The organism is Massilia niastensis DSM 21313 (assembly GCF_000382345.1).
GTDB lineage: Bacteria > Pseudomonadota > Gammaproteobacteria > Burkholderiales > Burkholderiaceae_D > Telluria > Telluria niastensis.
Window position 1 is genome coordinate 1 of sequence record NZ_KB908096.1, and the last position, 57,007, is coordinate 57,007.

The 57,007-nt window shown below is 68.4% G+C and carries 49 protein-coding genes (1 of these 49 cut by a window edge); 30 read left to right on the forward strand and 19 right to left on the reverse strand.

Features of this window, described 5'->3' with window-relative positions; all coding sequences use genetic code 11:
* Positions 1 to 161 precede the first annotated feature (161 nt).
* On the reverse strand, positions 162 to 524 hold the full coding sequence (locus H162_RS35745; RefSeq protein ID WP_020654041.1) for a transposase: 363 nt from the start codon (positions 522 to 524) through the stop codon (positions 162 to 164).
* 105 nt (positions 525 to 629) lie between these two features.
* On the opposite strand from H162_RS35745, the gene H162_RS35750 reads away from it, so the two are divergent.
* Positions 630 to 1,109: a GNAT family N-acetyltransferase gene (locus tag H162_RS35750; protein ID WP_169444494.1), complete on the forward strand. Its 480-nt coding sequence runs from the start codon at positions 630 to 632 to the stop codon at positions 1,107 to 1,109.
* 165 nt (positions 1,110 to 1,274) lie between these two features.
* Positions 1,275 to 1,559, forward strand: coding sequence for a hypothetical protein (locus H162_RS0113690; protein ID WP_020654042.1), 285 nt, complete (start codon positions 1,275 to 1,277; stop codon positions 1,557 to 1,559).
* 101 nt (positions 1,560 to 1,660) lie between these two features.
* Here H162_RS0113690 and H162_RS30830 read toward each other — a convergent pair whose 3' ends face one another.
* The 5 genes from H162_RS30830 to H162_RS0113715 form a co-directional block, all read right to left on the reverse strand.
* On the reverse strand, positions 1,661 to 2,221 hold the full coding sequence (locus H162_RS30830; RefSeq protein ID WP_156885602.1) for a hypothetical protein: 561 nt from the start codon (positions 2,219 to 2,221) through the stop codon (positions 1,661 to 1,663).
* Between the two features lie 382 nt (positions 2,222 to 2,603).
* Positions 2,604 to 3,656: an alpha/beta fold hydrolase gene (locus H162_RS0113700; protein WP_020654044.1), complete on the reverse strand. Its 1,053-nt coding sequence runs from the start codon at positions 3,654 to 3,656 to the stop codon at positions 2,604 to 2,606.
* 279 nt (positions 3,657 to 3,935) lie between these two features.
* The gene (locus H162_RS0113705) at positions 3,936 to 4,775 is read right to left on the reverse strand and encodes a glucose 1-dehydrogenase (RefSeq protein WP_026354616.1); all 840 of its coding nucleotides are present in this window, start codon (positions 4,773 to 4,775) and stop codon (positions 3,936 to 3,938) included.
* A gap of 52 nt (positions 4,776 to 4,827) precedes the next feature.
* Positions 4,828 to 5,967 carry a mechanosensitive ion channel family protein gene (locus H162_RS0113710; RefSeq protein WP_020654046.1) on the reverse strand — a complete coding sequence of 380 codons (1,140 nt, stop codon included), beginning with the start codon at positions 5,965 to 5,967 and terminating at the stop codon, positions 4,828 to 4,830.
* A gap of 94 nt (positions 5,968 to 6,061) precedes the next feature.
* The gene (locus H162_RS0113715) at positions 6,062 to 6,241 is read right to left on the reverse strand and encodes a DUF3606 domain-containing protein (protein ID WP_026354617.1); all 180 of its coding nucleotides are present in this window, start codon (positions 6,239 to 6,241) and stop codon (positions 6,062 to 6,064) included.
* Between the two features lie 189 nt (positions 6,242 to 6,430).
* Between H162_RS0113715 and H162_RS0113720 the strand changes: the two genes are divergently transcribed.
* Genes H162_RS0113720 through H162_RS30840 form a run of 3 tightly spaced genes read left to right on the forward strand, consistent with a single transcriptional unit; the run spans position 6,431 to position 8,573 of the window.
* Complete coding sequence (locus H162_RS0113720) at positions 6,431 to 6,766, forward strand: thioredoxin family protein (RefSeq protein WP_020654048.1); 336 nt, start codon at positions 6,431 to 6,433, stop codon at positions 6,764 to 6,766.
* Positions 6,763 to 8,067: an MFS transporter gene (locus tag H162_RS30835; RefSeq protein WP_040787391.1), complete on the forward strand. Its 1,305-nt coding sequence runs from the start codon at positions 6,763 to 6,765 to the stop codon at positions 8,065 to 8,067. The genes H162_RS0113720 and H162_RS30835 overlap by 4 nt, the downstream gene beginning before the upstream one ends.
* Positions 8,064 to 8,573 carry a GNAT family N-acetyltransferase gene (locus H162_RS30840; RefSeq protein WP_020654050.1) on the forward strand — a complete coding sequence of 170 codons (510 nt, stop codon included), beginning with the start codon at positions 8,064 to 8,066 and terminating at the stop codon, positions 8,571 to 8,573. Before H162_RS30835 ends, H162_RS30840 begins: the two co-directional genes overlap by 4 nt.
* Here H162_RS30840 and H162_RS0113735 read toward each other — a convergent pair.
* On the reverse strand, positions 8,561 to 9,361 hold the full coding sequence (locus H162_RS0113735) for a DUF481 domain-containing protein (protein WP_020654051.1): 801 nt from the start codon (positions 9,359 to 9,361) through the stop codon (positions 8,561 to 8,563). The genes H162_RS30840 and H162_RS0113735 overlap by 13 nt on opposite strands.
* Positions 9,362 to 9,592: 231 nt before the next feature.
* Here H162_RS0113735 and H162_RS30845 point away from each other — a divergent pair, with 231 nt between their 5' ends.
* The 9 genes from H162_RS30845 (at position 9,593) to H162_RS32680 (ending at position 24,326) form a co-directional block, all read left to right on the forward strand.
* Entirely contained in the window at positions 9,593 to 13,294 is a 3,702-nt protein-coding gene (locus H162_RS30845; protein ID WP_020654052.1) for an ATP-binding protein, read from the forward strand.
* Positions 13,291 to 13,932, forward strand: a complete 642-nt coding sequence (locus H162_RS0113745; protein ID WP_020654053.1) for a response regulator — start codon at positions 13,291 to 13,293, stop codon at positions 13,930 to 13,932. The genes H162_RS30845 and H162_RS0113745 overlap by 4 nt, the downstream gene beginning before the upstream one ends.
* A gap of 321 nt (positions 13,933 to 14,253) precedes the next feature.
* Positions 14,254 to 14,727, forward strand: coding sequence for a chemotaxis protein CheW (locus tag H162_RS0113750; RefSeq protein ID WP_020654054.1), 474 nt, complete (start codon positions 14,254 to 14,256; stop codon positions 14,725 to 14,727).
* Complete coding sequence (locus H162_RS32670; RefSeq protein ID WP_156885604.1) at positions 14,714 to 16,066, forward strand: CheR family methyltransferase; 1,353 nt, start codon at positions 14,714 to 14,716, stop codon at positions 16,064 to 16,066. The genes H162_RS0113750 and H162_RS32670 overlap by 14 nt, the downstream gene beginning before the upstream one ends.
* Positions 16,063 to 16,662 (forward strand): chemotaxis protein CheW, encoded by a 600-nt coding sequence (locus H162_RS0113760; protein WP_020654056.1) that lies wholly within the window; start codon positions 16,063 to 16,065, stop codon positions 16,660 to 16,662. The genes H162_RS32670 and H162_RS0113760 overlap by 4 nt, the downstream gene beginning before the upstream one ends.
* A gap of 8 nt (positions 16,663 to 16,670) precedes the next feature.
* Complete coding sequence (locus H162_RS0113765) at positions 16,671 to 18,305, forward strand: methyl-accepting chemotaxis protein (RefSeq protein ID WP_020654057.1); 1,635 nt, start codon at positions 16,671 to 16,673, stop codon at positions 18,303 to 18,305.
* A gap of 7 nt (positions 18,306 to 18,312) precedes the next feature.
* The gene (locus H162_RS35580; RefSeq protein ID WP_020654058.1) at positions 18,313 to 20,472 is read left to right on the forward strand and encodes a hybrid sensor histidine kinase/response regulator; all 2,160 of its coding nucleotides are present in this window, start codon (positions 18,313 to 18,315) and stop codon (positions 20,470 to 20,472) included.
* 9 nt (positions 20,473 to 20,481) lie between these two features.
* Positions 20,482 to 21,534 (forward strand): chemotaxis-specific protein-glutamate methyltransferase CheB, encoded by a 1,053-nt coding sequence (gene cheB / locus H162_RS0113775; protein ID WP_020654059.1) that lies wholly within the window; start codon positions 20,482 to 20,484, stop codon positions 21,532 to 21,534.
* Between the two features lie 11 nt (positions 21,535 to 21,545).
* A complete protein-coding gene (locus H162_RS32680) occupies positions 21,546 to 24,326 on the forward strand; it encodes a GGDEF/EAL domain-containing response regulator (RefSeq protein WP_084677017.1) in 2,781 nt (926 codons plus the stop codon).
* An 11-nt stretch (positions 24,327 to 24,337) separates the two neighbouring features.
* Here the strand turns inward: H162_RS32680 and H162_RS0113785 are convergent, their stop codons facing one another.
* Positions 24,338 to 25,630: an NCS2 family permease gene (locus H162_RS0113785; protein ID WP_020654061.1), complete on the reverse strand. Its 1,293-nt coding sequence runs from the start codon at positions 25,628 to 25,630 to the stop codon at positions 24,338 to 24,340.
* Between the two features lie 129 nt (positions 25,631 to 25,759).
* Here H162_RS0113785 and H162_RS0113790 point away from each other — a divergent pair, with 129 nt between their 5' ends.
* Complete coding sequence (locus H162_RS0113790) at positions 25,760 to 26,968, forward strand: hypothetical protein (RefSeq protein WP_020654062.1); 1,209 nt, start codon at positions 25,760 to 25,762, stop codon at positions 26,966 to 26,968.
* A gap of 453 nt (positions 26,969 to 27,421) precedes the next feature.
* On the forward strand, positions 27,422 to 30,031 hold the full coding sequence (locus H162_RS30865; RefSeq protein WP_020654063.1) for an FAD-dependent oxidoreductase: 2,610 nt from the start codon (positions 27,422 to 27,424) through the stop codon (positions 30,029 to 30,031).
* Positions 30,032 to 30,534: 503 nt separating this feature from the next.
* Here H162_RS30865 and H162_RS0113800 read toward each other — a convergent pair.
* Both H162_RS0113800 and H162_RS0113805 read right to left on the reverse strand, forming a co-directional pair.
* On the reverse strand, positions 30,535 to 30,822 hold the full coding sequence (locus H162_RS0113800) for a KGG domain-containing protein (protein ID WP_020654064.1): 288 nt from the start codon (positions 30,820 to 30,822) through the stop codon (positions 30,535 to 30,537).
* 160 nt (positions 30,823 to 30,982) lie between these two features.
* Positions 30,983 to 32,077 (reverse strand): mechanosensitive ion channel family protein, encoded by a 1,095-nt coding sequence (locus H162_RS0113805; RefSeq protein ID WP_020654065.1) that lies wholly within the window; start codon positions 32,075 to 32,077, stop codon positions 30,983 to 30,985.
* A 142-nt stretch (positions 32,078 to 32,219) separates the two neighbouring features.
* Between H162_RS0113805 and H162_RS34730 the strand changes: the two genes are divergently transcribed.
* The gene (locus H162_RS34730) at positions 32,220 to 32,645 is read left to right on the forward strand and encodes an NUDIX hydrolase (RefSeq protein ID WP_169444496.1); all 426 of its coding nucleotides are present in this window, start codon (positions 32,220 to 32,222) and stop codon (positions 32,643 to 32,645) included.
* A gap of 2 nt (positions 32,646 to 32,647) precedes the next feature.
* On the opposite strand, the gene H162_RS0113815 is transcribed toward H162_RS34730, so the two are convergent.
* On the reverse strand, positions 32,648 to 34,969 hold the full coding sequence (locus H162_RS0113815; protein ID WP_020654067.1) for a hybrid sensor histidine kinase/response regulator: 2,322 nt from the start codon (positions 34,967 to 34,969) through the stop codon (positions 32,648 to 32,650).
* A gap of 255 nt (positions 34,970 to 35,224) precedes the next feature.
* On the opposite strand from H162_RS0113815, the gene H162_RS0113820 reads away from it, so the two are divergent.
* The gene (locus tag H162_RS0113820) at positions 35,225 to 36,058 is read left to right on the forward strand and encodes a phytanoyl-CoA dioxygenase family protein (RefSeq protein WP_020654068.1); all 834 of its coding nucleotides are present in this window, start codon (positions 35,225 to 35,227) and stop codon (positions 36,056 to 36,058) included.
* Positions 36,059 to 36,090: 32 nt separating this feature from the next.
* Here H162_RS0113820 and H162_RS0113825 read toward each other — a convergent pair whose 3' ends face one another.
* The 5 genes from H162_RS0113825 to H162_RS0113845 all read right to left on the reverse strand — a co-directional run bounded on the left by H162_RS0113825 (position 36,091) and on the right by H162_RS0113845 (position 38,580).
* Complete coding sequence (locus tag H162_RS0113825) at positions 36,091 to 37,296, reverse strand: glycosyltransferase family 4 protein (protein WP_020654069.1); 1,206 nt, start codon at positions 37,294 to 37,296, stop codon at positions 36,091 to 36,093.
* A gap of 31 nt (positions 37,297 to 37,327) precedes the next feature.
* Positions 37,328 to 37,588: a hypothetical protein gene (locus H162_RS0113830; RefSeq protein ID WP_020654070.1), complete on the reverse strand. Its 261-nt coding sequence runs from the start codon at positions 37,586 to 37,588 to the stop codon at positions 37,328 to 37,330.
* 66 nt (positions 37,589 to 37,654) lie between these two features.
* On the reverse strand, positions 37,655 to 37,924 hold the full coding sequence (locus H162_RS0113835) for a DUF5985 family protein (protein WP_020654071.1): 270 nt from the start codon (positions 37,922 to 37,924) through the stop codon (positions 37,655 to 37,657).
* Positions 37,925 to 37,928: 4 nt separating this feature from the next.
* Positions 37,929 to 38,186 (reverse strand): DUF5985 family protein, encoded by a 258-nt coding sequence (locus tag H162_RS0113840; protein ID WP_020654072.1) that lies wholly within the window; start codon positions 38,184 to 38,186, stop codon positions 37,929 to 37,931.
* 1 nt (position 38,187) lies between these two features.
* A complete protein-coding gene (locus H162_RS0113845; RefSeq protein ID WP_020654073.1) occupies positions 38,188 to 38,580 on the reverse strand; it encodes a hypothetical protein in 393 nt (130 codons plus the stop codon).
* Positions 38,581 to 38,743: 163 nt separating this feature from the next.
* Between H162_RS0113845 and H162_RS0113850 the strand changes: the two genes are divergently transcribed.
* The 7 genes from H162_RS0113850 (at position 38,744) to H162_RS0113880 (ending at position 49,420) form a co-directional block, all read left to right on the forward strand.
* The gene (locus tag H162_RS0113850; protein WP_020654074.1) at positions 38,744 to 39,523 is read left to right on the forward strand and encodes a DNA/RNA non-specific endonuclease; all 780 of its coding nucleotides are present in this window, start codon (positions 38,744 to 38,746) and stop codon (positions 39,521 to 39,523) included.
* A gap of 12 nt (positions 39,524 to 39,535) precedes the next feature.
* The gene (locus H162_RS0113855; RefSeq protein ID WP_020654075.1) at positions 39,536 to 39,802 is read left to right on the forward strand and encodes a hypothetical protein; all 267 of its coding nucleotides are present in this window, start codon (positions 39,536 to 39,538) and stop codon (positions 39,800 to 39,802) included.
* 243 nt (positions 39,803 to 40,045) lie between these two features.
* Positions 40,046 to 41,191, forward strand: coding sequence for a YsnF/AvaK domain-containing protein (locus H162_RS0113860; protein ID WP_026354622.1), 1,146 nt, complete (start codon positions 40,046 to 40,048; stop codon positions 41,189 to 41,191).
* A 174-nt stretch (positions 41,192 to 41,365) separates the two neighbouring features.
* Positions 41,366 to 41,788: a DUF2382 domain-containing protein gene (locus H162_RS30875; protein ID WP_040787394.1), complete on the forward strand. Its 423-nt coding sequence runs from the start codon at positions 41,366 to 41,368 to the stop codon at positions 41,786 to 41,788.
* A 27-nt stretch (positions 41,789 to 41,815) separates the two neighbouring features.
* Positions 41,816 to 44,053 (forward strand): DUF2382 domain-containing protein, encoded by a 2,238-nt coding sequence (locus H162_RS35270; RefSeq protein WP_229452068.1) that lies wholly within the window; start codon positions 41,816 to 41,818, stop codon positions 44,051 to 44,053.
* 622 nt (positions 44,054 to 44,675) lie between these two features.
* On the forward strand, positions 44,676 to 46,895 hold the full coding sequence (locus H162_RS32690) for a putative bifunctional diguanylate cyclase/phosphodiesterase (protein ID WP_156885607.1): 2,220 nt from the start codon (positions 44,676 to 44,678) through the stop codon (positions 46,893 to 46,895).
* Entirely contained in the window at positions 46,892 to 49,420 is a 2,529-nt protein-coding gene (locus H162_RS0113880) for a chemotaxis protein CheW (protein WP_020654079.1), read from the forward strand. Before H162_RS32690 ends, H162_RS0113880 begins: the two co-directional genes overlap by 4 nt.
* A 55-nt stretch (positions 49,421 to 49,475) precedes the next feature.
* Here H162_RS0113880 and H162_RS0113885 read toward each other — a convergent pair whose 3' ends face one another.
* From H162_RS0113885 to H162_RS0113895, 3 genes are all read right to left on the reverse strand, one after another.
* Entirely contained in the window at positions 49,476 to 52,346 is a 2,871-nt protein-coding gene (locus H162_RS0113885; RefSeq protein WP_020654080.1) for a M16 family metallopeptidase, read from the reverse strand.
* 88 nt (positions 52,347 to 52,434) lie between these two features.
* Positions 52,435 to 53,346, reverse strand: coding sequence for a sensor domain-containing diguanylate cyclase (locus tag H162_RS0113890; protein WP_020654081.1), 912 nt, complete (start codon positions 53,344 to 53,346; stop codon positions 52,435 to 52,437).
* Positions 53,347 to 53,524: 178 nt separating this feature from the next.
* Complete coding sequence (locus H162_RS0113895) at positions 53,525 to 54,040, reverse strand: hypothetical protein (protein WP_020654082.1); 516 nt, start codon at positions 54,038 to 54,040, stop codon at positions 53,525 to 53,527.
* A gap of 172 nt (positions 54,041 to 54,212) precedes the next feature.
* Between H162_RS0113895 and queE the strand changes: the two genes are divergently transcribed.
* The 5 genes from queE to ldcA form a co-directional block, all read left to right on the forward strand.
* The gene (gene queE, locus H162_RS0113900; protein ID WP_020654083.1) at positions 54,213 to 54,848 is read left to right on the forward strand and encodes a 7-carboxy-7-deazaguanine synthase; all 636 of its coding nucleotides are present in this window, start codon (positions 54,213 to 54,215) and stop codon (positions 54,846 to 54,848) included.
* A gap of 6 nt (positions 54,849 to 54,854) precedes the next feature.
* The gene (gene queD / locus H162_RS0113905) at positions 54,855 to 55,301 is read left to right on the forward strand and encodes a 6-carboxytetrahydropterin synthase QueD (RefSeq protein ID WP_020654084.1); all 447 of its coding nucleotides are present in this window, start codon (positions 54,855 to 54,857) and stop codon (positions 55,299 to 55,301) included.
* Complete coding sequence (tadA, locus tag H162_RS0113910) at positions 55,294 to 55,764, forward strand: tRNA adenosine(34) deaminase TadA (protein ID WP_020654085.1); 471 nt, start codon at positions 55,294 to 55,296, stop codon at positions 55,762 to 55,764. Before queD ends, tadA begins: the two co-directional genes overlap by 8 nt.
* 174 nt (positions 55,765 to 55,938) lie before the next feature.
* The gene (locus H162_RS0113915) at positions 55,939 to 56,865 is read left to right on the forward strand and encodes an alpha/beta fold hydrolase (RefSeq protein ID WP_020654086.1); all 927 of its coding nucleotides are present in this window, start codon (positions 55,939 to 55,941) and stop codon (positions 56,863 to 56,865) included.
* Positions 56,862 to 57,007 carry the start of a muramoyltetrapeptide carboxypeptidase gene (gene ldcA, locus H162_RS0113920; RefSeq protein WP_020654087.1) on the forward strand. It continues 772 nt past the right edge of the window, so only the first 146 of its 918 coding nucleotides appear in the window; it begins with the start codon at positions 56,862 to 56,864; its stop codon lies beyond the right edge, outside the window. The genes H162_RS0113915 and ldcA overlap by 4 nt, the downstream gene beginning before the upstream one ends.

The window sequence follows — 57,007 nt, forward strand, 5'->3', positions numbered from 1 at the left end:
CCCGGAAGGCTTCGATGGTGATCTGGATTTCGGCATGGTCGACCCTCCTGGATAGGCGCAGGACGGGGACTCGGATTTGATCAATTTCCTAAACGGGGTCACCCGAAGGCGCCGCCACAGATGAGTCCGCAGCTTCCCCTGGGCCAGGTTTTTTGACGGGGTCAAGCCTCCAAGAAGCTTACGGCCACAGTCCTGCGTCCAGCCAGTGTACTGTGCCGGGAGTTTCTATTCATGAGGGCCACGGGCAACCGTGTGGGGCGGTTTTTTAAGATGGATACGTCTTCTCGCAACTGACGATTTTCTTGCTCCAACTGCCGGATCCGTTGCTGTTCTGGTGTCAGGGGCTTGCCAATGCCTGGCTGGCCGGACTGCTCGGCATCGTACTGCTCCACCCAGCGACGGATGGCGCTCGGGCCAATGCTCATGCTCTCGCTTACATGCTGAACACTGAGACCCTGTTCCTTGATCATTTTGACGACCTCAAGCTTGAAGCTGGGATCGAAACTGCGGCGCTGCCTTGTCATGCAAATCTCCTCGGATGGTGGATTGTCCACCTATCGAGGTGTCCGGGCAAATTAAACCACTACAAGTTCATCACTTCTGTTCCATACCTTCACACGGAACGACTCATGCTTCGTGAATATCGACGGGAGGACTTTGACGTATTCGCAGCGCATTGCGCCGACCCTGTAAGCTCGGCCCACTTGGTCCCGGCTGACCGCCATGCTGCATGGCGAATCTTCTGTTCACAAGCAGGATTATGGCTCATACATGGCGCCGGATGGTGGGCTGTCGAGGAAAAGGAGACTGGTCAACTCGTCGGGAATGTTGGCGCGTTCTTTCGCGAGGAATCCACTGTGATGGAGCTTGGTTGGAACACCTATCGTGCCTTTTGGGGCCAGGGATTCGCGAACGAAGCGGCGGCGGCAGCCTTGAACCATGCGCTCGAGATCCGACGCGAACCAAAAGTTCGGGCTCTCATCGCTTCAGCCAATGAATCATCGCTGCGCGTTGCCAAGCGCCTTGGCCTGACTTATGAAGCGGAAACTGAGATATACGGCAAAGCGGTCGGCATTTATACGCGTGAGCGGGGAGGCTCAGTTGTTTAGGCCTACAGGACTGCACGGGAAGCTGTTTGTCAGGTCCGCATGGGTCGGTTCCTGTCCTTCGTGACAGTCTGCGATTTTGCGGCGGTGGCGCCCTGCCATGCTGAGCTCAAGGGCCGACTTCGGCCAAGAGCGGCCGTTGCAACATGCCGTATTTGTGGAGCGAGGATGAGCAGACAGCATGAGAAAGACCTGTACCCGCGAGTTGATGAGGTCCTGCACTACCTTTGGGACCCAATCGGCGTGTCAGGCATACCGATGGCGAGGGACGAATATCAATCGTACGTACCTCAAGTTGTTACGCTACTCAACGAAAACGCGAACGCGGAGCAAATTGCTGATTACCTGAACGAGGTCGTCACCCAACGGATGGGGCTTAGTGAAAATTTAGACGCCACGCTACATGTTGTTGCGGTTCTGCTGGACTGGAAGGCGGCGCTAATGGCCGCTTAGGGTCGGGAACTGCCGTACATTGAAGGGCAGCACCGGGCCAGAAGCGGACAATGATTGATGCCTGCTGGGTTGTACAAGAAAGCAGATGTGGTCTCGCTGCCTTAATCGAGGCGCCCATCCACGTCGCGAGGATCGGTCAACTTGATCATACCCTTTGCGAGATAGAGAACGATCAGAATGCCAACGACATCGCCAGTGATCATTGCCGTCATTGCCGTCCAGTCCACCATCCCGGTCTGCACCCATATGAGCGCGTGGTGAAAAGCCGGGCTCATGATTCCACATAGTACCCCTGTGAACAAGAGCCGTTGTGCTGTAAGGTTCCCGAGCCGCGGTCCCAAGTCAAACCAGTGTTTCGCGAAGAGATAGGCCAGATAAGGACCACCTGCCCCGGCTAGCGCACCATATACGGCACGAGCCTCATCCTGGAAAACGAAATGATGGAAGTTGAGGTAGATGCCTGTCAACAGCAGACCGACGAAGCCGGCGAACCCGAACAGGAGTGTTGCCAGAAGCCGGATGCCGGCTGGTAGGAACACCCAATTGATCCCGTTGCTTTGCTCGAATTGAATAAATAGAAGCTCATTGATCCAGTTCAGCCCGAGAAACGCGATGATCGTGATCGCAACACCGCCTAGATGCTGTCTGGCGTCGTCTTTCAAAGAGGACATTGCGTCAAACCCGCTTATTTTTTGCACTGAAGTAACGCATTGTATCCTCATGCAGATCCTTCTGCTCGCCTACCTATATTGAAAACAGGCTGAGCACTTGCGCTCAACATTCCGAAGGATAGGCTCGGTTTCGCTCTCAAATAATGGGAGAGTGCGAATAGAGGGTTTACCGTGAGTTGGGATTCGCGCGTCGTAGGTCCGCTTGGGGGCGGTTTCGGCCGGTCGTGACGGTGCGTGATTTTTCCTGCTTGGCAAGATGCTATGCTGAGTCCAACGATCGAGATCGGCCAGAAACGGACGTTCGCGGCGCACTGCCTCCCGATCGTCCGCTATTCTTGTCTTATGCTTGCAAGCTCATTGATCGCACGATATCTCAGATCCACTTCGCCACGTCGAGGATCGCTTGCGCGAATGCTCGTGGAGCTTCCTGCGGCAAATTGTGGCCGATCCCACCGCTCAGGTGGCGATGCTCGTACTTGCCGAGAAACTTTTTCGCATAGCTCTTGGGATCGGGGTGCGGCGCGCCGTTGGCATCGCCTTCCATCGTAATGGTGGGCACCCGAATGTCAGGAAAACTGGCCAGCTTTTGCTCCAGGCTTTCATACCGGGCTTCACTGGGCGCCAGGCCGAGACGCCAGCGATAATTGCTGATCGAGACGGCGACGTGGTCCGGATTGTCGAGCGACCCGGCCGAACGGGCAAAGGTCGCATCGTCGAACTTCCACTGTGGCGAGGCCAGCTCCCAGATCAGGCGGGCGAAGGCGTGCGTGTTTTCGCGATAGCCGAGTTCGCCGCGTGGGGTAGCAAAGTAGTACTGGTACCACCACTGCAGTTCCGCCTTCGGCGCCAAGGGCTTGCGGTTCAGTTCCTGGCTGCCGATCAGGTAGCCGCTCACCGACACCAGGCCGTTGAAGCGCCGAGGCCATAGTGCGGCCAGCGTCGCTGCGATGCGGGCGCCCCAGTCGAATCCGGCCACGATCGCCTTCTCGATCCCGAGCGCATCCATGAGGGCGAGCGCGTCTGCGGTAAAGCTCGCCTGCTGGCCGTTGCGCAGGCTGTCCGCCGACAGGAAGCGGGTAGTTCCGTAGCCGCGCAGATGGGGAATGATCACGCGGTAGCCTGCCGCGGCCAGGATGGGGGCGACGTCGATGAAGGCATGGATGTCGTAAGGCCAGCCATGCAGCAGGAGGATCGGATCGCCGCTCCTGGGGCCGGCATCGACGTAGCCGATATCCAGGACGCCTGCACGGATCTGCTTGATGTCGGTGAATGTATTGCTGGCGGGAGAAATCCCGCTCGCGGCGGTCGATGGCGAGGCCGATGGGTCCGCGCCCGCACTGCTCGCCAGGCCGATGTGCGCTACGGCAAGGCCGAGCGATGCGCTGGTCAGGAACCCTCGACGTTTCAGATTCGTTGCTGCGTTCATGTTGTTTTTCCCAGGTTAATGGACGTTCGGCGATGTCGCACGGCGAAGTACATGCCGTGGAATGTCTCCATTAGACGGCGGCCATATATCCCGGAGATGTCGTAACGAGGGGCTTTTGCAAGCCGATGTGTACCAGACGGATCCAGATACACTGGGATACAAAACGTCAGTCTCGCGGGCTCGGGCGCAGGCTCCGGCACGCCGGACAAGCGGGTGTTTTCCTGGGTAGAGGCGGCTCCGGCCTCGTTCGGTCCGGAACCGCACAGTGGACTGCCGGCCTCAAAGAATCGGCGTTCCTCCCGTCACCGCGATCCGCGCCCCCGAGATATAGCTGGCCTCGTCCGACGCCAGCAGTACATACACCGGCGCGCATTCCTTCGGCTGTCCGGGGCGCTTCATCGGCACCTGCTGTCCGAAGCTCTCGACCTGGTCCGGCGGCATGGTGGAGGGGATGAGCGGCGTCCAGATCGGCCCCGGGGCCACGGAATTGACCCGGATGCCTTTTCCGGCCAGCAGCTGCGCCAGCCCGGCGCTGAAGTTCGCGATCGCCCCCTTGGTGGTGGCATAGGCCAGCAGGGTCGGCTTCGGATTGTCCGAGTTCACCGAGCTGGTATTGATGATCGACGACCCCGGCTTCATGTGCTTCACCGCCGCCTTGCAGAGGTGGAACATCGCCGTGATGTTGACCTTGAACGTGTAGTCCCATTCCTCGTCCGGTATCTCTTCGAGCGACTCGTGGCTCATCTGGAAGGCGGCATTGTTCACGAGTACGTCGATGCGGCCGAATTCGGCCACCGCCTTGTCCACGATGGAGCGGCAGAAGGCCGGATCGGCCAGGTCGCCCGCCACCAGCACCGCCTTGCGCCCGGCTTCCTCCACCAGGCGCGCGGTTTCCTTCGCATCCTCGTGCTCGTTCAGGTAGGCGATCAGGACATCGGCCCCTTCGCGCGCGAAGGCCAGCGCCACCGCGCGGCCGATTCCGCTGTCGGCGCCGGTAATGACGGTGGCCTTGTCCTGCAGCCGGCCGGCCCCGCGGTAGCTGTCCTCGCCATGGTCGGCCTGCGGCGTCAAGCCCGCTTCAGTGCCGGGCGGCTGCTGTTGTTGCCTGGGTTGGTTCATCGTTCGCTCCCCCTGGTCTGCGTGGCGCGGCAAACCGGCGCGCCCTCCGGCATCACTGCTTCAGGTAGCGCGCGCGCACCGGCTCCGTTGGCCGGACCTCGGCGTCGCGTCCGGCCGGCACCGGCTGTTCCTGCAGGTCCTGCAGCACCAGGTGCTGGGGACGCGGAGCGGTGGAGATCCCGAGCTCGGCGAACATGCGCATGGCGTCGAGGTTGATCGCCTGCTGCACATCCATGAACAGGCCATAGTCGGCGGTCAGCATGGTGTACACGACCTCGTACTCGATCCAGTTCTGGTCGACGGTGCGCAGGTGCGCGCGGTCAAAGCGTACCTTCTCATGTTTTTCGATGAGGGCGCGCAGCGCTTCCGGCACCCGCGCCGCCAGCTCGGGCGCCGTGGACGGATTGGCGCGCAGGTTGAAACTGATGCGGCGCGTGCTCATGCGGCGGTAGTTGTAGACCGTATTGCGCAGCAGCTCGGCGTTGGCGACCACGATCTGCTCGCCGCCCAGCGCGCGGATGCGGGTGGTCTTCAATCCGACGTGCTCGACCGTGCCGGAAAAATTGTTGACCGAGATCGAGTCGCCGACCTCGAACGGCTTGTCGACCGCGATCGACAGCGACGCGAACAGGTCGCCCAGGATGTTCTGCACCGCCAGTGCGATCGCGATGCCGCCGATCCCCAGGCTGGCGACGAAGGTGGTGACGTTGATGCCCAGGTTGGACAGCATGGCCAGCGCGAAGATCGCCCACACGCTGGTCTGGAACAGCCAGATCACGAGGGTATGGGCGACCGTGACCTGCTGGTCTTCGGCGCCCCGGCTGTGGGCCCGGAAATAGCGGCGCGCCCCGACCTTGATGGCGCGGTGCAGGTAGAGCGCGCACTGCAGGCCCAGGGTGAAGAACCAGAGGTGGCCCAGGCGCGTGCCCCAGGGTTCGGGCAGGTCCAGCACCGACAGGCCGATCAGGATCGAGGTGGCCAGGATCGCGAGGGTGGAAGTGCGCGCCAGGGTCTTGGTCAGGACTTCGGCGACGGGCCGGTGGGCGCGTTCTTCGCTGAGCTGGCCGAGGCGCTTGCGGATCAGCAGCAGCGCGCCATGCATCAGGAAGAAACTCAGGATGGCTGCACCCAGGGCGAAGAGGGCGTTGGTGGGAGTGACCTGCAGGGACGTGATGAAACCGCGGATATCCAAATTGGACTCCTTTCTTGTTCTTGGCCGGCGCCAGCCGCGTATCGGGCGGCGGTCGGCAATGAGCGGGCAGGGCGCCCGCGCGGGTGTCGGTGTGTCAGGGCTTCTTCAGGTGCTCGCGTACCGCCGCGGCGCCCGGGCCGACGGCCTTGACGGCGCGCTCGAGTTCCTCCTTGCTGACACCGAGTGCTTCGGTCCAGTAACGCACTTCCCATTCCTCGTGCACGTTGATGCGGGAACGGTCCTGCGGGCCGCTGTTCTTGAGGTTGTCCGACATGATGTCCTCCTTGCTCACATGGTTGGCTCCAGAGTGCCAGTCCGGGCTGGAGCGTTCCGTTCGCTGCTTCACGTACGGCTGACTCCGGTCGTCCGGGCCACGACCGGAGAATGGCGACAGGGTATGCCCGGGCCCGCGTTTTGAGGTACGCTTGCAGTATTGGTAATGCAAGAACAAGGAGAGCAACCCATGACCAAGCCCTATGAAACCTCCCAGCCCGAGCGCAGCGCCGTCGATGCGCTGCCGGGCCTCGTCGTCCTCGACTTCGGCACCAACTGGTGCGGCTATTGCCGCGCCGGCGAGCCGGTCATCGAAGAGGCGCTCGCCGACTATCCGGCGGCGCGCCACATCAAGGCCGAGGACGGGCCTGGCCGCCCGCTGGGCCGCTCGTTCCGCATCAAGCTGTGGCCCACGGTGGTGGTCCTGAAGGATGGGCAGGAGGTGGCGCGCGTGGTGCGCCCTGACAGCGCCGACGAAGTACGCGTGGCCCTGGCCCAGGCCGACGCCGGCGCCGGTGCGGCATGAGTGCAGCCGCAATGCCCCAGCCGGCCAACAAGCCGCGCACCGTGCTGTTCGCGAGCCTGATCGGCACCACCATCGAGTTCTACGATTTCTACATCTATGCGACCGCCGCGGTGCTGGTGTTCCCGCGGCTCTTCTTCCCGGCCGCCGACCCGGCCGCCGCCACCCTGCAATCGCTGGCGACCTTCGCGATCGCCTTCTTCGCGCGTCCCGTGGGCTCGGCCGTGTTCGGACACTTCGGCGACCGCATCGGGCGCAAGGCGACCCTGGTCGCGGCCCTCCTGACCATGGGCCTGTCGACGGTGCTGATCGGCCTGCTGCCGACCTATGCCTCGATCGGCACCCTGGCGCCGCTGCTGCTGGCGCTGTGCCGCTTCGGCCAGGGCCTGGGCCTGGGCGGCGAGTGGGGCGGCGCGGTGCTGCTGGCCACCGAGAACGCACCGCCGGGCAAGCGCGCCTGGTACGGCATGTTCCCGCAACTGGGCGCGCCGATCGGCTTCTTCCTGTCCGGCGGCACCTTCCTGCTGCTCGGCGAAGTGATGAGCGACGAGGAGTTCTTCGGCTGGGGCTGGCGCATTCCCTTCCTCGCCAGCGCGCTGCTGGTGGCGGTCGGCCTGTGGGTGCGCCTGAAGATCACCGAGACGCCCGATTTCCAGAAGGTGCTCGACCGTAACGAGCGGGTCAAGGTGCCCGTGCTGGCGGTGCTGAACGAGCACCGGCGCGCGCTGGTGCTCGGCACCCTGATCGCGCTGGCGACCTTCGTCGTGTTCTACCTGATGACGGTGTTCGCGCTCACCTGGGGCACGCTCAAGCTCGGATTCTCGCGCCAGCAGTTCCTGATGCTGCAGCTGTTCGCGGTCGTGTTCTTCGCCCTGACCATCCCGCCCTCGGCCCTGCTGGCCGACCGCCACGGCCGGCGCACGGCCATGATGCTGGTGAGCGGGGCGATCGCCGTGTTCGGCCTGTTCTACGGACCGCTGTTCGGCGCCGGAGGCCTGCTGGCGGCCGGGGTCTTCATGGTGATCGGCATGTGCCTGGTGGGCTTCACCTATGGCCCGCTGGGCACCCTGCTGGCCGAGCTGTTCCCGCCCGAGGTGCGCTATACCGGCGCCTCGCTGACCTTCAACCTGGCCGGCATCCTGGGCGCCTCGCTGGCGCCCTACGTGGCGACCTGGCTGGCGACCAACTACGGGCTGGAGTATGTCGGCTACTACCTGACGGCCGCCGCGCTCCTGAGCCTGTTCGCCCTGGTGCTGGCCGGCGGCGCCCGTCCGGTCGGACCGGCCGAGCCGGCGACGCGTTGACCGCTCCGGGCGGCGCCGGCTGGTCCGGGCGCAAGGCGCTCCCGGAGGACGCGGGCTTTCTCGCCGCGCTCTACCTGTCGGCGCGCCCGGACCTGCAAGGCCTGCCGGTGCCGCGCAGCGTCATCCAAGGCATCGCGCGCCACCAGCAGCACCTGCAGCGGCAGGACTACGCCCTGCGTTATCCGGACGCGGAGGAATGGGTGATCGAGGCGGGCAAGCTCGCGCCGCGCGCAGCGGTGGGGCGCCTGGTGCTGCACCGTTCGGCCGCGGCGCTGCGGGTGGTCGACCTGTCGGTGGCGCCGCACGCGCGCCGGCGCGGCCATGCGCGCGCGGTCCTGGCCTGGCTGCAGGCCGAGGCGCAGGCGGCCCGCCTGGCGCTCCGCCTGCGGGTGCGGCGGGAGAACCATGGCGCGCGGGCGCTGTATGCGAAGATGGGATTCGTGACCGTGGCCGACTACGACGCCGCCCTCGAACTGCGCTGGGCGGCGCCCGGTCAGAACGAATAGACCAGGGTCAGCGAGGTCTGGGTGTCGGTGTTCTTCTTGTCTTCGGAGACGCTGGAGTCGCTGCGCACGCTGAAGCCGGCCTTCATCTGCATGGTGCCGTTGATCTTGGTGCTGAGCGAGGTTTCCGCCACCGAGTGCGTGTTCGAGGTGCCTTTCTCGACGCTGACCGTTTGCGTGAAGTAGGCCGAGGGGCTCACCTGCCAGCGGAACTGCGCCGCGCCGCGCACCGTGAGGCCGCTCTCGTCCTCGCCGGTGTCGCGCTCGCCGCTGAAGTAGCCCGGACCGATCTCGACGTCGAGGGTCTTGTCCTCCGAGTCGTACCAGCGCGAACCATGACCGATGCCGATGGTCGAATAGCGGGTGTAGGCGCCGAACTTGTCGTTCACGTGGGTGCCGAGCACGAAGGCGCGCCTGTCTTCGCCGAGCAGCTTGAGCGAGGCCTTGGCCGAGGCCGCGATGCGCTCGGCCGAGCGGCTGGTCTGCCGGGTGCCGTCCTCGTTCTCGTACTCGTCTTCCTTGAAGAAGCCGCTGACGATGAACTCGTGGCTCCACCTGGCGGTTTCGTGGCGCGCATCGATCTTGCCGGTGATCGAGGTGCCGGTGGTGTTGCCCGAGGTCGAAATCGCGCCCAGTTCGGCGGAGGTGAACCAGCCGCCATCGGGGATTTCGGGCAGTTCGACGGTGAGCGGGGCATGCACGTCGCCCACGGCGGGGAATTCGGGCGAGGCGGCGGCCGCGCCCTGCGCGGCCAGTGCCAGCGCCAGGATCGGGAGAGATTTCATCGGCATCTGTGCGGCAGCCACCGCGCAAGGCGCAGCGGGCTTGCCGGCCCATCGTTCGTGGAAAGAACGCCGCTGCTCCTGGCAGCCGCGAATTGCTCGACATTGTAGCGCAAACCCATTCCGGATGGCATTGTGAACCCATCAATTGTGCCGGGGGATTTCTGGAGAGTTTGCAGATCCTTGTTCTTCATCGGTACAATCCGCCGCTGCACCGATCCACCGGGAGACCCGAGACACATGAGAGACGAACCGGCCGCCATCGCCCTGTTCAATGGCGGCGGCGCTACCAACGCGGCGCTGCGCGCGCTCGACTGGAGCGCGACCGCGCTCGGCCCGGTGGCGCACTGGCCGCCCGAACTGCGCTGCGCCGCCAGCATCTGCGTCCACTCGGACTTCCAGCTCGCGATCGCCTGGGGGCCGGAGTTCGTCTACATCTACAACGAGGCCGCCAGCTCGCTGTTCGCCGACAAGCACCCCTGGGCCCTGGGGCGGGCGGTGGCCGAGGTCTGGCCCGAGATCTGGCCCACCGTCGGCCCGATGCTGGAGTCGGTGCGGGCGAGCGGCAAGGCCACGCGCAGCGACGACCTCGAACTCATGCTGGAGTTTCCCGGCCGGGTCGAGGAAACCTACATCACGTTCTCGTACAGCCCGATCTTCCTGCCGGAGGGGACGGTCGGCGGCGTGTTCATCGCCTTCATGGACACCACCGGGCGGGTCCTGGCCGAGCGCCGCCAGCGCATCGTGGCCGGCCTGGCGAGCCAGGTGGCGCTGCGCGAGCGCGGCGACGACTCGCTGGCGCGGGTGCGGGCGGCGCTGGGCGATGCGGGGCCCGACCTGCCCCTGGTCGCGCTGGTGCAGCCCGGCGCCGACGGCGCACCCCGGCTGGTCTTGTGCACCGGCGTGCAGCGTCCGCTCGAGCCGGCGCGCGCGCGCCAGGTGGCGGCCTGGGCCGGCCGCTACCTCGATGCGCCGGAGCCGCTGCTGGCCGCCGCCGCGCCGCTGCTGGACCTGGCCGGCGCCTGCGGCCCCTGGCAGGAACAGCCGCGCCAGATGCTGGTCATGCCCTTCGGGCGCGGACGCCACGACGCCGCCTGCGGCGTGCTGCTGATGGCGCTCAATCCGCGCACCGCGCCCGACACCCGCTACCGCGACTTCCTCGATTCGATCGCCGGCCACATCTCCCATGCGGTGACCCTGGCCGAGTCCGAGGCCGCCGAGCGCCGCCGCATCGAGGCCCTGGCGGAGCTGGACCGCAGCCGGTCGCAGTTCTTCACCAACGCCAGCCACGAGCTGCGCACGCCCCTGACCCTGATCATGGGGCCGCTGGACACCATGCTGGAACGCGAGGGCGAGGTGCCGCCGGCGCTGCGCGAACCGCTCGAGATGGCGCAGCGTAACGCCCAGCGCCTGCACAAGCTGGTCAATTCCCTGCTCGATTTCGCCCGCATCGAGGCCGGGCAGCTGCCGCCGGCGCTGGAAGCGATCGATCCCTGCGCCAGCGCCGCCGAGATCGCGGCGCTGTTCCGCTCCGCCGTCGAGGCGGCCGGCCTGGCGCTGACGGTGCGCTGCGAGGAAGGGCGCGGCGCCGCGCTGCTCGACCGCGACATGTGGGAAAAGATCGTGTTCAACCTGTTGTCGAACGCGTTCAAGTACACCCATGCGGGCGGCATCGAGATGGCGGTCGGGCGCGAGGACGGCTGGCTGGTCCTGCGCGTGAGCGACACCGGCATCGGCATCGCCGCCGACGAGGTCGGCCGCGTCTTCGAGCGCTTCTACCGCAGCACGCGCGCCGCCGGCCGCAGCGCCGAAGGCAGCGGGGTCGGGCTGGCCCTGGTGCAGGAGCTGGCCCGGCTGCACGGCGGCGATGTCGCGGTCGACAGCGAGGCGGGGGCCGGGGCGCGCTTCACCGTGCGGCTGCCCTGGCGCGCCGCCGAGGGCGGCGCTGCGACCTTGCGGCAGGTGCGCACCGGGTTCACCGATGAAGTACGGCGCTACGGAATGCGCGCCAACGCCGATGGCGGCGCGCTCCATCCCGCAGGGCCGCAGGCGCCCATGACGGCGGTCGTGGTCGACGACGACGCCGACGTGGTGCGCTACATCGAACGGCTGCTGGGCGACAGTTGCCGGGTGGTGGCGGCGCGCGACGCCGAACACGGGCTGGCCGCGGTGCGCGCGAGCGCGCCCGACCTGGTCCTGGTCGACGTCATGCTGCCCGGCGCCGACGGGCTCGAACTGGTGCGCCGCATCCGCGCCGAGCGGCCGATCCAGACCGTCTCGGTGCTGGTGCTGTCGGCGCGGGCCGGCGAGGAGGCGCGCCTCGACGCCCTCGACGCCGGCGCCGACGACTACCTGGTCAAGCCCTTCAGCGGGCGCGAACTGATCGCGCGGGTACGCTCGCACGTGCAGATGGTGCGCCTGCGGCGCACGGCGCTGGAACAGGAAGGCGTGCTGCTGCGCCAGATCGAGGCGGTGCGCAACGACCTGGCCGGGGTGCTCGACGGCACCAGCGACACCGTGATCTTCCTCGACCGCGAGCTACGGGTGCAGGCGATGAACGAGGCCGCGGTCGCCGCCACCGGCCTGAGCCGGGCCGAGGCGATCGGACGGCCGCTGCCGGAACTGCGGCCGGGCGTGGCCGGCTCGGCCCTCGAGCATGCGCTGCGCGGCGCGCTGACCGCGCGCGCCGGCATCACGGTCGACCATTTCCAGGCCGAGACCGGGCGCTGGTTCGAGGCGCGCTGCTATCCTGCGCCGCAGGGCGCGATGCTGTTCGCCAGCGACATCACCGACCGCAAGGAGGGCGAGCGCGCGCTGCGCGAAACCCAGGCCGCGCTCGAATGGCGGGTGGAGGAACGCACGCGCGAGCTGCGCATGGCCAACCAGCTGCTGGCGGCGGTGTTCGACCGCGCGCCGGGCGGCATCGCGATCAGCGACGGCCGCGGGCGCCTGGTGCACGTGAACGCGGCCTACGCCGAGCTCACCGGCGTGGCCGAGGCCCAGCTGGCCGGGCGCGCGCTGGCCGACTGGATCGAGCCGGCCGGCCTGGCGCGCCTCCAGGCCGGCGCAGCGCGCCTGCTGGCCGGAGAATGCGCCTGGTTCGAGGCCGAGGTGCGCTACCGGCGGCCGGCCGGCGGCAAGCTGTGGGTCAGCCATTTCGTGTCGCTGCTCGGGCCCGCCTGGCACGGCGAGCGCTGCTTCGTGACGATCGCGCGCGACATCACCCGGCGCAAGCGCGACGAGGCCGAGCGCCAGGCCGCGCAGGGCGAGCTGCGGGTGCTGTACGAGCGCCTGCAGACGGTGCGCGAGAACGAACGCAAGGCCCTCGCGCGCGAGGTCCACGACCAGCTCGGGCAGATCCTGTCGGCGGCGAAGATCGACATCAAGCTGCTCGAGGACGGCCTGCGTCCGGGCGCGGAGATGGTGCGCGAGCGGATCGTGGCCGAACTCGGCTCGGCCAGCGCCACCATCGAGCGGGCGATCGTGCTGGTGCGCGAGATCGCCACCGAGCTGCGCGCGCCCGAGCTCGACGAACAGGGGCTGTACACGGCGATCGCCTGGCATGTGCGCGACTTCGAGCGCCGCACCCGGATCGCCTGCCACGTCACCTTCGAGCCGGCGCGGCCGCACCCGAACCGGGCGGCCGCCGCGGCGCTGCTCGGCATCCTGCAGGAGGCGATGACCAATGTGCTGCGCCATGCCCAGGCATCGAAGGTCTGGGTCAGCCTCGAACGGCGCGGCACCGTGCTGGTGCTGCGCGTGCGCGACGACGGTGTCGGCATCGCGCGGCCCGGCCAGCGGCGCGGCGGCGCGCTCGGCCTGCAGGGCATGCACGAGCGCGCCGAACTGGTGGACGGCAGCCTGCTGATCGGATCGCTGCGGCCGCGCGGCACCCTGGTCGCGGCCCGGGTCCCCCTCATGCAACGCAGAGGAAGACAATGACGACAACGACAAGCCTGGTAATCGCCGACGACCACGAACTGCTGCGCGAAGGCGTCAAGAAGATCATCCGCTCGGCGCCCGGCCTGCGGGTCGTGGGCGAGGCGGCCGACCTGGCGCGCACCCTGGCCCTGGTGGCCCAGCACCGGCCCGACGTGGTGGTGCTCGATATCTCGCTGCCGGGCCACGAGGGGCTGGAAGGACTGGAGGAACTGCGCCGCGCCTTCCCCGAACAGCGCGTCATCATGCTCAGCATGTACGCCGAGGAGCGCTACGCGCTGGCCGCGCTCAGGGCCGGCGCAGCCGGCTACATCACCAAGACCATGGCGGCCGAGGAGCTGGTCAAGGCGATCCGCAAGGTGATGGAGGGCGGCACCTATATCGGTCCGCGGCTGGCCGAGCTGCTGGCCCAGGAGGCCTGCGCGCCGGCGCCCCAGGCGCCGCACGAGCGGCTGACCGCGCGCGAGGGCGAGATCCTGGCCCTGATCGGGGCTGGCCTGCAAATCAAGCAGGTGGCGGCCGAACTGGGCATCAGCATCAGTTCCGTGAACACCTACCGCAACCGGATTTTCCAGAAGATGGGCCTGTCGACCAATGGCGCGCTGATCCGTTACGCCGTCCAGCACGGCCTGGTGGAATGATCCATACTGCATGAGTTGTTGTCGTTTGACAACGACTTCGGGTTACTGCTTGTCGTTAAATCTACGACAGGACATGTCCGATCTGCGACGCGGCTTACCCGCCCCGCATTGTGTCTGATTGGTCCAATCATTGTTAAATCAATGACTTGGCACAATATGCCGGTGACGAGGGGACATTGCTGTGACGCTCGGGGAGGGCCGGGCCCGCCAGCGCCGGATCCGTGCACCCGGCTGGGCTTGGGTAGGATGGGGGCATCGCCGTAAGGCATCACGAGTTTCCATTCCTGTCAGCAGCCGTGCGTGCGCGGCTGCCTTGTACCGATGAGCATCCCAAGCACGCTAGGCCTGATCGAGTTCGAATGCCGCGGACACCGCGTCGCGCTGCCGCTGCAGCACGTGCGGCGCGTGGTCGCCAGCGCGCAACCCACACCGCTGCCGGCGGCCGGCGAGATCGTGCTCGGCGTGCTCAACGTGCGCGGCGAGGTGGCCGTGGTGCTCGACCTGTGCCGCCGCCTCGGCTTCGCGCCAAGGCCGATCCAGGCTTCCCAGCAGATCGTGCTGGTTCAGCTGCCGGGCCTGCTCACCGCCCTGGTGGTCGACCGCGTGATCGGCGTGTCCGAACGCCTGCCCGCCGCAAGCATGCCCGCGGAGCTGTGCACGGCGCCGTTCGTGGCCGGGGTGGTGCGCCTGGACGACGGCCTGTGCCTGATCGTCGATCCGGAACGCTTCCTGTTCGAGGATGAACGGCGCCGCCTGGCGCGCGCGCTCGAGGGAGTCGGCGATGCCGTCCACTGAGCGCATGGCGCGCCTGGCGCAGCGCGTGGAAACCGAGCTGGGCCTGCATTTCGCGGCGCTGCGCCAGCGCGACCTGGACCAGGCCGTGGGGCGGATGGCGCGCGCCGGCGGATTCGCCGACCAGGACGCCTTGCTCGACTGGCTGCTGGGCGGCGCCTGGGACCGGCCCAAGGCCGACCTGTGCGCGCGCCACCTGACCATCGCCGAAACCTATTTCTTCCGCGAGCCGCGCGCCTTCACGCTGCTGTGCGAGGTCGCGCGCGCCAAGCTGGCGACCAACCCGCAGGCCAGCCTGCGGGTCTGGAGCGCCGGCTGCTGCACCGGCGAGGAGCCGTATTCGATGGCGATCGCGCTGCGCCAGGCGCTGCCCGGGCTCGACCCGGGGCGCATGGCCATCCTCGGCACCGACCTGAACGCCGCCAGCCTAGCCACGGCGCGCGCCGGCCTGTACCGCGACTGGTCGTTCCGGCGCAGCGATCCGGCGCTGCGCGCGGCCTGGTTCAGCGCCGCCGGACCGGGCCTGTACGCGCTGCGTCCGGACGTGCGCGCCCAGGTCCGCTTCGCCCAGCTGAACCTGGCGCAGCCGCTGTTTCCATCGGCGGCCGGCGGGATCGCCGGCATGGACGTGATCTTCTGCCGTAACGTGCTGATGTATTTCTCGCGGCGTCAGATGCAGATGACCATCGCGCGCCTGCGGGCCTGCCTGGTCGAAGGCGGCTGGCTGGTGGTCAACCCGAGCGAAGCATCGAGCGAGCTGTTCGCCGGCTTCGCCGCCACCTACCATCCGGACGCCATCTTCTACCGCAAGCTGCCGGACCGGGCGCCGGTGCGCGCGCCGGCCGGCGCACGGGCGGCGATCGCACCGGCCCCGGCGCCAGCGCGCGTCCTCCCGCTCCCGGACGCTCCCGTGGCGGCGCCGGCGCCCCTGGCCGCCGCGCCGGATCCGGGCGCCGTGATCGCACGGGCGCGCGAGCTGGCGCGGGCCGGGGAGCCGGCGGCGGCATTCGACGCACTGCTGGATGGCGCCGGCCGCTGGCCGCTGGAGGCCGGGATCCACCTTGCGGCGGCCGAGATCGCGCTGGAGCAGGGCGAGGCCAGCTCCGCCCTGGTCCACCTGCAGCGCCACCTTTACCTCGAGCCGGATTCGATCCTGGCCCATTACCTGAGCGCGATCGCCCACCTCGGCGAGGGCAGCCGCGAGCGCGCCCTGCGCGAGTTCGCCGCCAGCGACGCACTGCTCGACAGGCTGGCCGACGACGCCGTCGTGCCGGGCGCCGACGGCTGGCAGGCCGCCAGCCTGCGCGCATCGGTGCGCGCCTGGAAGGGCCGGGTCGGATGACGGGGGCACAGGACTTCGACTGGGCCGCGATCGCGCGCCGCCTGGAACTCAGCATGCTGGAAGCGGAGCACGGACGTTCCGGCGCGGACGTGCTGCGCGAACGCAGCCTGGCGCTGGCGCGGCCGGCGCCGCCGCTGCTCGACGCCATGGACGGCGCCGCGCTCGAGGTGCTGGCCTTCGAGGTGGCGGGCGAGCGCTATGCCGTCGAGACCCGCTGGGTGGCGCAGGCGACCCGCATGCCGGCGCTGACCGCGCTGCCCGGAATGCCCAACCATGTGGCGGGCATCGCCGCCTTCCGCGGCCAGGTGGTGGCGGTGCTCGACCTGCGCACGCTGCTGGCCTTGCCGCTGTCCAGGCTGACCGAGCCCGCGGGGCTGGTCATCCTGCAGGGCCGGGACATGGAATTCGCGCTGCTGGCCGATGCCGTCACCGGCGTGCAGCGCTACCCGCGCGCCGCGCTCCCCCCCGGCCTGCCGGCTTTCGGCGGGCGCCGCGGCGGCTACCTGCTGGGCGTCGCCCCCGACCAGACCGCGATCCTCGACGGCGCCGCCATGCTGGGCGACGCCTCGCTGGTGGTGCACTGGGACCAGACCTAGGAGATTGAATGAACCTGTTTTCCAACGCGAGTACCCGGACCAAGCTGATCGCGGGCTTCGGCCTCCTGATCCTGCTCCTGAGCGCGGTCAGCGTGCTGACCTACCGCACCACCGGGGCGCTGCGGGAATCCCAGCGCGCGCTGTTCGAGGACGACCTGGCGACGGCCTTCAACGTCGTCAGCCTGCGCAACGAGCTCAATCGCGAACGGGTCGCCATGCTGTCGCTGGCGGTAGCCGATGCCGCCGACCAGCCGGCGCTGTTCGAGCGCGTCAGCCTGGCCGCGCGCAGGGTGGGCGAACTGGGCGCCAGGCTGGACGCGAACGTCGGGCGCGACGCGAGCTTCGGCCAGGCCTACGCCGAGCTGAATGCCCTGCTGCGCAACTACACGAGCCTGCGCGACGAGCAGGTCATGCCGCTGCTGAAGGCGGGCCGCCAGGCCGATGCCGGCCGGCTCGTCGCCGGCACGCTGCAGCGCCGCTTCGACCCGCTGCGCGAGGTCGCCGACCGCATCAGCACCGAACAGTTCGAGGAGGCCGCGAAGCGCATGCACGACACCGAGGTCCTGGTCGACGACGCGCGCCGCACCCTGGTCGCCTGCAACCTGGCCGCGCTGCTGATGGCCGCCGCGCTGGTGTTCTGGCTGGACCGCGCGATCGCCGCCCCGCTCAAGGAAGCGACCCTGGTGGCCGGACGCATCGCCACCGGCGACCTCACGGTGGCGGTGCCGGCATCGCGCGGACGCGACGAAGTCGGCCGCCTGCTGGAGGCGCTTGGCCAGATGGTGGTGTCATGGCGCCAGCTGATGACCGAGACCAACAGCGGGATCGCGACCCTGGGCGCCGCGGCCGGCGAGATCCTGGCCAGCACCATGCAGGGCACGGCCGGCACCTCGCAGACCGCGGCCGCCGTCAGCGAGACCACCACCACGGTCGAGGAAGTCAAGCAGACCGCGCTGCTGGCGAGCCAGAAATCGCGCCTGGTGTCGGATGCCGCCCAGGCCGCGGCCAGTACCGCGGCGCGCGGCCGCCAGGCGGTCGAAGGCGGGGTGCGCGGCATGGAGAGCGTGCAGGAAAAGATGGAGTCGATCGCCGCCACCATCGTGCGCCTGTCCGAGCGCAGCCAGGCGATTGCCGAGATCATCGTCAGCGTCGGCGGGCTGGCCGACCAGTCGAACCTGCTGGCGGTGAACGCCGCGATCGAGGCCGCCAAGGCCGGCGACCAGGGCAAGGGCTTCGCGGTGGTGGCCCAGGAAGTGCGGGCGCTGGCCGAGCAGTCGCGCCAGGCGACGCGTCAGGTGCGCGAGATCCTGGGCGACATCCAGAAGTCGATCGGCGCGGCGGTGATGATCGCCGAGCAGGGTGCCAAGACGGTGGCGACGGGCGTGCTCCAGGCCGGCGAGGCGGGCGAGGCGATCCGCACCCTGGCCGAGAGCATCGCCGACGCGGCCGAGGCGGCGGCCCAGATCGCCGCCTCCAGCCAGCAGCAGCTGGCGGGCATGGACCAGGTCGCGCTGGCCATGGACAACATCCAGCAGGTCACCGCCGAGAACGCGGCCAGCTCGCGCCAGACCGAGCAGGCGGCCCAGAACCTGCACGAGCTGGGCCAGAAGCTGCGCGAGGTCAGCGAGCGGTTCAAGGTCTGAGAGCCCGATGAGCGAACCCGGCCAGGCCTTCCGCCATAGACTGCTGGCGATCTTCGCCGACGAGGCGCGCGGCCACCTGCGCCGCATCGAGGCCGGTCTGATGGCCTACGAGCAGGCCGGCGACGACGCGGCGCGCGCCGGCGCCCTGGAATCGGTGCTGAAGGCGCTGCACACGCTGAAGGGCGCGGCGCGCGCGGTCGACCTCGACCAGCTGGAACGCCTGTGCCACGCCGTCGAGGGACTGTGCGCGGCGGCGCCGGGCGCGTCCGCGCTGGCAGCCGGCGAACTCGACCGGCTGCACCAGGCCGTGGCACTGGCCGGGGAGCTGGCGGCCGGCGCCGGCGGCCGGGCGCGCAACCAGGCGGCCGCGCTGTGCCTGCAGCTCGACCAGGCCGCCGCGCGGCTGGCGCGGGAAGCGCCGGCGCCGCTTGCTTCGGCGGCTCCCGCCAGGCCGTCCGCGCCGGCGGCGCCGGACCCGGTGGCGCCGCCGCAAGCGGATACGCCCGTATCCGCGCCGTTGCCCGACTTCGTGCGGGTGCGCGCCGCCCAGCTCGACGCCATCCGCACCGAGACCGAAGCGCTGCTGGCCTCGGAACTCAGCCTGAACCACCAGATCGGCGAACTGCGCGCGCTGGCGGCCGGCATGGGCGGCCAGGACGGCGGCCGCGAACCCGGCGCGGCCGCCGCGCTGCGCTGCGAACAGCTGGCGCAGGCGCTCGCCACGACCTGCGCCGGGCTGGCGGCCACCCGTACCCGGATGATGGGCGCGGTGCTGGAAACCGCCCTGGTGCCGTTCTCTGAGGCGCTGGACGAGCTGCCGGCCCTGGTGCGCAAGCTGGCCCGGGAGCGCGGACGCGAAGTCCAGCTGGCCGTGGAAGGCGCCGCGGTCCAGGTCGACCGGCGCGTGCTCGGGGCGATCCGCGAAGCGCTGATCCACCTGGTCGCGAACGCGGTCGACCACGGGATCGAACCGGTGCAGGCGCGCCTGGCGGCAGGCAAGGGCGCGGCCGGGACCCTGCGCGTCGCGGTGCACCAGCCCGACGCGCGCCAGGTGCTGCTGCGGGTGAGCGACGACGGCGCCGGACTCGATGCGGCGGCGCTCGCGGCCGCGGCCGCGCGCAGCGGCATGTCCGGGGCCGAGCTGGACGCCCTGGGCGAACAGGAGCGCCTGCGCCTGGCCCTGCGGCCCGGGGTCAGCACCCGCGCCGAGGTGGGCGCGCTGTCGGGGCGCGGCATGGGGCTGGCGGTGGTGGCCGACGCCATCGCGGCGGTCGGCGGCGAGCTGTCGCTCGAGAGCGGGGTGGGCCGGGGTTCCCTGTTCGAGCTGCGCCTGCCGGTCAGCCTGGCCAGCCTGCGCGCGCTGGTGGTGGAGGCGGGCGGACGGCGCTATGCGGCGCCGCTCGCGGCCCTGGGCGCAGTACGTGCGGTGCGCGCGGGCGAGGTGCGCACGGTGGAAAACCGCGCCACCATCGTCGCCGACGGCCGCGTGCTGCCGCTGGTGCGGCTGGCGGTGCTGTTCGGGGCGCCGGCGCCGGAACCCGGCGCCGCCAGCGGCGTGGCCCTGCTGGTGCAGGGCGCGGCCCAGCCCTACGCACTGCTGGTGGACGCCATCCTGGCGGAACAGGACGTGCTGCCGCGCGGGCTCGGACCCCTGTTGCGGCGGGTGCGCCACTTCACCGGCGCGGTCCAGCTGGGCGACGGCGCGCTGGTGCCGGTGCTCGGCCTGGACGATCTCGGCGCCCGCGCCCGCCATGGCGGCGCAGGGCCGGCGCCCGCCATGCCCACAGCGCCGCAGGCCGCGGGCGGCCGCCATGTGCTGGTGGTGGAGGATTCGATCACCTCGCGCCTGCTGCTCAAGCACATCCTGGAAGGCGCCGGCTGCCGGGTCGACACCGCCGCCGACGGCCTGGAAGCGCTGTCGCGCCTGCGCCGTGAACGCTTCGACGCCGTGGTGTCCGACATCGAGATGCCCCGGCTCGACGGCCTGGCCCTGACCGCGGCCATCCGCGCCGATCCGGACACGGCGCAGCTGCCGGTGATCCTGGTGACCTCGCTGCACACGTCCGCCGAGCGCGAGCGCGGGCTGCTGGCCGGGGCCGACGCCTACCTGACCAAGGGCGCGTTCGACCAGGACCAGCTGCTCGCGACCTTGCGCCGCCTGACCTGAGGAGGCAGCATGATCCGGGTCCTGGTGGTCGACGATTCTCCTTCCGTGCAAGAGCTCCTGGTGCAGGTCCTGGGCGCCGATCCGGCGATCCAGGTGCTCGGCTGCGCCGCCGACGGCGAGCAGGCGCTCGAGATGGCGGCGCGCCTGCGTCCCGATGCGATCACCATGGACCTGCACATGCCGCACATGGACGGCTACCAGGCCATCCGCCGCATCATGCAGACCTGCCCGGCGCCGATCGTGGTGGTCAGCGGCTGCGCCGACCGCGCCGAAGTCGAGGCCAGCTTCCGCGCCATCGAGGCCGGCGCCCTGGTCCAGGTGCACCGGCCCTACGGACCCGGCCACCCGGAGCACGAGGCGAGCGCGCGCGCGCTGGTGCGCACCGTCAAGTCGATGGCCGAGGTGCGCGTGGTGCGGCGCTGGGCGCCGGAATCGCAGCGGACGCCCCGCGCCGGGGGGGCCGGGCGCGGGCGCCGGCTGGTGCTGGTGGGCGCCTCCACCGGCGGGCCGGCGGTGGTGCGCGACATCCTGGCCCAGCTGGGCCAGGAGTTCCCGCTGCCGGTGCTGATCGTCCAGCACATCTCGGCCGGTTTCACCCAGGGCCTGGCCGACTGGCTGGCCCAGGCCAGCGGCTTTCCGGTGGCGGTCGCCGCCCACGGCCAGCTGCTGGCCCCGGGCACGGCCTGGCTGGCGCCGGAACGCTCCCAGCTGGCGGTGACGCGCGAGCTGCGCGCCCGGCTCTCCCTGGGGGCGCCGGAGCACGGCATGCGGCCGGCCGTGTCGCACCTGTTCCGCTCCGTCCCGGCCGAGCTGCGCGCGGCCAGCGTGGCGGTGCTGTTGACGGGAATGGGCAAGGACGGCGCCCAGGAACTCAAGCAGCTGCGCGAGGACGGCGCCGTCACCATCGTGCAGGACCGCGCCAGCGCGGCGGTGTACGGCATGCCGGGCGAAGCCCTGCGGCTGGGCGCGGCGCAGCTGGTGCTCGATCCGGTCCGGATCGGGAAGGCGCTGCATGCGATTGCAAACAACCCGGGGCGCAGCCTGGCGCTCCTCGGCTACTAAGAAGAACAGCGATGAGCAACCAGAACGACAAGCATGATGACGTACACGAGCGAGGAAACATGGTCGAGATCCTGATCGTCGAAGACAGCGCTACCCAGGCGGAGCAGCTGTCGCACCTGCTGACCGGGCAGGGCGGCTACCGGGTGCGCATCGCCCGCGATGGGGCCGCCGGCCTGGCGGCGGCGCGCGCCGCGCCGCCGACCCTGATCGTGAGCGACATCGCGATGCCGGTGATGGACGGCTTCACCCTGTGCCGGGAAGTGAAGCAGGATCCGCAGCTGCGTGACATCCCCGTGATCCTGCTGACCTCCCTGACCAGCCTGTACGACGTCATCCGCGGGCTCGATTGCGGCGCCGACAACTTCATCCGCAAGCCCTTCGACGGCCGCTACCTGCTGGGGCGCATCGGCTTCATCCTGGCCAACCGCGCCTTCCGCAGCAACGAGCGGGTCCAGCTGGGAATGCGGGTCAACCTGGGCGGGCAGACGCATTTCATCACGGCCGAGCGCCAGCAGATCTTCGATCTCCTGATCTCGACCTACGAGGAAGCGATCCAGATGACCGAGGAGCTCAAGGCCCAGCAGGAGCGGATCGCCCGGTCCTACCAGTCGCTGGAAGGACTGTACCGGATCGCGGAAGCCTTGAATCCGGCGCTGACCGAGCGCGGCGTGGCGGGCGGCGCGCTCGAGCGCGCACTCGACCTGCCCGGGGTGACCGGCGGCTGCATCGCCCTGTACGACGATGCCGGCAGCTTGCGGGTGGTCGAGGCGCGCGCGCTCGGCGTGGCGATCGGCCATGGCGCCAGCCTCGACTGCCAGTGTACGCGGCGCCTGTTGTCGGGAGAGCTGCGCGGTCCGGAGCTGGTCGGCGAGTGCGAATCACTGGGCGGGATGCACGCCTGCGTGCCGCTGATGGCGGGCGGACGCAGCCTCGGCCTGCTGCACCTGGCGACCGCGCCCGGCCTGCTGGGCGAGGACGACATGCAGCTGCTGGGCACGATCGGCAACCAGATCGGGGTGGCGACCGAACGCGCCCACCTGTACGCCCACATGGAGGCGCTGGTGCAGGAGCGCACCGAGGCGCTGCGCTCCGAGCGCAACCTGCTGTCGGCGGTGGTCGACACCACCGACGCGCTGGTGGTGCTGTGCGACCGCGAGGGCCGCATCCGGCTGTACAACCGCGCCTGCCAGGAAGCCCTGGGCTGGAGCCCGGAAGAGGCGCTGGGGCGCCCGATGTGGGAGATCTTCCAGCTGCGCGACGATCCGTCCGCGGTGCGCCGCTTCCTGCACGACCTGCCGCTCGAGAAGCTGCCGCGCCGGATCCAGGGCGAATGGCTGACCCGTACGGGAGAGCTGCGTTCGGTGATCTGGTCCACCGCGCCGCTGCGCGACAGCGCGGGGCGGATCGAGGCGGTGCTGTCCACCGGGCTCGATGTGACCGAGCTGCGCGGCGCCGAGGACCGCCTCCGCTACCTGAGCAATTACGACAGCCTGACCGGCCTGCCCAACCGCGCGCTGCTGCGCGACCGCGTCGACCAGCTGCAGGAAAAGATCCGTGCCGGCGGCAAGGTCATGGGCTTCATCCTGATCAGCGTCGAGCGCCTGCCGCTGGTGCGCGAAACCCTGGGTGTGGATGCCGAACGCGACCTTCTGCAGCAGGTGGCGCGCCGCCTGTGCGCCTTGTCCGGCGGCGAGACCGTGGCGCGCTATTCCGAGGCCACGTTCGCGCTGGCCACCCGGCGCGCCGGTGTGGACGAGCTGTCGCAGTTCGTGCGCCAGGTGCAGACCGCGATGCGCCAGTCCTTCCACTGGGAGGAGGAAGAGCTGCACCTCGACGCCAGCCTCGGCATCACGGTATGCCCGAACGATGGCGAGGGCTACGAGCTGCTGGCCCAGCGCGCCGAGAGCGCCCTGCGCCTGGCCGGGGAAAGGGGCGGCGAACGCTACGAGTTCTACCGCCCCGAGTTCAACCAGGACGCCAGCGAGCGCTTCAAGTTCGAGAGCGCGCTGCGGCGCGCCGTCGAGCGCGACGAGCTGCTGCTGCACTACCAGCCGCAGCTCGACCTGAAGACCGGGGCGATCATCGGGGTCGAGGCGCTGGTGCGCTGGCGCCATCCGGAACTGGGCATGGTGCCGCCGGGCCGCTTCATCGGCGTCGCCGAGGAGACCGGGCTGATCCTGCAGATCGGCGAGTGGGTGCTGCGCAGCGCCTGCGTGCAGTGCCGCGCCTGGCAGGAGGAGGGATTGCGGGCCGTGCCGGTATCGGTCAACCTGTCGGCGCGCCAGCTGTCCGGGGACGTGGCCGGGACGGTGCGCCGGATCCTGGACGAGACCGGACTCGCGCCCCGGCTGCTGGAGCTGGAACTGACCGAGACGGCCTCGATGGACGACCCGGAGAAGACCTTCGAGGTGCTGTGCCGCCTGAAGGAGATGGGCGTGCGGCTGGCGATCGACGACTTCGGCACCGGCTATTCGAACCTGAGCTACCTGAAACGCTTCCCGGTCGACAAGCTCAAGCTGGACAGGTCGTTCGTGCAGGACATCGCCTCCGACCCCGACGACCTGGCGATCTCGCGCGCCGTGATCGCCATGGCCCATGGCCTGCGCCTGACGGTGATCGCCGAGGGTGTCGAGAACCAGGACCAGCTGTCCCTGCTGGCGCAGAACGGCTGCGACGAGATGCAGGGATTCCTGTTCAGCCGTCCGGTGCCGGCCGAGGATTGCGGCCGGCTGCTGCGCGAGAATGCCGCGCTGCCCTTGTCCGGCGCGCGGCGCGCCGGCGGCCGGCGTTGACCAGGCGACTCTCAGGCACCTGTATAGGCGATCTTGAAGGTGAACAGCGCCGCGATCACCCACACCACCGGCGCCACTTCGCGCCAGCGGCCGGTGAGCAGCTTGAGCATCGCATAGGAGATGAAGCCGAAGGCGATGCCTTCCGCGATCGAGAAGGTGAACGGCATCGCCAGCGCGGTGACGGCGGCGGGGATGCTCTCGGTGCTGTCGCCCCATTCGACCTCGCCCAGGTCGGCCAGCATCAGGCAGGCCACGAACAGCAGCGCCGGCGCGGTCGCGTAGGCCGGCACCACGCCGGCCAGCGGCGCGATGAACAGGCAGGCCAGGAACAGCACCGCCACCGTCAGCGCGGTCAGGCCGGTGCGGCCGCCGGCCTGCACGCCGGAGGCGCTCTCCAGGTAGGCGGTGGTGCTCGAGGTGCCCAGGATCGAGCCGGCCACGATCGCGCCGCTGTCGGCCAGCAGGGCCTTGTTCAGGCGGTGCATCTTGCCCTCGACCAGCAGCCCGGCGCGGCGCGCCACGCCCATCAGGGTGCCGGTGGCGTCGAACAGTTCGACCAGGAAGAACACCAGCACCACGTTCAGGATGCCGACCGAGAGCGCGCCCGGGACGTCCAGCTTGAACAGGGTCGGGTCGATCGAGGGCGGCGCCGAGAAGATGCCCCTGTAGGTATTCCCGCCGAAGAAGAAGCTGAGCACCGTGACCAGCACGATGCCGATCAGGATCGCGCCGCGCACCTTCAGGCGGTCGAGGGCGACGATCACGAAGAAGCCGGCGATGGCCATGATCGCCTCGGGCCGGTGCAGGTCGCCGGCCTTGACCAGGGTCGGCTCGTTGGCCACCACGATGCCGGCGTTCTTGAGTGCGATCAGGGCCAGGAACATGCCCAGGCCGACCGTGATGGCGACCCGCATCGAGCGCGGGATGCCGTTGACGATCATGCCGCGCAGGCCGAGCAGCGACACCAGGATGAACAGGCAGCCCGAGATGAAGACCGCGCCCAGCGCGGCCGGCCAGGCGATGCCCATGCCCAGCACGACGGCGTAGGCGAAATACGCGTTCAGGCCCATGCCGGGCGCCATCGCGATCGGGTAGTTGGCGTACAGGCCCATCACGGCGGTGCCGAAGGCCGCCACCAGGCAGGTGGCGACGAACACCGCTTCCTTCGGCATGCCGGCGTCGCCGAGGATCGAGGGATTGACGAAGATGATGTACACCATGGTCAGGAAGGTGGTCAGTCCGGCCAGCATTTCGGTGCGGGCGTCGGTGCCGTGTTCCCGGAGTTTGAAGAGTTTTTCGAGCATGTGGGCTTCCCCGATTGTTGTTTTGCCCGAAGCATAACATTGCGCCGGGTCCGTGAGCGCGGCCGCACGCCGCGCCGGTATGCGGTGCGATGCGCTAACATGGTGACTTCATCACTATGCGCAGCAATCATGCCCAAGAATAAGCGTCCCATCCCCCGCAAATCGAACAACACGCGCGAGCCCGATACCAGCGCCCAGGCCCAGGAGCTGGCCGACCTGGCGCTCGAGATCGCCGAACGCGAGGAGGTGCCGGGCTTCGGCGGCGACGACGAGCGCGAGGAAGAATTGCTGCAGGCCGTGCGCAAGGCGGTGCGCCGGAAGCGCGACGAGGTGCTGTACGAAGCGATCGAGATCGCGCGCTACACCGACCCGGGCGCCTGCCGCCTGCTGCGCGAGCGCATCCACGAGGAAGCGGCAACCTGGCGTTTCCGCCGCGAGAACGGCCCCGAGTACGAGATCGACGCCTTCCTGGTGCCGGTGTTCGTGCGCAGCAGCGGCGGCCTGGCGGCCCGCGAGAACTTCCAGGATCCCGAGGCCTTCGAGCAGCTGGCCGCCAGCTTCAGGTCGGGCGGCCTGGAAAGCGAGGACGCGAAAGTCGTCCTGATCCAGCACGCCTACGACCTGGCCGAGATCGACCACGTGTCCTTCGGCGCCCTGCACGAGATGCTGCGCGAGGCGGCCGCCTCGCTGGTCGAGAAAAAGCTGCAGCCGGCTCCCACCATCGAGGCCAGCATCCGCGGCTGGACCGGCGAGCCGGTCGCCCCCGACGAATCGGCGATGGAATTGCGCTTCCTGCTCGGCTTTTCGCTGAAGCGCGCCGAGGACCCGTTCTACCAGGTGCCGAAGGACGAGGAGGGCAGCGACGCCTGGTTCGCGCGGCGCATGGCGCGCTACCGCGACTGGAGCGTCGAGGTGGCGCCGCTGCTGCGCCGCTGCCTGGCCCGGGACCCGGATCGCCTGGAACTGAATTTCCTGTACCAGGACCTGTTCTACGGCGCCAAGGAGCAGGGCGTGGCCGAACTGGCGACCCTGGCCCTGCTGTCCGAGGTCAGTCGCACGCTGGCCGCCAAGGACTTGGCGGCCGACCAGGTGCACGCCGCCGTCGCCCCGCTCGACATGGGCGAGCACATCGTGCTGCGCGCGAACCTGTATGCGCTCGATGGCGGCGTGCCTTGGGGGAGCGTGGAAAGGCCGGTCGACCTGGCCGCCGACCTCGGCGCCGAGGTCGACGAATTGTGCGATGCACTATTGTCGCTCGGCCTCGAGGGCGTTTCGGTCGCCACCGGATTCAGCGCCGATGGCCATGCCGAGGGCGCCACGCCCTACCAGGCCGGGTAAACGGCGGGCCGTCCCGCCATGGGCGCTCCCGCAGAGAGCGCTCAGCCATCGCTCTACCTTTCGAGGGGCCTCGCCCTGGCGGCCCCCGGCCATCCCGTTCTCCTCTCACGGCCTGCGAAAACCGGCCGTTCGCAAGCCATTCGCGGCGCCGCACCATCAAGAAATCGGTTGCCATGCGTAGTGGATATTCTTGCTTTCTCGTAGGACGAAACCTACATGCAGCTTCCGGGCAGAAAAAGCTCCACTATGAGAGCCCAGCAGTATCCGTACGAAAATTGATTCTTATTGGAAATATTGCAATGCATAAATGGAAACATTAAAAAATAGTCATGTTACGATGCTGGGGTCCGGCCTGGTTCAGAGAGCATGTCCGCAACTGGCATAGGAGAGAGAGAACCGGCACGGCCATATTTGCCCACAACTATAGCGCCAGCAAGGCGAAAGGAAATGAATATGCCGACCCTGATCGTGTTTTGCCACCTGCGTTGGGACTTTGTCTTCCAGCGTCCCCAGCACCTGATGACCCGTCTGGCGGAACACTACCACATCCTCTTCGTCGAGGAACCGGTGTATGGCGAGGGACAGGCACACCTGCAAAAAACGGCCGTCGCGCCGAACATTACGGTGTGCCGTCCGCATACCGCGATCCATGCACCTGGCTTCCACGATGACCAGATCCCGACCCTGCAAGGCCTGCTGGCCGACCTGGTCCCCGATGGCGAAGAGCCGATCGTCTGGTTCTACACTCCGATGGCGCTGCCCCTGCTGCAGGGCCTGCACCCGTCCAAGGTCATCTACGACTGCATGGACGAACTGGCCGCCTTCAGGAACGCGCCCAAGCAGCTGCTGCAGCGCGAGAGCGCGCTGCTGAACATCGCCGACCTGGTCTTCACCGGCGGCCCGAGCCTGTACGAATCCAAGAAGGACCGCCACGCCAGCGCCCACTGCTTCTCGAGCAGCGTCGACGCCAGGCACTTCCGCCAGGCGCAGGACCGCGATATCTCGCATCCCGACCAGGCCCATATCCCGCATCCGCGCCTGGGTTTCTATGGCGTGATCGACGAACGCTTCGACACGGATCTGGTGCGCGCCATGGCGACCGCCCATCCGGAATGGCAGATCGTGCTGGTGGGTCCGGTCGTGAAGATCGACCCGGCCGCGCTGCCGCAGGGACCGAACATCCATTACATGGGCCAGCGCAATTATCCGGACCTGCCGAAGTTCCTGGCCGGCTGGGATGTGTGCCTGCTGCCGTTCGCGATGAACGAATCGACCAAGTTCATCAGCCCGACCAAGGTGCTCGAGTACATGGCGGCCGAGCTGCCGAGCGTCTCGACCCCGATCACCGACGTCAAGGTGCCGTACGGCGACGTGGTGGCGATCGCCGCCACGCCCGAGGAATACATCGCCGCCTGCGAGCGCATGCTGGGCATGACCGAGGGCGACAAGCTGGCGATGGCCAGGCGCATGCGCGAGATCGTGGCCGGCACCTCGTGGGACCGCACCGCGGGCCGCATGCATGAGCTGATCACCAGTGTCGTGCCGGGCAACAAGGCGCAGCGCCACAGCGTGGCCAGCCCGGACGCCGCCGGCGCCAAGGTCAATCCGCTGCCGGTCGCGAAGACCGCCAAGTCCTCGTACCGCAACATCATCATCGGCACCGGTCCGACCGGCCTGTCGGCCGCCTACCACCTGAGCGCCGACACCCTGGTACTCGAACGTAACGCCACCATCGGCGGCTGGTGCCGCTCGATCGAGGACAGCGGCTTCACGTTCGACTACGCCGGCCACATCATGTTTTCGAACGACCCCTACGTGCTGAAGATGTACGACGTCCTGCTGGGCGACAACGTGCACTGGCAGAACCGCGAAGCCTGGGTCTACAGCAAGAACGTGTTCACCCGCTATCCCTTCCAGGGCGCGCTGTACGGGCTGCCGCCGAAAGTCATCACCGAGTGCGTGATGGGCGCGATCGAGGCGCGCTACGGCGCCAGCAACGAGGACGAGGGCGCGGGCCAGCAGGCCGAGGACTGCTGCGCCGACGGCACGCTGGATGCCTGCAATACCGACAAGTCGGTCAAGGGCGAGGTGAAGAATTTCGAGCAGTTCATCTACAAGGTGTGGGGCAAGGGCATCGGCAAGCACTTCGCCATCCCCTACAACAAGAAGATCTGGACGGTGCCGCTGGCGGAGATGGAAACCTCGTGGCTGGGCGGGCGGGTGCCGCTGCCGAACCTGGAAGAGATCATCCAGGGCGCGCTGGAGCCGGTCGCCAAGCCGATGGGCCCGAACGCCCGCTTCGGCTACCCGCTGAAGGGCGGCTTCCAGGCGCTGATGGACGGCTTCCTGCCTCACATCAAGGGCAAGATCGAGACCAACGCCGACGTGGTCCAGGTGCTGCCGCGCGAACACGTGGTGGCGCTGGCCGACGGCCGCCGCTTCCGCTACGACAAGCTGGTCTCGACCATGCCGCTGCCGGAACTGATCCGCGTGATCGGCGACCAGGCCCCGGAAGAGGTGCGCGCGGCCGCCAAGGGCCTGCGCCACGTGTCGATCCGCTGCGTGAACATCGGCATCGACCGTCCGAACGCGACCGACAAGCACTGGATCTACTACCCGGAAGACACCATCTTCCACCGCATCTTCGTGCAGGGTAACGCCAGCCCGGAATGCAATCCGGAGGGCGGCTTCGGCTTCACCTGCGAGATCTCGTACTCGCCGTACAAGCCGCTGCCGGTCGACGGCGAGGAACTGATCGCCCGCGCGATCGAGGATTGCCGCAAGGTGGGCATGATCCAGGAAGGCGACACGGTCCTGTGCGCGAACCAGGTCGACATGCCGATCGCCTACGTGCTGTACGACCACAACCGCGCGAAGAACGTCGAGACCTGCAAGGCCTGGCTGAAGCAGCACGACATCACGCTGGCGGGCCGCTACAGCGAGTGGGAGTACTACAACTCGGATCACGCACTGCTGGCCGGCAAGAAGGCGGCCGAGGCGATCGGGGGCGGGGTGCAGGAGACTGCGGCCGGGGCGCGGACCGTGGCGGCGAAGGCCGAGTAAGCTGCGTGATCCGGCGCTGGACGCCGGATGGCGCGAGAACCGCAAGGACGGGGTGACCCGCCTTGCGGTTCTTTGTTAACAACATACAAAAATGCCGGCATCCACGTCCGAAGGTCGCCTCTGCCGGCCCGGCTGTTTCCGTGGCCGTGCGGCATTCAGGGTCAGGTCTGTCATTCGGACACCGAGCGCATACCTTTGCTGAATCTCAAAATGCTGGTTTGTTTATCCCAAACTCGTCAATGCCCGGCTCACATTCGCCGCCGCAACCCGCGCAGCGCGGACCATGTCGGAAAGATGAAAAAAGCCTCGACATGCTTAAAACGGTTCTGAGATTCCGCAAGGGTTGTGCGCCCATGTCCGAATGACAGACCTGACCCTGAACGGTGCGTTACCGGCCCCGGCCGAGGGCGCGACATGGCGCGCCGATGAATAAAAGGCCGGCATCCACGCCCCGAAGGTCGCGTCTGCCGGCCCGGCTGCTCCCGTGCGAGGTGTTACGGGACTTAGCGGTTGCCGTCGTTCTTGTGGCTCATGCGGCCTGCCGCACGCGCCTCTTCCGAGCTGAACTCGTGGGCATTGCCCGAGGCGTGGGCGGCGCGGCCGCCCTGGGAGGCGATCTCGCGCTGCCTTTGCGGATCCATCGAGGCGAAGCCGCGGTTGCTGCCGCCGCCGCTCTGGCTGTTGCCCTGGCTGCCGCTCTGCGCGCTACCCTGGTTGCCGCCCTGCAAATTGCCCTGGTTCCCGCCCTGGCTCTTGCCACGCTTGTTCCTGCCCTGCTTGTTCGTTGCCATGATCGTCTCCTTGTGCAATGACGAAATGAGTCGGATCCTCTTCCATGTCGGACGCTGTTCTGGAAGATGCAAGTCCATGGTAAGCCCGGCTCGCGGGACCGTGAATAGGACCCGACAGCCCGGCCCTGTAGGAAGAGTCCGGCTAAGTCATCCATATAAATCAATGCTTTAGCTCAGCGCCCTGGGCCGCTGGCATGGGCGGCCAGCCGCGTATCGGGTCGTTTGGCTCGGCCACCCGGATCACCGACAGCGGATGGGCGAACTGGATCCGTTCGCGCTCGAAGGCCCGGTAGATCCCGAGCAGGATGTCCTGCTGGGCATCCATGTGCAGCACGTAGTCGGGACTGCGGAAGTGGTACACGATCTCGAAGTCGAGCGACCATTCGCCATAGCGGAAGAAATGCGTGCGCTCGTAGTCGACGTCCTCGCGCGCGGTGACGATGGCGCGCACCAGGTCCGGGATCTGGCCCAGCTGCGCCTCGGTGGTGCCATAGGCGACGCGCAGGACGAAGGCGACCCGGCGCGACTGCATGCGCTTGTGGTTGTGGATGCGGCTCTTGAGCAGGTCGCTGTTCGAGAACACGATCTGCTCGCCGCCCAGTCCGCGCAACCGGGTGGTCTTCAGCCCGATGTACTCGACCGCGCCGAGCGCATCGCCGACGATGATGAAGTCGCCGATCTCGAACGGCTTGTCCAGCATGATCGAGAGCGAGGCGAACAGGTCGCCCAGGATGTTCTGGGTCGCCAGGGCCACCGCGATGCCGCCGATCCCGAGGCTGGCCACCAGGGTCGTGATGTTGAACCCGAAATTGTCGAGCATCATCAGGAAGGCGACCGTCCAGAGCAGCAGGCGCAGCAGGAAGAACAGGATCATGCCGGACGCCTTGCGCGCGCCGTCGCCGCTGGCGCCCAGGACCTGGGCGCGCCAGGCGCGCAGTCCGGTATCGCCCCATATCCCCAGCTGCAGCAGCAGGGCCGCGATCGCGATGCGCGAGACGACCAGGCGGTAGTTGTCCGGCAGGATGATGAAGATGCTGCCGAGGTAGACGCCGATGGCGAGCAGGAAGATCAGGTAGGTCCTGCTCAGCATCCTGGTGACCAGGTCGTCGATGCGGGTCGTGGTCCGCTGCGACAGGGCGCACAGCTTGCGCACCGCGATGCTGCGAATAAAATACATCGCGGCCGTGCTCCCGATGGCCACGCCGAACGCCATCATCCAGTTCTCCAGGTCATTCCCGGGCAGAAAGTACTCCATCAGCGACTCCGATCCTCGACGCACGCACAAACGGCTAGTGTGGAGGCGGCGGCGTCCGGAGCGCGCACAATTGACAAGCGGGCAGGCCGGTCGATACATTGAACCGTTGGCAACACAGAGCGGGCAAGGGCCCGTGGACGGCATGTCGAAATTCGCGGTTTCATGCGGCACCCTGGTGGTCAATCCACGGCGCGAGCTGCTGGTCTGCCACGTCACGGACACGGCGAAGTGGGACATCCCGAAAGGCTTGCGCGACCCGGGCGAGACAGAGCTGGAGGCGGCCATGCGCGAAATGCGCGAGGAGGCCGGACTGGTGTTCGAGGCCGGCCGCTTCCGCGACCTCGGCCCGTTCGACTACCGGCGCGACAAGCGCCTGCACCTGTTCCTGGTGGAGTCGGGAGATTCCCTCGACAGCCTGGCGCACCTGCACTGCAGCAGCTATTTTCCCCACCACGTCACCGGCGAGCCCACGCCCGAAATGGATGGCTTCCGCTGGGCCAGGCGCGACCAGGTCGCCGCGCTGTGCTGGCCGCGCATGGCCGGGGTGCTGCTGCGGATCGCCTGGTAGGCCTAGGTCCGCGCCAGCACGTCCTGGATCGCTTCCATGGTCGCCGGCTTGGTGAGGTGCAGGTCGAAGCCCGCTTCGGCGGTGCGCGCGCGGTCGGTTTCGCCGCCCCATCCGGTCAGCGCCACCAGCTTGACGCCGGCATAGCGGGCGTCGGCGCGGATCACGGCCGCCACCTCGTAGCCCGACAGCCCGGGCATGCCGAGATCGAGGAACACCACCTGCGGCTGCAGCGTGGGCAGCATGCGCAGCGCCTGGCGGCCGTCGTTGGCGACGAGGGCGCTGTGGCCCATCAGGGTCAAGAGCGCCGACAGGGTCTCGGCGGCGTCGCGGTTGTCGTCCACCACCAGTACGCAGCGTCCCGCGGCCGCGGCGCCGTCCCCGGCTGCCTGGGCAGCGGATTCGCCGGGCGGCGGCGCCCCGTGCGCGGCAAGCGGCAGGCGCACCGTGAACACGCTGCCGGCATTGGTGCCGGCGCTGGCCGCGCTGACGCGGCCGCCATGCAGCTCGACCAGGCTGCGCACCAGCGACAGCCCGATCCCGAGCCCGCCGCCGCCCGGATGCCGTCCCTGGCCCACCTGGGTGAACATCCTGAAGACTTCCTCGAGCGATTCCGGGGCGATGCCGATCCCATTGTCCGAGACCGCGATCACCGCCTCGGCGCCGTCGCGTTCGGCCGCCAGCACGATCCGGCCGCCCTTGGGCGTATACCGCGCCGCATTGTTGAGCAGGTTGCTCACCACCTGGGTCAGGCGGGTCGGGTCGGCAAACAAGGGGAGCGCTTCGTCCGGCAGCCGCACGTCGAGATGATGGCGGGCCGCCTCGACCAGCGGCATGCTGGTCTCGACCGCCGCCGACAGCACGGTCGCCAGGTCGAGCCGCTCGCGCCGCAGCGCGATCTGGCCGCGCGTGATGCGCGCCACGTCGAGCAGGTCGTCGACCAGGTTGACCAGGTGGCCGAGCTGGCGTTCCATGATCTCGTGCACCCGCGTCACCGCGGCGGCGTCGCCGGGCGAGCGGCGGATGAACTGCAGGCCGCTGCGGATCGGGGCCAGCGGATTGCGCAGCTCGTGCGCGAGCGTGGCCAGGAATTCGGTCTTCAGGCGGTTCGCCTCGGCCAGGTCGGCCGCCATCTTGCGCAGCGCATCGTCGGAGCGGCGGCGCTCGGTGATATCGCTGAACAGAAGCGCGACGCGCCGCCATTCGGGCGGCCCGAGGCGGGTGGCGTACACGTCGTACCAGCGCCCGAGTTCGCGCGCCTCGTTCACGAAGCGGACCGGCTCGCCGGTCTCGGCGACCCGGCCGTAGATGCCGAACCAGTGCCGTTCATGGCGCGGCGCCAGCTGGCGCATGGTCTTGCCGATCGCATCGACCAGTCCGGTCTGCTTGACGAAGGCCGGATTGGTTTCGAGGAAGCGGTAGTCGCAGGGCTGGCCGCTGCCGTCGTACAGCATCTCGATCACACACAGGCCCTCGTCGATCGAGTCGAACAGGGTGCGGTAGCGTTCCTCGGTGACGCGCAGCTGCTGCTCGGCCTCGAACTGGCGGGTGGCATCGATCACCACGCCGCGCATGCGGACCGCGGCGCCGTGCGCGTCCTGCTCCACGTAGCCGCGCGCGATCGCCCAGCGCCATCCGCCGCTCAGGCGACGGATGCGGAAGGTGGCGTCGTAGGCGCCGCCGCGCGCGGCCGCCTGGGCCAGCAGCGCCCGGGTCGGGGCCACGTCGTCCGGATGCAGCGCGTCCATGTAGGCCGACAGCGGCGCGTGGTCGAGTTCGGAGTCGGCGATCCCGAACATGGCGCCCATGCGGGCGTCGCCCGCGACCCGGTCGTCGGCGATGTCCCAATGCCAGACCGCCAGCTCGGCGGCGGCGATGGTGGTCTCCAGGCGCGCGCGGGTCTCGATCAGGGCCGCTTCGGCGCGGCGCCGCTCGGCCATGCTCTCGAAGGCTTCGATGTAGAAGCGCGCCTTGGCCTTCAGGATGACGGGCGAGAGCGGCTCCTGCAGGACGGCGATGGCGCCGGCCTCGTACAGGAGTTCGGGGGCGAACGGCGCCGGCTGCGGCAGCCCGAGTGCGAGGACCGCGGTGTGGCCCGAGCGTGGATTGGCGCGCAGGCGGCGGATGGTCTCGACCAGCCGGTCCGCGTCGCCCGGCCAGTCCGCCAGGACCAGGGCGAAGTCGCGTTCGCGCGCCAGCGCCAGGGCCTCGTCCGCCGACCGCGCGCGCACGATCGCCTGTCCCAGTTCGGCGGTGACCTGGATGACAACCGGGTCGGCGGTGGGACGATCGCAGATGAACAGGACGCTGGGGCGGGGGCCGTTCACCGGTCTGCCTTTCGGGAGGGGAGGTGCGGGCGAAGCGGCGCGGGAAGGACGGGACAATCGACGGTCATGGGCAGGTGGGGAGCGGTCCGGGCATGGCGGGCTGGCTGGTTGTAGTCACTTCGCCAATCTACGGACGGACCCGGTCGCTGTCAACGTCTCTTTTCCGCGACTCGTTTACCCACTGCCCACCACGTCTCGTGCCGCCGTAGTATCTTTCTCAGTAGGGCAGGGGATGCCTGGGACAGGAGATTTAACATGGACGGAACTACCAGAGAACACTACGATGTCGCCCAGATCATGGGCGGGCTGTACGGCGACGGCATCATCGCCTGCAAGGGGGCGTTCGAGCGCTCCTGGGTCGAGCAGCTGGGCGCGGATGTCGCGACCCTGTTCGACGAGGCAAAGGCGCAGCCGGGCGGCGCCCTCGAGCGCGGACCGAACCGCTACTACGTCGAAGTCCATCCCGAGCGCCTGCACGGCTTCGTCGACATCATCACCCATCCCTGGGTGATGGAGGTGTGCCGTTCGATCCTCGGTCCGAACTACCGCATCGTCGAAGTGGGTTTCGACGTGCCGGGTCCGGGCGCCATGCACCAGCCATGGCACCGCGACTTCGCGGCGGGGCCCGAGACCCTCGTCGGTCGCCGCCTCAGCTCGCTCGCCTTCAACATCACGACGGTCGACGTGAGCGACGACATGGGGCCCTTCGAGATCGCCCCCGGCACCCAGTGGGATGACCTGTCGGGCGGGAACCCGATGTTCCCGCCGCCGGGGCTATGGCCGCGCTACGAGGCGCGCCGCCAGCGCAAGCTGCCGCAGATGGGCGATATCTCGGCGCGTTCCGCGCTGGCGATCCACCGCGGCACCGCCAACCTCTCGAACCGCTCGCGGCCGGTGCTGGTGGTCGGCGCCGAAACCCCGGGCGCCTACAGCGCGGTCAAGCATGACCTGCAGGTGTCGCGCGCCTTCTACGAGCGGCTCGCGCCCGACGTGGCGCGCCACCTCCATTGCCGCGTGGTCGAGCAGCTCGAGCCGATCCAGCAGGCGCACACGATCGAAGGACTGCTGATGGGAGTGGCGATGGCGTGAGCGAACAGGGCCGGCCCGTCGGGATGGAACCCTCAGGGCCGGTCGGTCCAGGCGTGGCGGGGATGGGCGCGCAGCGCCTTGAGGTAGATGGCGACGGTCTCGCGCGCCATGCGCTGCGCCGTGAAGGCGCGCCCGACCGCCTGCCTGCCGGCCTCGCCGAGGCAGCGCGCCAGGTCGGGGTCGCCGATCAGGCGGCACAGCGCGTGCCGCAGCAGGGCCGCGCTGTCGTGGCGGTACAGCAGCCCGGTTTCCTCATCCTGGAGCGCTTCGGTGGTGCCCGGCGCGCGCGCCGCGACCACCGGCAGGCCGGCCGCCATCGCCTCGAGTACCGTGAGCGGATGGCCCTCGAGCTCCGAGGGCAGGCAGTACGCATCGGCCGCGGCCATCAGCTCGCCCACATCGTGGCGGAATCCAAGGAAACGCACATGGCCGGCCACGCCGAGCCGGGCCGCCTGCGTGCGCAGCTCTTCCATCAGCGGACCGTCCCCGACCCACAGCAGCTCGACGCCGGGGTGGCGCTCCAGCACTCCCGGCAGCGCCTGCAGCAGGGTGGCGTGGCGCTTGCGCCCCACGAAGCGGGCCACCGTCAGCACGGCGAAGCGGCCGTCCAGCCCGAGTCCGGCGCGCAGCCCGTCCCGGGCGGCCGGGGACGGGGGCTGCTCGATGCCGTTGTAGACCACCTCGTAACGCTCGGGCGCGGCGCCGGAGGCCAGGAAGGTGCGGCGCGCCGCGCGCGAGACGCAGATCACGCGGTCGACCGGCGCGATGCCATGCACATAGGCCGCCTCCAGCGCGTGGTCGCGCGGGCCGCGCAGGGTGCAGGGCAGGTGCTCGGTGCGCAGCACGGCGGCCACGCCGCAGGCGCGCGCGCTGGCCGCCAGCGGGTGTCCTTCCCAGGCGGCGCCGGCATGCACGTGGCAGATGTCGGGCCGATGCTGCTCGAACAGCGCGGCCAGGCCCGGGCCGCCGCTCGCCAGCTGGTGGGCCGGCGCCACGCAGGCGCGCAGTCCGGCCAGCCGGGCCGCCTGCGCCCATTCGTGGCCATGGCGGGTGTCGGCGAACACCAGCAGCGGCTCCAGTTCGTGGCGCAGCGCCCGCGCCAGGGTCAGCATGTGGCGGCCGACGCCGCAGGGCGCGCGGCTGTCGCTGGCCAGCAGCAGGGTCGGACGGGCGCGCTGGCGCCGCACGAGCGGCAGCGGCGCGATCCGTCCCGCAGGACGGTGGATGGACTCGAGCATGGTGGAACCCGGGGAAGAGGCGTGGCGGGGCTCAGGACTTTTCCGGCACCGCCTGGGCGGGGATCGGGGTCTTCAGCGCGTCGGGCAGGGAATCGGCGATGCCGTTGTGCGGGCCCTGGCCGACCCGGCGCGCCTCGTCGGATTGCTGGTCGAGGCTGACTTCCTCGGCGATATCGAAGCGGCCGTCCCCGGCCCCCTCCTCGCCGGGCAGCAGCGTGTCGGAGCGGCTGTCCAGTCCGCCGCCGGCGGCGGGCTGCGCCTTGTCCCTGTCGGGATTGTTCGATTCGGCCATGATGTCCTCCTGATGTCGGTTTGCCATGGCCGGATTATGCGGTACGCCCCCGCCGGCGGGCGCACGCTAGCGCCGCTTCTCCTTGTGCGGCAGGTTCTTCTCGAGGATCGCCCACAGGATCAGCCCGTAGGCGAGCAGGCGGATCAGGTAGTGCAGCGGCGAGTCCTCGCCGCCCTGGTCCTTCAGGGTCGCGTAGATCCGGTGCAGCCCCTGGATCGCGAACGACAGCGCGAACCACAGGAAGAAGCGGTCGCCGGAACCGCGCCAGAAGCGCACGAAGAACAGGGCGATGGTCAGCAGGCCCATCGCGATCGCGCCGGCCAGGAGCTCATTCATGGCGTCATTCCTTTTCGTAGATCAGGCCGACCAGCAGCAGCAGGCAGGCCAGCAGGGCGCTGCCCAGCCGCAGCGGCATGAAGTCCACCGTCGGATACACGACCTTGTCCAGCAACAGGAACAGGTTATTCAAGGTCATGACCGCAAAGCAGGATCCGCTCCAGAACAGCAAACGGTAGCGGGTGCGCCGGTAGCTGGAGAACAGCAGCCAGGTGCAGGCCAGCGAGGTGAGGATGCACAGGGTGTAGATCAGCTCGCCCATTTCAGGCGTCCTTTCGCAGTTTGAAGGCGTCCGCGAACTGCTGCGCCTTGCGGTCGAGAGTGGAGTGGATCAGGTGGGTGACTTCCACCAGGTGCCTCGCATACAGGTCGGCCAGGCGGTCGATGCGTTCGCGCAGCGCCGCGCTGGCGGGGGCATACAGGTAGCCGGCGGCGGCGGGCGGATCGCTGCGGCGCGCCATGCCGGCGCGGCACAGGTCGTCGAGCAGGCCCTGGGCCAGCTTTTCGCGGGTATACAGGCGGCCGGCCAGCATCGCGCCGTCCCACTGCTGCGCGGGATCGGCGCGCAGCAGGAGCAGGGCTTCCAGGAACGGAACGGAGGGAATGCTGGTCAGCACGAAGCGTCGCAGCTCCTCCGGAATGGGGGCGTGGGTCATCCGCAAAGAACTGTTTCCCAGGAGGAATTTTTCGTTAGCAAAGTGAAAATTCTAACTGATTCTTTTTTGCAATGCATTTCAATCGTGTGCGCGTGTAACAAGATTGGCGTTACAACATTTCCCTCAGCTAGAATGCCGCCTGTCTTCACTCAGGCTGTCCACCATGTTCCGTACCCTCTTCGCCCGCATCGCTGTTGCGGGCGCGCTGTTCGCCGCCGGCGCCGCCCAGGCCGCCAGCTGCCCCGTTCATTACCTCGACGGCCGACCGCCGGAAATCCGCAATGCCAAGCTCGCCACCGCGACCCGCGAGCTGTGCTATGGCGTGTTCGGCGTCATGCATTCGGGCGTCACCCGCACGCCGCTGTGGTCGGCCGAATACCTGCGCGCCGATAACCTCGAGCGCGCCGAAGGACTGGACCGCGACAACGCCTTCCACGCCGAATCGCGCCTGCCGCCGTCCCAGCGCGCCGAGCTGTCGGACTATTCGCGCAGCGGCTTCGACCGCGGCCACCTGGCGCCGAACGGCGACATGCCGGACCGCCGCACCCAGCGCGAGAGCTTCTCGCTGGCCAACATGGTTCCCCAGAACGGCGAGCACAACCGCCATATCTGGGCCCCGATCGAGGGCGCGGTGCGCAAGATGGCGAAGAAGGAAGGGGAGCTGTACGTGATCACCGGCCCGGCCTTCCTCGGCACCAGCCTGCGCAAGGTCGGCAACGTGCTCGTGCCCAGCCACCTGTACAAGGTGGTGTACAGTCCCCGCCAGAAGGCGGCCGCCGCGTGGTTCATCGAGAACCGCGGCGACGCCCCGATCCATGTCATTCCGGTCGCCGAACTGGAGCGCATCGTCGGCATCGAGCTGCTGCCTTCGCTGAGCCGCCAGGACAAGGAGCGCATGCTGCGCCTGCCGAAGATCAAGCAGCGCCGCAACAACCGGTCGTAACCAGGAGCCCACATGAACAGCAAGAAGAAACAGCAGTCTTTCGCGCCTTTCGAGAACGAAGCCGAGGTCCTCGAAATCGGCAACCTGATGCTGGAGAACCGCGTCGACCGCATCACCATCTCGGGCGACGTCGACCTCACCGCCGACCAGCCCGGCCTGGCCGACGCGCGCCGCCTGCACCAGGTGCTGGGCGCGATCGTCGCCGCGCTCGAAGCGCGCGAACTGCCCGACCGCCTGCCGCCGCCCGACGTCAAGACGGTCGACAACCCCTTCGCCTGAGTCCCGGCGCCGGGCGTCCCTGCTGCCCGGCGTTCCCATCCTTTCCTCCCGGCCAAGGCCTCGCGCGTCCCGCGCTGGGTCCCGCTTCCCGCGCCGCCGTTTCCCCGTATTGTCGAGGGTCAATGGTGTGCGAGCTTCAGAAAGATTGGAGTAACCTCCGTCGGCATAGCCATCAAGGACGAGCAATCGATCCGATGCCAGGCAATCCAGCGCCGCCATGACCACCATACCGGAGGAACCACCATGCAACACACACTTGTAGCCGTGTACGACAACGAGAACGATGCCCAGAATGCGATGGATGAACTGCTCGCGGCGAACTTTTCCCGGGAGAACGTGCGGCTGTCGTCCGCGGGTCCGACCGGCACCACCGGCGCCGCGGGCATCCGCGCCGGCACCGACACCGATTCCGGCGAAGGGATCGGCGCCAGCATCAAGAACTTCTTCGGCGACCTGTTCGGCAGCGACGACGACCTTCGCGCGACCCGCTACGAAAGCGCCATCAGCGGCGGCAACCACGTGCTGACCGTGACCACCGATACGGAGCCGGACGTCGAACGCGCCGCCGATATCGTCGAGCGCCATGGGCCGATCGACATCGACGAGCACCATGACGGCGCCGGTCTGTCCGGTGCGCTGCCGGCATCCAGCCAGGGCCTGCAGCAGTCGTCGTCGATGTCGGCGCAGTCCGCGGCGCGGCAGGGCAGCCTGCAGGGCGGCGCTTCGCTGCAGCGGGATACCTCGGCGGCCTCGATCCCGGTGGTGGAAGAGCAGCTCAAGGTCGGCAAGCGCGAAGTGCAGCGCGGCGGCGTGCGCATCTTCTCGCGCGTGGTCGAGACCCCGGTGGACGAGACCATCGGCCTGCGCGAAGAGGAGGTCAAGGTCGAGCGCCACCGCGTCGACCAGCCGCTCAGCCCTTCCGACGCGACCGCCTTCAAGGAGCAGTCGATCGAGATGCGCGCGACCGGCGAGGAAGCCGTGGTGCAGAAGTCGGCGCGCGTGGTCGAGGAAGTCACGGTCGGCAAGCAGGTCAGCGAACGCCAGCAGCAGATCCATGACACCGTGCGCCACACCGAGGTGGAAGTCGAGCGCCTCGGCGCCGCCGGCGCACGCGACGACGACAGCTATTACCGCAGCCATTTCACCAGCACCTATGGCGCCAGCGGCTCGTCGTACGACGACTATGCCCCGGCCTATACCTACGGTTCGCAGATGCGCGGCGACACCCGCTACAGCGGCCGCCAGTGGGACGAGGTCGAGAGCGACCTGCGCAGCGACTGGGAGTCGCGCAACCGCGGCGGCCTCTCGACCTGGGAAAAGATGAAGGCCGCGGTGCGTCATGGCTGGGACCGCATGACCGACGACGATCGTAGCGGCCGGAAAATCTGATCCGGCCACTTCCGGCCCCGCCGCCGCTTCCCGGCGGCACGATAAAACGGCGCCTTCGGGTGCCGTTTTGCTTGCCCGGCGTGATAGTCGCACCGCTGGGCAGGCGCGCGCCCGCCCCAGCGGGATTGGAGTAATCTCGACTCACATGCCCAGCGATTTCGAGGAGCCGACCAGATGTCCAGCACTACCCCCGCTTCCCCCGCACAGGAAAGCCTGTCCATTCCCGTGATCGAGGAACGGCTCGAAGTCGGCACCCGCATCGCTGAAACCGGCCGCGGCGTCCGAATCCACAAAACCGTCACCGAACAACCGGTCACCATCGACGAGCGCCTCATGCGCGACGAGGTGGAGGTCCGGCATGTTCCCGTGGACCGGATCGTGGCGGCCGACCAGGCTCCCGCAACCCGCTACGAAGGCGACACGCTGGTGGTGCCGGTGCTCGAGGAGGTGCTGGTGCTCGAGCGCCGCCTGCGCATCAAGGAAGAACTGCACATCACCCGCATCCGTCACGAGGAACGCCACCAGGACACGGTCGTGCTCAAGTCCGAGCAGGTCCACGTCGAGCGTTTCGACGACGACATCCCGCCGACGCCATGACGCTTACTATATAACGGAGGAACGACCATGCAACATACACTTGTAGCCGTGTTCGACAACCGCACCGATGCGCAGAACGCGCTGAACGAACTGCTTTCGTCGGGCTTCTCGAGCGAAGACGCGCGGCTGGCGAACGCCGATGCGGCCACCGACAGCCTCGGCGCGGACGCCAGCCTGGCGTCCGATCGCGACAGCGACACCGGCTTCGGCGCCAGCATCAAGAACTTCTTCAGCGACCTGTTCGGCAGCGACAATGCCGACCATGTCAGCCGCTACGAAGGCGCGGTGAGCAGCGGCCGCCACGTGCTCACCCTGACCGCCGATTCGCTGCCGGAAGTCGAGCGCGCCGCCGACATCGTCGAGCGCTACGGCCCGACCGACATCGACGAGCAGGCCTCGGGCTTCGGCGAAGTGCCGGGCAGCGCCGCCGCCATGCCGATGGGGATGAGCAGCGGCATGCAGAAATCGGCGCCGATGTCGGCCCAGTCCGCCTCGACCTCGCTGGAAGACGCGGGCGACCGCAAGCTCTACCAGCAGCAATCGCTGAACCAGGCCGAACCGATGGGCGGCACCTACCAGGAACCGATGGGCAAGAGCGGCCTGACGGCCACCGGCGGCACTTCGCTGCAGGGCTCGACCCTGCAGGAAAACTCGGTCCAGGGCTCGTCCCTCGAAGGCACCCAGAAGTCCGGCGTGGGCCTGGGCAGCTCGGCCCAGCAGGGCGGCACCCTGCGCGGCGCGAGCCAGCAGACCGGCACCCTGCAGGGCTCGGCGCTGGAAGGCTCGATCCGCGAGGATTCCCAGCAGCGCGCCGAGCTGCGCGACACCGACGACAGCCTGCTGAAAGGCTCGCGCATGGGTGCCGACATGCGCGATTCGGCTTCGATTCCGGTGGTGGAAGAGCATCTGCAGGTCGGCAAGCGCGAAGTGCAGCGCGGCGGCGTGCGCATCTATTCGCGCGTCGTCGAGACCCCGGTGGACGAGACCATCGGCCTGCGCGAAGAGCACGTGAACGTCGAGCGGCACCGGGTCGACCGGCCGGTCAATCCCGCCGACCTGGCCGCGTTCAAGGAGCAGACCATCGAGATGCGCGAGACCGCCGAGGAAGCCGTGGTCCAGAAATCGGCCCGCATCGTCGAGGAAGTCACGATCGGCAAGCAGGTCAACGAACGCCAGCAGAAGATCCACGACACCGTGCGCCACACCGAAGTCGACGTGCAGCAGCTGGGCGCCGGCATGGGGCGTTCGACGCTGGGCGACGACGACAGCGACTACCGCAAGCACTTCCGGAGCACCTACGGCGCGACCGGCGCATCGTACGACGACTACGTCCCGGCCTACAGCTACGGCTCGCAGATGCGGCGCGACGCCCGCTACGGCAGCCGCCAGTGGGACGACGTCGAGACCGACCTGCGCACCGACTGGGAGACCCGCAACGCCGGCGGCCCCTCGACCTGGGACAAGATGAAGGCGGCCGTGCGCCGGGGCTGGGACCGGATGACCGACGACGACGACAGCTACTACCGCAGCCACTTCCAGAGCACCTACGGCGGGTCGGGCGAGTTGTACGACGATTACGCCCCGGCCTACAGCTACGGTTCGCAGATGCGGCGCGACACCCGCTACAGCGGCCGCAAGTGGGACGAGATCGAGAACGACCTCCATGCCGACTGGGATACGCGCAACAGCGGCGGTCCCTCGACCTGGGAAAGGATGAAGTCGGCGGTGCGCCGGGGCTGGGACCGGATGACCGACGATGACGACGATTACTACCGCAACCACTACAGCTCGACCTACGCCACCAGCGGCCGCAGCTACGACGACTACAAGCCGGCGTACTCCTACGGCAGCGACATGGCGCGCAGCGAGAACTACCGCAACCGTCCCTGGGACGATGTGGAAACCGACCTGCGCAGCGGCTGGGACACCCGCTACGGCAGCAGCGGCACCACCGGCTCGGCCTGGCAAGACATGAAGGATGCCGTCAAACACGGCTGGAACCGCATGACCGACGACGACGACACCTACTACCGCAGCCACTGGAACGCCACCTACAGCTCGGCGGGCGACTCGTACGACACTTACCGTCCGGCGTATTCCTATGGTTCGCAGATGGCCAGCAGCGACAAGTACCGCGGCCGTCCGTGGAACGACGTCGAGAACGACTTGCGCACGGACTGGGAAACCCGCAACGCCGGCGGGCCGTCGACCTGGGAAAAGATGAAGGCGGCGGTTCGCCATGGCTGGGATCGCATGACGTCCTGATCTCATCGACGAGGCGCGTCCAGGGCTAACCGGCCCGCCACGCGCCGCCTGCCTCCAAGGGGCTGGGTCCTGTCTTGAACAGGACCCAGCCCCTTTTTCTTGTTTCTCCACGGATTCAGGGTCAGGTCTGTCATTCGGACACGAACGCACAAACCTTGCGAAATCTCATAACGGTTTTAAGTATGCCGAGATTTTTTCCTCATTCCGACATGGTCCGTGATGCGCGGGTTTCGGTGACAGACTGGAGCCGAGTATTGACGAGTTTGGAATTTACCAACCGGCGTTTTGAGATCGAGCAAAGATGCTCGATCGGTGTCCGAATGTCAGATCTGACCCCGAACCGCTTTTCTTGACTTTGTGATCACAAAATTTCCTGTTGGCACAATACTTGCGTTGGGCCATAGCATCCGCGCTGCATGAGGGGTGCCGAAACGACACGCCCGGATTGCTTGCCCTATTTGGTGCTGCCAGCAGGCATCTCGCACCAAATTCGTGCAAACCCGCAGCCGCGGGATCGCGAACCAGGATTTTGTTGAACACATCAGGCGGACATATGGCGGTCGAAAATTGCAGCATTGTGAGGAATCTGGAACCGGTACAGTCCAGCATGTGGCGGCATACGATGACGCAAGCCGGCCTCTCCAGCCAGCCGGAAGAGCTGGCGCATTACGGACGCTGGTGGATGGAGCGCTCGTCCTCGGACATCGCGCTGTCGGTGGTGGCGGCGCGCTACCTGGGCGCCGGCCCGGGAGGCCACTGCACGCCCAGCGCGTTCCGCAGGCATGTGGCGCCCGACGACCTGCCGCTCCTGTCCGACGCGCTGGCGCGGGCCGGACGCGGCGAGGCGATCGATTGCCACTTCCGCCTGATCGACCCGCTCGACGGCGCGCGCTGGCTGCGCATGCTGTCGATGGAGCCGAGCTCGCCGGCCATCGCCTGCGGCATCCTGATCGACATCACGGCCGCCAGGTATGCGGCGATGCGCGAGAAGTTCAGCTTCGCGCTGACCCAGTACCTGATCGGCACCGACTCGCTGGACGAGGCGGTGACCAGGATCATCCAGCTGGTCTGCGAGGACCTGGGCTGGGAATGGGGCGCCTACTGGGCCTGCGATCCCGAACAGTCCGGCGACCAGGTCTTGCGCTGCGAGCACTCCTGGCACGTCGACGACCAGCGCCTCGCCCCGTTCAGGCGCTACAGCGAGACCCTCGGGATGGGGCCCGACGCCGGCCGGGTAGGGAAGGTCTGGCAGACCGGGCAGGCGGAATGGATCGACGCCACGGTCGCCGACCCGGATTTCCTGCGCGGCGAGCTCGCCGCCGAATGCGGCCTGAAGTCGGGTTACATGTTCCCGGTCACCTATGTCGGCGCCGATGGCGTGCTCCAGAGTCCCGGCGTGCTGGAATTCTTCAGCAAGCTGCCGCGCCAGCGCGAGGCGCAACTGCCCGAGCTGTCGGCCTCGATCGGCGCGCTGATCGCGCTCACCGCCCAGCGCATGCTGGAGCAGGAACGGATCCGGCAGCTGGCGCTGACCGATGAAATGACGGGCCTGGCGAACCGCAACCATTTCCACACCCTGCTCGACGAGGCCTGCGCCAGCCTGCCGCGGGACCGGCCGTTCGGCGTGCTGTACATCGACCTCGACCAGTTCAAGCCGATCAACGACGCCTTCGGCCACCAGGCCGGCAATGTCGTGCTGAGCGAATTCGCCCGCCGCCTGAAGGCGCTGGCGCCGGGCGGCTGCGCCATCGCCCGCCTCGGCGGCGACGAATTCGCCATCCTCGCCCCGCAGCAGGTCGCGCCGGCCGGGCTGGACGAGCTGGCCAGCCAGGTGCTGGAGGCGGCGCGCGCGCCCTTCCTGTACCAGGGTAACGAACTGTCGGTCTCGGCCAGCGTCGGCATCAGCCTGTTCCCGGCGCATGGCGGCAGCACCGCCGAACTGCTGCACGCCGCCGATGCCGCCATGTACGTGAGCAAGCGCTGCGGACGCAACCTGGCCAGCTATTTCAGCGCCGACGTGAACGACCAGCAGGTCAAGCTGGCAGAACAGCTGACCCTGCTCTCGGATCTGCACAACGCCTACCTGCGCGAGGAATTCTTCCTCGAATACCAGCCCATCTTCGACAGCTTCAGCGGCCGCGTGGTGGCGGTCGAGGCGCTGCTGCGCTGGCGCAAGCCGAGCGGCGAGATCGTGCCGCCCGACCGCTTCATCCCGGTGGCCGAGCAGAGCCGCCTGATCGTCCACCTGGGCCGCTGGGTGACGGAGCAGGCCTGCCGCGACCTGCCGCGCCTGCACGCGGCCGGCCTGCACGACCTGAAGGTGCACATCAACATGGCGGCGCCCGAATTCATCGACAGCGAATTGCCGAGCGAGTTGATGGGGATCGTCACCAAGGCCGGCGTCCAGCCCTGCCACATCTGCCTGGAGCTGACCGAAGGCGTGGTCATGAGCCGCCCCGAGAAATCGATCCCGGTCATGCGCGAGCTGCGCCGGCTCGGCTTCGAGGTCAGCCTGGACGATTTCGGCATGGGCTATTCGTCGCTGTCGATGCTCAAGCGCCTGCCGATCTCCTCGCTCAAGGTCGACCGCTCCTTCGTCGCCGGCGTGCCGCGCGACCGCGAGGACTGCGCCATCGTGCGCGCGATCCTGGAACTGGGCCGCAACATGAAGATCTCGGTCATCGCCGAAGGCGTCGAGACCGACGCCCAGCTGGGCTTCCTGCGCCAGTTCGGCTGCCTGGTCCAGGGTTACCTGCAGGGCCGGCCGATGGCGGTCTCGAAACTGGTCGCCCTGCATGGAAGCGCAGCGCATCATTCACCCGATCACGTGGGCCCACTATGAATCCGAACACTCCTTTCGAGGTCGATACCTACCTGCAGTACATGCGCGACGTCACCCGCTGCGAGCGCTCCCTGCACGAGCTGGGCATGATGTGGCGGATGATCGAGTCCTCCGCCAGGATGAACTGCCCGCATGAAGCGCGCGCGATCCTGCCGACCATGGCGGCGACCCGGCGCGGCTTCGGCCAGCTGGAAAAGGAACTGGTGGCCAGCCTGGCGCGCGAAAAGGTCGGCAATGCGCTGGCCGAACTGGGGACCAAGGCCAAGTACGTCGCCGACATCGTGGTGCGCAACCTGTACGAGCGCACCGCCGACGTCGGCTTCCTGGCGACCGACCGCGAACTGTGCGCCTTCGTCGCCGGGCTGGACGACGACGCCGACGCCATCCGCCTGCGCCTGCGCGCCTATCGCAGCAAGTACACGGTGTACGACGAGATCATCCTGCTCGACCTGGCCGGCAATGTCCTGGTGCAGATCGACCAGGCGACGCCGCTGGAGGGGAGCCGCGATCCCCTGATCGCGCAGACGCTCGCCTGCGATGGCTACGTCGAAACCTTCCGCCACAGCGACCTGCGGCCCGGCCAGCGCCAGGCGCTGATCTATTCGCAGCGCATGCGCCACCCCGGCACCGGCGCCGTGGTCGGGGTGCTGTGCCTGTGCTTCGCCTTCGAGGAAGAGATGGCGCGCATCTTCACGGCCCACCGCGGCAGCGCGCGCTCGAACCTGCTGCTGCTCGACGCCGAGAATCGCGTGATCGCCAGCGCCGATCCGCTGTGGATCCCGCTGGGCGCCCAGGTGCCGGTCAACCATGAGGCGGCGCCGAAGCTGGTGACCCATGCCGGCCGCGAATACCTGGTGCGCACCTGCCGCTCGGCCGGCTACCAGGGCTATCCGGGGCCGGGCGGCTGGCAGGGCCAGGCCATGATCCCGCTCGATACGGCCTTCGCCAACGCCCATGGCGGCGTGGTCGCCGGGTTCGATCCCGAGGTGGCCGACGGCCTGCTGACCCATGCGCACTCGTTCTGCCCGCCGCTGTTCGACATCATGGGCGCGGCCGACACGATCCGCCGCGTGGTGTGGAACGGCCAGGTGATGACGGCCGGCCAGGGCGGCGAACTGGCCCGGCTCAGGAGCGTGCTGGAACAGATCAGCGAAACGGGCGCGCGCAGCAACGAACTGTTCACCCACTCGATCCGCGAGCTGTTCGACACGGTGCTGGCCTCCGGCCTGCGCGACAGCGAGTTCGTGTCCCACCTGCTGGTCGACCTGCTGGACCGTAACCTCTACGAGCGCGCCAACGATTGCCGCTGGTGGGCGCTGTCGCCCGTGCTGCGCGCAAGCCTGGCGGCGCGCGCCAGGGACAGCATCCCGGTGATGCAGGCGGTGCTGGCCCATATCAATGGCCTGTACACGGTGTACACCTCGATCTTCGTGTACGACCGCCATGGCGAGATCATCGCCGGTACCGGCGCCGGGCAGTCGCACACCAGGGTCGACGACGAGACGCTGGCCCAGGTGCTCGCGCTGCGCACCGAACAGGACTACCATGTGTCGCCGTTCGCACCATCGCGCCTGTACGGCGAACGGCCGACCTACGTCTACCACGCGGCCATTCGCCAGCCCGGCGACGGCGGCCAGGCGATCGGCGGCATCGGCCTCGTGTTCGACGCCGAGGCCGAGTTCTCCGCCATGCTGCACGGCGCCCTGGACGGGCAGGCGCAGGTGCATGCCTTCTTCATCGACCGCCGCGGCGCCATCATCGCCAGCACCGACCCGAGCCGCCCGGTCGGCGCCACGCTCGAGGTCGACGCCGCGCTGCTGGCCCTGCCCAATGGCCGCAGCGCGTCACGGATCGTCGTGCACGACGGGCAGTACGCGGTGATGGGCTGCACCGTATCGCATGGCTACCGCGAATTCAAGGCCAGCGACGGCTACCGCGCCGACGTCCTCGCGGTCGTGATCGAATCCTTCGGCGCGGTGCGCGCACGGCCGCGCCGCGCCGACCACGGCATGGCCCTGGTCGACCAGGGCGCCGGCAAGGCTGGCGGACCGGAATTCGCCACCTTCTTCATCGGCGGCGACCTGCTGGCGATCGCGGCCGAAGCCGTCCAGGAAGCGATGCCGGCGGCGGAGGTGTCGCCGGTATCGCTGGGCGACTACCCCGGGCGCGTCGGCGTGCTGCCGCTGGACGGCGGCGCCAGCTACGCCTGGGTGTTCGATCTCGGATTCATCCTGTCGGGCAGGGCGACCGCGGTCGACAGCGGCAGCCAGGTCGTCGTGGTACGCCACGCGGGCCGCACCATCGGCCTGCTGGTGAGCGAACTGCATGGGGTGGCCAGCTTCGACCCGGCGCAGATCGTCGAGCTGCCGCTGGCGGCGGGCCTGGGCGCCATGCCGGTCAGGCAGCTCATCAAGGCGAACCAGGGCAGGCTGCTGATCCAGGTGGTCGGGCTCGACTATCTGTTCCAGCAGTGGACGGAAGGCGAGGCCGGCGACGATGCCGGCGTCCTACAGGCGAGGGCCTAGGATGCGGCGCGCCGGTTGAATCGGGGAGTTGCCAACCGGCGCCGCTGCCGGCCGCTTACTGGTCGAAGGCCTGCGCCGCCGGCGTGATCCTCACCGCCTCCGGCTTGATGCCGAGCTTCATCGATCCGATCTGCCTGTCCTCGTCCAGCAGCGCCTGCGGCTTGTTGGCGTCGTACTTGATCGGCGAGAACGCATCGCTCACCAGCGCCTCCTTCAGCCCGGCCGCATCCCTGGTGATCACCACCACCGACAGGTTCCTGGCCGACAGGTGCTTCCTGATCGCCGCATTCACATCCGCCACGGTCAGCCTGGACAGCCCGTCGCGCATCAGGCGCGTGAACTCCGGCGTGCGGTACCACTGCGAATCGAGGGCATAGCCCAGCTGCTGGTCCTGGGTCGCGGTCATGACGAACACGTTCTTCATCAGGTAGGCGCGGGTGGTCTCGAAGTCCGGTTGCGTCAGGCCCTGGTCGACCAGCTTGCCCAGTTCATGCAGGGCGACGCGCAGCGCGAAATGGCCGTTCTCGGGCGCCACCGGGCGGATCCAGACCTCGAACAGCTGCGCCTTGCGGCCCAGGTTCGGATTCGGGAAGAACTGGAACATGCCGCGCGGGAAAGCCTCGATGTAGGCATAGTCGCCATAGTTCATGCCGCGCTCCTCGCGCATGCGCTGGTACAGGTGCGCGCTCGACGCGCGGTGCTCGCCCAGCCAGGTCTTGGCCAGCCACAGGGCCGGGAAGTCCGGGTGCGAGCGGGTCACCTCCAGCGGCAGGCCGAAGGAAATCGCGGTCGCGCGGGTATTCTTCTCGACGATCTCGACTTCCAGGCCGTTCGGCATGCGGCCGCGCGGCGCGGCGGTCGCCGGCAGGCCGCCGCCTGCCGGCAGGCGCGCCAGGGCGGTCTTCAGGGAAGCCGTCATCCTGTCGGTCACGTCGCCCGAGATGCCGACCCGCAGCGCGCCCTGGGCATAGGCCTGGCGGTAGAAGGCCTTCACGTCGTCCAGGGTGATCGCCTCCAGGCCCTTGACCGTGCCCAGCACCGGGTGGCCATAGGGCGTGCCGGCGAAGACGTTCGTTTGCAGGCGCTCCTTGCCGAATTCTTCCTCGTTGTTGTCCTTCAGGTCGAGCACCAGGGCGTTGCGCCGGGCATCCTTCAGGCGGCGGAAGTCTTCCTCGCGGAAGCCCGGGTCCACCAGCAGCGGCATGGCGATCGCCATGAACTCGTCCCAGTTGTCGCGGTGGGTCGAACCGGTGAAGGTGGTCATTTCCTTGTCGGTCTGCTCGCCGAAGCTGCCGGCGAGCGGGAACAGGGCCTTGGCCACCTCGTCGACCTTGCGCTCGCGCGAGCCGGCGGCGGCCACCATGGCGGCGGTCAACGCGGCCAGGCCCTCCTTGCCCTTCGGGTCGTGGCTCGATCCCGCATCGAACAGCAGCTTGAAGCGGATCTGCGGCAGGGCCGACTTCTGCACCAGCACGTCGAACCTGGCGGCGCCCGCCTTGGGCGCGAAGCCGGCCAGCTTCGGCAGGACGTCGATGCCGGCGGGCAGGGCCTCGTGCGACAGGGTGGTGACCACCATCGCCTCGTCCACCAGGTACTTGCGGGCCGCGGCCTGCAGGTCGGCCGGGGTCAGGCTGTCGACCACGCGGTAGTAGCGGTTCAGGGTGCCGTAGGAACGCTCGAAGTGCACGTACGACGCGAGGGTGGCGGCGATCTGTTCGGTGTTGTCGAGCGTGCGGATCAGGCCATACTTCTGGGCCGACTTGGCGTCTTCCAGGGTCTTGGCGCTGACCGGTTCCTCGCGCAGCTTCGCCACGGTCTCGAGGATCGCGTCGCGGACGTACAGGGCGTCGGCCGGATTCTTGACCCGCGCGCCGATCGTGGCCAGGGTCGGATCGACCCGGTTCGGGCTGAAGTCGAACAGCTGGTCGACCTTCTGCTCGTCCTGCACCAGGCGCTTGAACAGCGGCGAGGTGCGCCCGAACGACAGCGACAGCAGCATGGCCAGCGCCGCCTGCTCCTTGTTCTTGTCCGAGAAGGCCGGGGCGCGGAAGGCCACCGTCACCAGCGGCAGGGTCGGCGTCTGCCATGCCACGTGGCGGTACTGGGCGCCGCGCGGCGCGGGTTCGGCCGGGACCGGCGACTTGTAGCTGCCCTTTTTCCAGCCGGCCCAGTACTTCTCGACCAGGGCGATCGCCCTGGCCGGCTCGACGTCGCCGGCGATGATCACGGTGGTGCGCTCCGGGCGGTACCATCGGTCGAAGAACACCTTCGAGTAGTCGAACTGGTTGGGCATGTCCTCGATATCCTTGAGGAAGCCCATCGTGGTGTGCTTGTAGGTGTGGGTGGTGTAGGCGGCGTCGCGCTGCACCTCGAACAGCTTCTGCATCGGGTTGGCGCTGTTCTTGTTGTACTCGCCCAGCACCGCGCGCGACTCGGTCTTGAAGGCCTCGATCGGGTAGGACAGGTTCTGGAAGCGGTCGGCCTCGACCTTCAGCACGGTTTCCAGGTCGTCCCTAGCGAAGGTGGTGTAATAGTTGGTCAGGTCGTCGCTGGTGTAGGCGTTCTGGCGCGCGCCGGCCCTGGTGATGATTTCCTGGTACTTCTCGGGCGGATAGGTCGGGGTGCCGCGGAACATCATGTGCTCGAAGAAGTGGGCGAAGCCCGACTTGCCCGGCTCGACCTCGTTGCGCGAACCGGTCTGCACCGGGATGGTGACCGATACCAGGTTCGGGAAGCCGGTCGGCACCACGATCACCTTCAGGCCGTTGGCCAGGGTCTTTTCGGTGGCCTTGAAGGGCAGCACGTCGGCGCCCGCGCTGCGGGGTGCGGCGGCCGGCGCGGCCAGCGCGGCCGGTGCGGCGGCCGCCATCAGCGCGGCCGGGATCAGGGTCGCGAGCGTGGTGCGCGACAGGGGGGAGGGGAACACGTTGTCTCCTTGGAAAATATACTAGACATAAAGCATAGAATATTCACCAGGGAAAGAACAGGAGAATCAGGTATGCATATGGGAGCGATCAGGCCGCTTCGCTGAGGGGCAGGCTGATGCGGTTGCGGCCCAGGTGCTTGGCGCGGTACAGGGCGGCGTCGGCCACCGCGACCAGCTGGCTGGCGCAGTTGTCGGGTCCGGCGACCGCGGTGGCGGCGCCGATCGAGACCGTCACATGCTGGCCGGTGGCGAATCGGCAGGGCAGCTGGAGCTGCTCGACCCGGCAGCGGATCCGCTCGGCGACGATGGCGGCGCCCTTGAGCGACTGGTTGGGCAGGATCACGGCGAATTCCTCGCCGCCGTAGCGCGCCACCAGGTCGTTGGCGCGCATCTCGCTGGCGACCGCGCGCGCCACCCGCTTCAGGCATTCGTCCCCTCCCAGGTGTCCATGGGCGTCGTTATAGGCCTTGAAGTTGTCGACGTCGACCATCAGCAGCGAGAGCGGCTGCTGCTGGCGCAGCGCGCGCGTCCACTCGGCGTGCAGGGTCTCGTCGAAGCAGCGCCGGTTGGCCAGCCCGGTCAGGCCGTCGCGGGTGGCGAGCTGCTCCAGGGCGACCTGGGCCATTTTCTCGTCGGTGAGGTCGCGCAGGGTCTCGACCACGGCCGACAGGCGGCCGCCGGCGTCGAAGATCGGACTGGCGTCGGCGGCCAGGTAGCGGCGCCGGCCGGCGCGCGGCATGTCGCACCAGCTTTCGATCGACAGGCCGGAGGCCGCTTCGCGCGGGCCGCGCGGATAGATCTGGCGCGTGACGCCCGCGCGTTCCTGCAGCAGCAGGTCGGCCAGGGTGGGGCGCGGCTGCTCGTAGAAGCAGCGCCAGTGCTCGGCCGTGCCCAGCGTTTCCGAGGCCGGCACCCCGGTCAGGTGCTCGCAGGCCCGGTTCCAGATCATGACGCGCGCGTCGGTACCGAGCACGAACACCGGCACCGACAGGCTTTCCATCAACTGTCCGACAAAAGCCACGTCCTGGACCAGCGGTGCGGGGCCAGGCGCGTGGGTGGTGGTCGTACTGAGCATGAGCCGTCCTTTGGAGTTCGCTGCGGCAGCCGATTAGCTGCCGACAGGAAAGAATTCTGCTCCTCGGGAAAGATGGCTCCTTGATATTGAGCAAGCGGGTGTTTTAGCGGACGCGGCGACCTCCCGCATTGGGACCGTCAGGCCCAGGCGGGAGTATCCCGGACCCGCGCCCCCGGGCATCGGGGGGCGCCGAGCCCTCCGATGCGCCGGGGCAAGCCGCTCGATCCTGGAGACAGTGCGCCAGCGCCGGCGCCGCGCCGCCCTCCGGCTGCGCCAGCTCGGCGCGCAGGGCGCGGATGCGGCTGCCCAGCCCGGAGTCGGGCGCGTGCACGATCCGGCGGCGCCAGTCGCCATGCACCCCGTCCGGCTGGCCGGCCACGCGCGGCGGCGCGCCGTTGCGCCGGGAGCGGCCGCTCCCGGCCTGCTCGTGCAGGCGGCGCAGGAGCGCCTGCTTGCCGGCCCGGCAACGCAGGCCGATCCAGCCCAGCGCCAGCGCCGCCACGGCGGCCAACGCGGCCAGCAGTCCCGAATGGGCGCCGGATTGCGGCACATCGTGCGCCGGCCCGGCCATGGCGACGGCGGGGCTGAGCAGGGCTAGGAATAAGGAGAGCTTGGTCATGGCATCCTTCTTACCGGTATCGGAACTTTCCGTAGGAAGTTACCGCTGAGACAGATCGGGAATATTGTCCATGCTCAACATTTGCGCAAGTCCGGCGGCATGGCCCCGGCTGGCCGGTGGGTGCAATGCGGCTTCCGGCACGGTATAATGGAAGGTTGACGAGAGGCTTACCGTGACTTACAGCATCAAAGAAATCTTCTACACCTTGCAGGGCGAAGGCGCCCATGCGGGGCGCCCGGCCGTTTTCTGCCGCTTTTCGGGCTGCAACCTGTGGACCGGCCGCGAGGCCGACCGTGCCAGCGCGGTATGCACCTTCTGCGACACCGACTTCGTCGGTACCGACGGCGAACGCGGCGGTAAATTCAAGGATGCCGCGGCCCTGGCGGCCGAGATCGACAGCCTGTGGCCGTCGACCTACGCACCCAGCAAGTATGTCGTGTTCACCGGCGGCGAACCGCTGCTCCAGCTCGACCGCGCCCTGATCGACGCCATGCATGCGCACGGCTTCACCATCGCGATCGAGACCAACGGCACCCTGCCGGTGCCCGAGGGCGTGGACTGGATCTGCGTCAGCCCGAAGATGGGCTCGACGCTGGTGGTCGAGAAGGGCAACGAGATCAAGGTCGTGATCCCGCAGGCGAACCAGGACCTGGCCGCCTACGAACACCTCGATTTCGAGAACTTCTTCGTCCAGCCGATGGACGGCCCGCTGGCCGCCCACAACACCCGCCTGGCGATCGAGACCTGCCGCCGCAATCCGAAGTGGAAGCTCAGCCTCCAGACCCATAAACTCCTCCAGATTCCCTAAGTTGCAATGCTGACGATTACCCGCAAGCTCGAATTCGATGCCGGTCACCGGATTCCCGACCACAAGAGCCAGTGCCGCAACCTGCACGGCCACCGCTACACCCTGGAGATCACCCTGACCGGCGAGGTGATCGATGCCGATGGCAATTCCGACAACGGCATGATCATGGACTTCTCCGACGTCAAGGCGCTCGCCAAGGAGCACCTGGTCGATGTCTGGGACCATGCCTTCCTGGTGTACGAGAAGGACGAGAAGGTGCGCGAGTTCCTGGCTTCGCTTCCCGGACACAAGACGGTCGTGATCGACCGCATCCCGACGGTCGAAAACCTGGCCCAGGTCGCCTTCGGCATCCTGAAGACGGTGTTCACCGACCGCTACGGCACCGGCCTGCGCCTGCACAAGCTGGTGCTGCACGAAACCCCGAACTGCTGGGCCGAGATCACCGATGCCTGAGCAATTCATGCAGCTGGCCCTGCTCGAAGCCCGCAAGGGCTGGGAGCGGGGCGAGGTGCCGGTGGGCGCGGTCGTGGTCAGGGACGGCGAAGTGATCGCCACCGGCTTCAACCAGCCGATCGGCCGCCACGACCCCACCGCCCATGCCGAGATCGTGGCGCTGCGCGCGGCCGCCGAAAAGCTGGGCAACTACCGGCTGCCGGGCTGCGAACTGTATGTCACCCTCGAACCCTGCATCATGTGCTCGGGGGCAATGATGCACGCCCGCCTGGCGCGCGTGGTGTATGCGGCCGTCGACCCCAAGACCGGCGCCTGCGGCTCGGTCCTGAACCTGTTCGCCGAAGAGCGCCTGAACCACCATACCGAGGTGGTCGGCGGCGTCATGGCGGACGAGGCGAGCAGCCTGCTCAAGGCCTTCTTCGCCGAGCGCCGCGCCGCCGCGCGCAAGCCGCCGGCGGCCTGAAACGGGCCCGGACAGCGGGTGCGGGCGCTTGCGCGTCCGATTCGCGTGGTGCAAGAGCGCCGCCGGCGCGCCGAAAGTGCTATGCTGGTTCCAAGCCGTCCTGTGCGGCGACGGGAGTGTGTCTTCAACAAATACAACCGGCATCGAAGCAGTGCGCGGGCCGGACGAGCCGTCATGCCAACCCTGAACGCCAATGGACTCCGCATCGCCTTCGATACTGCGGGCGACCCCAAGGCCGTACCGCTGCTGCTGGTACACGGCCTGGGCATGCAGCTGACCGCCTGGCCCGACGAATTCGTCGACGGGTTGGTCGAACTCGGCTTCTACGTGATCCGCTTCGATCACCGCGATTGCGGCCTGTCGACCAAGTTCGAGCAGGCCGGCACCCCGAATCTCCCGCTGGCCCGGCTCAAGTCCCGGCTTGGCTGGCCGCTGCACCCGCCGTACCGCCTGGAAGACATGGCCGAGGACGCGCTCGGCGTGCTGTCGGCCCTCGGGGTGGCGCGCGCCCATGTCGTCGGGGTGGCGATGGGCGGCATGATCGGACAGATCCTGGCGGCCGAGCATCCGCAGCGCGTCCTGACCCTGACCTCGATCATGTCCAGCAGCGGCCGCCGCGGCCTGCCGGGTGCGGCGCCCAGGGTGCGCAAGGCCCTGGCGCGACGCCCCGCCAATCCGGTCGACCTCGACAGCATCATGGAGCAGACCGTGGCCCTGCTGCGGACGATCGGCAGCCCGGCCTATCCGACCCCTGAAAAACAGCTGCGCCGGCGCATCGCGCGCTGCCTGCGCCGCAGCTATTCGCCCGGCGGCGACGCGCGCCAGATGCTGGCGGTGGCCGCGGCCGGCGACCGCAGCGCCCAGCTGGCCGGCATCACGGCGCCGACCCTCGTCATCCATGGCGCCGCCGATCCGCTGGTGCCGCTCGCCTGCGGCCAGGACACCGCCACCCGCATCCCGGGCGCGCGGCTCGAGGTCATCGAGGGCATGGGGCACGACCTGCCGCCGCAGCTGGCGGAGCGGCTGCTTGCCTTGATCGACGCCCATGCGCGCGGTAAGATGTTGCCAGACTCCACACCGCGGCTATTCGTCAAACAGTGATCACCTCTCAAATCGGCGTCGCCATCGTGGCGCCGGGCGGCTATACGTCCGACCCATCCACCGTCGAGCGCGCCATCGCCCGTCTCGAGACCCAGGGCTGCCTCGTCCACAACTACTACGACCACGCGCAGATCCACCAGCG

Bases quoted from the DNA above. Each gene is read 5' to 3' on its own strand.
- H162_RS30865 (WP_020654063.1), top strand. From the start codon at position 27,422: ATGCCGACCCTGATCGTGTTTTGCCACCTGCGTTGGGACTTTGTCTTC.
- H162_RS34730 (WP_169444496.1), top strand. From the start codon at position 32,220: ATGTCGAAATTCGCGGTTTCATGCGGCACCCTGGTGGTCAATCCACGG.
- H162_RS35270 (WP_229452068.1), top strand. From the start codon at position 41,816: ATGCAACATACACTTGTAGCCGTGTTCGACAACCGCACCGATGCGCAG.
- H162_RS30835 (WP_040787391.1), top strand. From the start codon at position 6,763: ATGAGTGCAGCCGCAATGCCCCAGCCGGCCAACAAGCCGCGCACCGTG.
- H162_RS0113715 (WP_026354617.1), bottom strand. From the start codon at position 6,241: ATGTCGGACAACCTCAAGAACAGCGGCCCGCAGGACCGTTCCCGCATC.
- H162_RS0113850 (WP_020654074.1), top strand. From the start codon at position 38,744: ATGTTCCGTACCCTCTTCGCCCGCATCGCTGTTGCGGGCGCGCTGTTC.
- H162_RS0113805 (WP_020654065.1), bottom strand. From the start codon at position 32,077: ATGGAGTACTTTCTGCCCGGGAATGACCTGGAGAACTGGATGATGGCG.
- H162_RS0113845 (WP_020654073.1), bottom strand. From the start codon at position 38,580: ATGACCCACGCCCCCATTCCGGAGGAGCTGCGACGCTTCGTGCTGACC.
- cheB (WP_020654059.1), top strand. From the start codon at position 20,482: ATGATCCGGGTCCTGGTGGTCGACGATTCTCCTTCCGTGCAAGAGCTC.
- H162_RS30875 (WP_040787394.1), top strand. From the start codon at position 41,366: ATGTCCAGCACTACCCCCGCTTCCCCCGCACAGGAAAGCCTGTCCATT.
- H162_RS0113830 (WP_020654070.1), bottom strand. From the start codon at position 37,588: ATGGCCGAATCGAACAATCCCGACAGGGACAAGGCGCAGCCCGCCGCC.
- H162_RS0113880 (WP_020654079.1), top strand. From the start codon at position 46,892: ATGAATCCGAACACTCCTTTCGAGGTCGATACCTACCTGCAGTACATG.
- H162_RS0113820 (WP_020654068.1), top strand. From the start codon at position 35,225: ATGGACGGAACTACCAGAGAACACTACGATGTCGCCCAGATCATGGGC.
- queD (WP_020654084.1), top strand. From the start codon at position 54,855: ATGCTGACGATTACCCGCAAGCTCGAATTCGATGCCGGTCACCGGATT.
- H162_RS0113785 (WP_020654061.1), bottom strand. From the start codon at position 25,630: ATGCTCGAAAAACTCTTCAAACTCCGGGAACACGGCACCGACGCCCGC.
- H162_RS0113745 (WP_020654053.1), top strand. From the start codon at position 13,291: ATGACGACAACGACAAGCCTGGTAATCGCCGACGACCACGAACTGCTG.
- H162_RS35580 (WP_020654058.1), top strand. From the start codon at position 18,313: ATGAGCGAACCCGGCCAGGCCTTCCGCCATAGACTGCTGGCGATCTTC.
- H162_RS0113750 (WP_020654054.1), top strand. From the start codon at position 14,254: ATGAGCATCCCAAGCACGCTAGGCCTGATCGAGTTCGAATGCCGCGGA.
- H162_RS0113765 (WP_020654057.1), top strand. From the start codon at position 16,671: ATGAACCTGTTTTCCAACGCGAGTACCCGGACCAAGCTGATCGCGGGC.
- H162_RS0113700 (WP_020654044.1), bottom strand. From the start codon at position 3,656: ATGAACGCAGCAACGAATCTGAAACGTCGAGGGTTCCTGACCAGCGCA.
- H162_RS35750 (WP_169444494.1), top strand. From the start codon at position 630: ATGCTTCGTGAATATCGACGGGAGGACTTTGACGTATTCGCAGCGCAT.
- H162_RS0113790 (WP_020654062.1), top strand. From the start codon at position 25,760: ATGCCCAAGAATAAGCGTCCCATCCCCCGCAAATCGAACAACACGCGC.
- H162_RS0113760 (WP_020654056.1), top strand. From the start codon at position 16,063: ATGACGGGGGCACAGGACTTCGACTGGGCCGCGATCGCGCGCCGCCTG.
- H162_RS0113735 (WP_020654051.1), bottom strand. From the start codon at position 9,361: ATGCCGATGAAATCTCTCCCGATCCTGGCGCTGGCACTGGCCGCGCAG.
- tadA (WP_020654085.1), top strand. From the start codon at position 55,294: ATGCCTGAGCAATTCATGCAGCTGGCCCTGCTCGAAGCCCGCAAGGGC.
- H162_RS0113855 (WP_020654075.1), top strand. From the start codon at position 39,536: ATGAACAGCAAGAAGAAACAGCAGTCTTTCGCGCCTTTCGAGAACGAA.
- H162_RS0113895 (WP_020654082.1), bottom strand. From the start codon at position 54,040: ATGACCAAGCTCTCCTTATTCCTAGCCCTGCTCAGCCCCGCCGTCGCC.
- H162_RS0113860 (WP_026354622.1), top strand. From the start codon at position 40,046: ATGCAACACACACTTGTAGCCGTGTACGACAACGAGAACGATGCCCAG.
- H162_RS0113690 (WP_020654042.1), top strand. From the start codon at position 1,275: ATGAGCAGACAGCATGAGAAAGACCTGTACCCGCGAGTTGATGAGGTC.
- H162_RS0113720 (WP_020654048.1), top strand. From the start codon at position 6,431: ATGACCAAGCCCTATGAAACCTCCCAGCCCGAGCGCAGCGCCGTCGAT.
- H162_RS35745 (WP_020654041.1), bottom strand. From the start codon at position 524: ATGACAAGGCAGCGCCGCAGTTTCGATCCCAGCTTCAAGCTTGAGGTC.
- H162_RS32680 (WP_084677017.1), top strand. From the start codon at position 21,546: ATGAGCAACCAGAACGACAAGCATGATGACGTACACGAGCGAGGAAAC.
- H162_RS0113705 (WP_026354616.1), bottom strand. From the start codon at position 4,775: ATGAACCAACCCAGGCAACAACAGCAGCCGCCCGGCACTGAAGCGGGC.
- H162_RS30845 (WP_020654052.1), top strand. From the start codon at position 9,593: ATGAGAGACGAACCGGCCGCCATCGCCCTGTTCAATGGCGGCGGCGCT.
- H162_RS0113835 (WP_020654071.1), bottom strand. From the start codon at position 37,924: ATGAATGAGCTCCTGGCCGGCGCGATCGCGATGGGCCTGCTGACCATC.
- H162_RS0113825 (WP_020654069.1), bottom strand. From the start codon at position 37,296: ATGCTCGAGTCCATCCACCGTCCTGCGGGACGGATCGCGCCGCTGCCG.
- H162_RS0113915 (WP_020654086.1), top strand. From the start codon at position 55,939: ATGCCAACCCTGAACGCCAATGGACTCCGCATCGCCTTCGATACTGCG.
- H162_RS32670 (WP_156885604.1), top strand. From the start codon at position 14,714: ATGCCGTCCACTGAGCGCATGGCGCGCCTGGCGCAGCGCGTGGAAACC.
- H162_RS0113840 (WP_020654072.1), bottom strand. From the start codon at position 38,186: ATGGGCGAGCTGATCTACACCCTGTGCATCCTCACCTCGCTGGCCTGC.
- H162_RS0113800 (WP_020654064.1), bottom strand. From the start codon at position 30,822: ATGGCAACGAACAAGCAGGGCAGGAACAAGCGTGGCAAGAGCCAGGGC.
- H162_RS32690 (WP_156885607.1), top strand. From the start codon at position 44,676: ATGACGCAAGCCGGCCTCTCCAGCCAGCCGGAAGAGCTGGCGCATTAC.
- H162_RS0113890 (WP_020654081.1), bottom strand. From the start codon at position 53,346: ATGGAAAGCCTGTCGGTGCCGGTGTTCGTGCTCGGTACCGACGCGCGC.